This window comes from Seohaeicola saemankumensis (assembly GCF_021021435.1).
Lineage (GTDB): Bacteria > Pseudomonadota > Alphaproteobacteria > Rhodobacterales > Rhodobacteraceae > Seohaeicola.
Genome location: NZ_JAINWI010000014.1, coordinates 114,022 through 170,595 on the forward strand (window position 1 = coordinate 114,022; position 56,574 = coordinate 170,595).

General features: G+C 61.0%; 56 protein-coding genes (2 of these 56 cut by a window edge). 25 read left to right on the plus strand and 31 right to left on the minus strand.

Going from position 1 to position 56,574, the window contains the following annotated elements; all coding sequences use genetic code 11:
- Both K7H22_RS12990 and K7H22_RS12995 read left to right on the plus strand, forming a co-directional pair.
- On the plus strand, positions 1–2,079 hold the 3' portion of the coding sequence (locus K7H22_RS12990) for a penicillin acylase family protein (protein WP_230801416.1). 399 nt of this gene lie to the left of the window's left edge; the window shows 2,079 of its 2,478 coding nt (coding positions 400–2,478); its start codon lies off the left edge, out of view; the stop codon is at positions 2,077–2,079.
- A 200-nt stretch (positions 2,080–2,279) separates the two neighbouring features.
- Positions 2,280–3,383 carry a fatty acid desaturase gene (locus K7H22_RS12995; protein ID WP_230801291.1) on the plus strand — a complete coding sequence of 368 codons (1,104 nt, stop codon included), beginning with the start codon at positions 2,280–2,282 and terminating at the stop codon, positions 3,381–3,383.
- Between the two features lie 105 nt (positions 3,384–3,488).
- Here the strand turns inward: K7H22_RS12995 and hflX are convergent, their stop codons facing one another.
- From hflX to trkA, 4 genes are all read right to left on the minus strand, one after another.
- Complete coding sequence (gene hflX, locus K7H22_RS13000; protein WP_230801292.1) at positions 3,489–4,763, minus strand: GTPase HflX; 1,275 nt, start codon at positions 4,761–4,763, stop codon at positions 3,489–3,491.
- Positions 4,763–5,002: an RNA chaperone Hfq gene (hfq, locus tag K7H22_RS13005; RefSeq protein WP_090267414.1), complete on the minus strand. Its 240-nt coding sequence runs from the start codon at positions 5,000–5,002 to the stop codon at positions 4,763–4,765. The genes hflX and hfq overlap by 1 nt, the downstream gene beginning before the upstream one ends.
- A gap of 163 nt (positions 5,003–5,165) precedes the next feature.
- Positions 5,166–6,683 carry a potassium transporter TrkG gene (locus tag K7H22_RS13010; RefSeq protein ID WP_230801293.1) on the minus strand — a complete coding sequence of 506 codons (1,518 nt, stop codon included), beginning with the start codon at positions 6,681–6,683 and terminating at the stop codon, positions 5,166–5,168.
- Positions 6,684–6,695: 12 nt separating this feature from the next.
- Positions 6,696–8,072: a Trk system potassium transporter TrkA gene (gene trkA, locus K7H22_RS13015; protein ID WP_230801294.1), complete on the minus strand. Its 1,377-nt coding sequence runs from the start codon at positions 8,070–8,072 to the stop codon at positions 6,696–6,698.
- A gap of 122 nt (positions 8,073–8,194) precedes the next feature.
- On the opposite strand from trkA, the gene K7H22_RS13020 reads away from it, so the two are divergent.
- On the plus strand, positions 8,195–8,686 hold the full coding sequence (locus K7H22_RS13020) for a hypothetical protein (RefSeq protein WP_230801295.1): 492 nt from the start codon (positions 8,195–8,197) through the stop codon (positions 8,684–8,686).
- Positions 8,687–8,742: 56 nt separating this feature from the next.
- Here the strand turns inward: K7H22_RS13020 and K7H22_RS13025 are convergent, their stop codons facing one another.
- The 5 genes from K7H22_RS13025 to dusB form a co-directional block, all read right to left on the minus strand.
- Positions 8,743–10,170, minus strand: coding sequence for a sigma-54-dependent transcriptional regulator (locus K7H22_RS13025; protein WP_230801296.1), 1,428 nt, complete (start codon positions 10,168–10,170; stop codon positions 8,743–8,745).
- Positions 10,171–12,405: a sensor histidine kinase NtrY-like gene (locus K7H22_RS13030; RefSeq protein ID WP_230801417.1), complete on the minus strand. Its 2,235-nt coding sequence runs from the start codon at positions 12,403–12,405 to the stop codon at positions 10,171–10,173.
- A 196-nt stretch (positions 12,406–12,601) separates the two neighbouring features.
- Positions 12,602–13,975, minus strand: a complete 1,374-nt coding sequence (locus K7H22_RS13035) for a response regulator (RefSeq protein ID WP_230801297.1) — start codon at positions 13,973–13,975, stop codon at positions 12,602–12,604.
- 6 nt (positions 13,976–13,981) lie between these two features.
- A complete protein-coding gene (locus K7H22_RS13040; protein WP_230801298.1) occupies positions 13,982–15,088 on the minus strand; it encodes a two-component system sensor histidine kinase NtrB in 1,107 nt (368 codons plus the stop codon).
- Positions 15,085–16,101 (minus strand): tRNA dihydrouridine synthase DusB, encoded by a 1,017-nt coding sequence (dusB, locus tag K7H22_RS13045; protein ID WP_230801299.1) that lies wholly within the window; start codon positions 16,099–16,101, stop codon positions 15,085–15,087. Before dusB ends, K7H22_RS13040 begins: the two co-directional genes overlap by 4 nt.
- A 238-nt stretch (positions 16,102–16,339) precedes the next feature.
- Here dusB and K7H22_RS13050 point away from each other — a divergent pair, with 238 nt between their 5' ends.
- From K7H22_RS13050 to K7H22_RS13060, 3 genes are read left to right on the plus strand one after another with little or no spacing between them, the layout of a single operon-like run.
- Positions 16,340–17,479, plus strand: coding sequence for a bifunctional 2-C-methyl-D-erythritol 4-phosphate cytidylyltransferase/2-C-methyl-D-erythritol 2,4-cyclodiphosphate synthase (locus K7H22_RS13050; protein ID WP_230801300.1), 1,140 nt, complete (start codon positions 16,340–16,342; stop codon positions 17,477–17,479).
- Positions 17,476–17,976 carry a phosphatidylglycerophosphatase A gene (locus K7H22_RS13055; RefSeq protein ID WP_230801301.1) on the plus strand — a complete coding sequence of 167 codons (501 nt, stop codon included), beginning with the start codon at positions 17,476–17,478 and terminating at the stop codon, positions 17,974–17,976. Before K7H22_RS13050 ends, K7H22_RS13055 begins: the two co-directional genes overlap by 4 nt.
- 1 nt (position 17,977) lies before the next feature.
- A complete protein-coding gene (locus K7H22_RS13060; protein WP_230801302.1) occupies positions 17,978–18,451 on the plus strand; it encodes a CinA family protein in 474 nt (157 codons plus the stop codon).
- Positions 18,452–18,479: 28 nt separating this feature from the next.
- On the opposite strand, the gene K7H22_RS13065 is transcribed toward K7H22_RS13060, so the two are convergent.
- Positions 18,480–19,787, minus strand: coding sequence for an MmgE/PrpD family protein (locus K7H22_RS13065; protein WP_230801303.1), 1,308 nt, complete (start codon positions 19,785–19,787; stop codon positions 18,480–18,482).
- A 41-nt stretch (positions 19,788–19,828) separates the two neighbouring features.
- Entirely contained in the window at positions 19,829–20,281 is a 453-nt protein-coding gene (locus tag K7H22_RS13070) for a type II toxin-antitoxin system RatA family toxin (RefSeq protein ID WP_230801304.1), read from the minus strand.
- A 96-nt stretch (positions 20,282–20,377) separates the two neighbouring features.
- On the opposite strand from K7H22_RS13070, the gene hpt reads away from it, so the two are divergent.
- The 3 genes from hpt (at position 20,378) to K7H22_RS13085 (ending at position 22,439) form a co-directional block, all read left to right on the plus strand.
- Positions 20,378–20,920 carry a hypoxanthine phosphoribosyltransferase gene (hpt, locus tag K7H22_RS13075; protein ID WP_230801305.1) on the plus strand — a complete coding sequence of 181 codons (543 nt, stop codon included), beginning with the start codon at positions 20,378–20,380 and terminating at the stop codon, positions 20,918–20,920.
- A gap of 103 nt (positions 20,921–21,023) precedes the next feature.
- Complete coding sequence (locus tag K7H22_RS13080) at positions 21,024–21,503, plus strand: c-type cytochrome (RefSeq protein ID WP_230801306.1); 480 nt, start codon at positions 21,024–21,026, stop codon at positions 21,501–21,503.
- A 45-nt stretch (positions 21,504–21,548) separates the two neighbouring features.
- On the plus strand, positions 21,549–22,439 hold the full coding sequence (locus K7H22_RS13085) for a c-type cytochrome (RefSeq protein ID WP_230801307.1): 891 nt from the start codon (positions 21,549–21,551) through the stop codon (positions 22,437–22,439).
- An 84-nt stretch (positions 22,440–22,523) separates the two neighbouring features.
- Here the strand turns inward: K7H22_RS13085 and lipA are convergent, their stop codons facing one another.
- From lipA to K7H22_RS13105, 4 genes are all read right to left on the minus strand, one after another.
- Positions 22,524–23,474, minus strand: a complete 951-nt coding sequence (lipA, locus tag K7H22_RS13090) for a lipoyl synthase (protein ID WP_230801308.1) — start codon at positions 23,472–23,474, stop codon at positions 22,524–22,526.
- A gap of 81 nt (positions 23,475–23,555) precedes the next feature.
- Positions 23,556–24,488, minus strand: a complete 933-nt coding sequence (locus K7H22_RS13095; RefSeq protein WP_230801309.1) for a LysR substrate-binding domain-containing protein — start codon at positions 24,486–24,488, stop codon at positions 23,556–23,558.
- Between the two features lie 41 nt (positions 24,489–24,529).
- Positions 24,530–25,189, minus strand: coding sequence for a hypothetical protein (locus K7H22_RS13100; protein WP_230801310.1), 660 nt, complete (start codon positions 25,187–25,189; stop codon positions 24,530–24,532).
- 103 nt (positions 25,190–25,292) lie between these two features.
- Positions 25,293–26,501 (minus strand): DUF6456 domain-containing protein, encoded by a 1,209-nt coding sequence (locus tag K7H22_RS13105; RefSeq protein ID WP_230801311.1) that lies wholly within the window; start codon positions 26,499–26,501, stop codon positions 25,293–25,295.
- Between the two features lie 247 nt (positions 26,502–26,748).
- On the opposite strand from K7H22_RS13105, the gene K7H22_RS13110 reads away from it, so the two are divergent.
- Positions 26,749–27,096 (plus strand): DUF6477 family protein, encoded by a 348-nt coding sequence (locus tag K7H22_RS13110; protein ID WP_230801312.1) that lies wholly within the window; start codon positions 26,749–26,751, stop codon positions 27,094–27,096.
- A 64-nt stretch (positions 27,097–27,160) separates the two neighbouring features.
- Here K7H22_RS13110 and K7H22_RS13115 read toward each other — a convergent pair whose 3' ends face one another.
- Positions 27,161–28,705, minus strand: a complete 1,545-nt coding sequence (locus K7H22_RS13115; RefSeq protein WP_230801313.1) for a trimethylamine methyltransferase family protein — start codon at positions 28,703–28,705, stop codon at positions 27,161–27,163.
- A gap of 186 nt (positions 28,706–28,891) precedes the next feature.
- Here K7H22_RS13115 and guaA point away from each other — a divergent pair, with 186 nt between their 5' ends.
- The 10 genes from guaA to K7H22_RS13165 all read left to right on the plus strand — a co-directional run bounded on the left by guaA (position 28,892) and on the right by K7H22_RS13165 (position 37,938).
- Complete coding sequence (gene guaA, locus K7H22_RS13120; RefSeq protein WP_230801314.1) at positions 28,892–30,454, plus strand: glutamine-hydrolyzing GMP synthase; 1,563 nt, start codon at positions 28,892–28,894, stop codon at positions 30,452–30,454.
- On the plus strand, positions 30,451–30,732 hold the full coding sequence (locus tag K7H22_RS13125) for a putative quinol monooxygenase (protein ID WP_230801315.1): 282 nt from the start codon (positions 30,451–30,453) through the stop codon (positions 30,730–30,732). The genes guaA and K7H22_RS13125 overlap by 4 nt, the downstream gene beginning before the upstream one ends.
- 59 nt (positions 30,733–30,791) lie before the next feature.
- On the plus strand, positions 30,792–31,625 hold the full coding sequence (locus tag K7H22_RS13130; protein WP_230801418.1) for a DMT family transporter: 834 nt from the start codon (positions 30,792–30,794) through the stop codon (positions 31,623–31,625).
- A gap of 51 nt (positions 31,626–31,676) precedes the next feature.
- A complete protein-coding gene (locus tag K7H22_RS13135) occupies positions 31,677–32,606 on the plus strand; it encodes a DMT family transporter (protein ID WP_230801316.1) in 930 nt (309 codons plus the stop codon).
- Positions 32,607–32,678: 72 nt separating this feature from the next.
- Entirely contained in the window at positions 32,679–33,539 is an 861-nt protein-coding gene (locus K7H22_RS13140) for an ATPase (RefSeq protein ID WP_230801317.1), read from the plus strand.
- A 71-nt stretch (positions 33,540–33,610) separates the two neighbouring features.
- The gene (gene metA / locus K7H22_RS13145; RefSeq protein WP_230801318.1) at positions 33,611–34,534 is read left to right on the plus strand and encodes a homoserine O-acetyltransferase MetA; all 924 of its coding nucleotides are present in this window, start codon (positions 33,611–33,613) and stop codon (positions 34,532–34,534) included.
- Positions 34,518–35,507 carry an alpha/beta fold hydrolase gene (locus K7H22_RS13150; RefSeq protein ID WP_419248183.1) on the plus strand — a complete coding sequence of 330 codons (990 nt, stop codon included), beginning with the start codon at positions 34,518–34,520 and terminating at the stop codon, positions 35,505–35,507. Before metA ends, K7H22_RS13150 begins: the two co-directional genes overlap by 17 nt.
- Positions 35,508–35,553: 46 nt before the next feature.
- Complete coding sequence (gene ppk2 / locus K7H22_RS13155; RefSeq protein WP_230801319.1) at positions 35,554–36,423, plus strand: polyphosphate kinase 2; 870 nt, start codon at positions 35,554–35,556, stop codon at positions 36,421–36,423.
- Positions 36,416–37,033 (plus strand): TetR/AcrR family transcriptional regulator, encoded by a 618-nt coding sequence (locus tag K7H22_RS13160; RefSeq protein WP_230801320.1) that lies wholly within the window; start codon positions 36,416–36,418, stop codon positions 37,031–37,033. Before ppk2 ends, K7H22_RS13160 begins: the two co-directional genes overlap by 8 nt.
- A gap of 260 nt (positions 37,034–37,293) precedes the next feature.
- Positions 37,294–37,938 (plus strand): hypothetical protein, encoded by a 645-nt coding sequence (locus K7H22_RS13165; protein WP_230801321.1) that lies wholly within the window; start codon positions 37,294–37,296, stop codon positions 37,936–37,938.
- A gap of 147 nt (positions 37,939–38,085) precedes the next feature.
- On the opposite strand, the gene rpsI is transcribed toward K7H22_RS13165, so the two are convergent.
- The 3 genes from rpsI to K7H22_RS13180 all read right to left on the minus strand — a co-directional run bounded on the left by rpsI (position 38,086) and on the right by K7H22_RS13180 (position 39,624).
- Positions 38,086–38,574, minus strand: coding sequence for a 30S ribosomal protein S9 (gene rpsI / locus K7H22_RS13170; RefSeq protein ID WP_230801322.1), 489 nt, complete (start codon positions 38,572–38,574; stop codon positions 38,086–38,088).
- Between the two features lie 2 nt (positions 38,575–38,576).
- On the minus strand, positions 38,577–39,038 hold the full coding sequence (rplM, locus tag K7H22_RS13175; RefSeq protein WP_230801323.1) for a 50S ribosomal protein L13: 462 nt from the start codon (positions 39,036–39,038) through the stop codon (positions 38,577–38,579).
- Between the two features lie 163 nt (positions 39,039–39,201).
- A complete protein-coding gene (locus K7H22_RS13180; RefSeq protein ID WP_230801324.1) occupies positions 39,202–39,624 on the minus strand; it encodes a PaaI family thioesterase in 423 nt (140 codons plus the stop codon).
- Between the two features lie 90 nt (positions 39,625–39,714).
- On the opposite strand from K7H22_RS13180, the gene K7H22_RS13185 reads away from it, so the two are divergent.
- From K7H22_RS13185 to gluQRS, 3 genes are all read left to right on the plus strand, one after another.
- A complete protein-coding gene (locus K7H22_RS13185) occupies positions 39,715–40,527 on the plus strand; it encodes an enoyl-CoA hydratase (RefSeq protein ID WP_269063116.1) in 813 nt (270 codons plus the stop codon).
- 333 nt (positions 40,528–40,860) lie between these two features.
- Positions 40,861–42,219 carry a methylenetetrahydrofolate--tRNA-(uracil(54)-C(5))-methyltransferase (FADH(2)-oxidizing) TrmFO gene (gene trmFO / locus K7H22_RS13190; protein WP_230801326.1) on the plus strand — a complete coding sequence of 453 codons (1,359 nt, stop codon included), beginning with the start codon at positions 40,861–40,863 and terminating at the stop codon, positions 42,217–42,219.
- A 46-nt stretch (positions 42,220–42,265) separates the two neighbouring features.
- Positions 42,266–43,129 carry a tRNA glutamyl-Q(34) synthetase GluQRS gene (gluQRS, locus tag K7H22_RS13195; protein ID WP_230801327.1) on the plus strand — a complete coding sequence of 288 codons (864 nt, stop codon included), beginning with the start codon at positions 42,266–42,268 and terminating at the stop codon, positions 43,127–43,129.
- A 33-nt stretch (positions 43,130–43,162) separates the two neighbouring features.
- Here gluQRS and hisI read toward each other — a convergent pair whose 3' ends face one another.
- Entirely contained in the window at positions 43,163–43,543 is a 381-nt protein-coding gene (gene hisI, locus K7H22_RS13200; RefSeq protein WP_230801328.1) for a phosphoribosyl-AMP cyclohydrolase, read from the minus strand.
- 48 nt (positions 43,544–43,591) lie between these two features.
- Between hisI and K7H22_RS13205 the strand changes: the two genes are divergently transcribed.
- Positions 43,592–44,044: an iron-sulfur cluster assembly scaffold protein gene (locus tag K7H22_RS13205; RefSeq protein ID WP_230801329.1), complete on the plus strand. Its 453-nt coding sequence runs from the start codon at positions 43,592–43,594 to the stop codon at positions 44,042–44,044.
- A 209-nt stretch (positions 44,045–44,253) separates the two neighbouring features.
- Here K7H22_RS13205 and K7H22_RS20080 read toward each other — a convergent pair whose 3' ends face one another.
- From K7H22_RS20080 to K7H22_RS13225, 5 genes are all read right to left on the minus strand, one after another.
- Positions 44,254–44,376: a hypothetical protein gene (locus K7H22_RS20080; protein WP_269063117.1), complete on the minus strand. Its 123-nt coding sequence runs from the start codon at positions 44,374–44,376 to the stop codon at positions 44,254–44,256.
- A gap of 124 nt (positions 44,377–44,500) precedes the next feature.
- Positions 44,501–46,591 carry an ATP-dependent DNA helicase RecG gene (gene recG / locus K7H22_RS13210; protein ID WP_230801330.1) on the minus strand — a complete coding sequence of 697 codons (2,091 nt, stop codon included), beginning with the start codon at positions 46,589–46,591 and terminating at the stop codon, positions 44,501–44,503.
- Entirely contained in the window at positions 46,588–48,711 is a 2,124-nt protein-coding gene (gene ligA, locus K7H22_RS13215) for an NAD-dependent DNA ligase LigA (protein ID WP_230801420.1), read from the minus strand. Before ligA ends, recG begins: the two co-directional genes overlap by 4 nt.
- Positions 48,712–48,864: 153 nt before the next feature.
- The gene (ctrA, locus tag K7H22_RS13220; RefSeq protein WP_230801331.1) at positions 48,865–49,581 is read right to left on the minus strand and encodes a response regulator transcription factor CtrA; all 717 of its coding nucleotides are present in this window, start codon (positions 49,579–49,581) and stop codon (positions 48,865–48,867) included.
- 92 nt (positions 49,582–49,673) lie between these two features.
- On the minus strand, positions 49,674–49,952 hold the full coding sequence (locus K7H22_RS13225) for a DUF1153 domain-containing protein (protein ID WP_230801332.1): 279 nt from the start codon (positions 49,950–49,952) through the stop codon (positions 49,674–49,676).
- A gap of 166 nt (positions 49,953–50,118) precedes the next feature.
- Here K7H22_RS13225 and mnmA point away from each other — a divergent pair, with 166 nt between their 5' ends.
- Positions 50,119–51,261 (plus strand): tRNA 2-thiouridine(34) synthase MnmA, encoded by a 1,143-nt coding sequence (gene mnmA, locus K7H22_RS13230; protein WP_230801333.1) that lies wholly within the window; start codon positions 50,119–50,121, stop codon positions 51,259–51,261.
- A gap of 58 nt (positions 51,262–51,319) precedes the next feature.
- On the opposite strand, the gene lpxB is transcribed toward mnmA, so the two are convergent.
- The 6 genes from lpxB to bamA all read right to left on the minus strand — a co-directional run.
- Complete coding sequence (lpxB, locus tag K7H22_RS13235; protein WP_230801334.1) at positions 51,320–52,480, minus strand: lipid-A-disaccharide synthase; 1,161 nt, start codon at positions 52,478–52,480, stop codon at positions 51,320–51,322.
- Complete coding sequence (locus tag K7H22_RS13240; protein ID WP_230801335.1) at positions 52,477–53,364, minus strand: LpxI family protein; 888 nt, start codon at positions 53,362–53,364, stop codon at positions 52,477–52,479. Before K7H22_RS13240 ends, lpxB begins: the two co-directional genes overlap by 4 nt.
- A complete protein-coding gene (lpxA, locus tag K7H22_RS13245; RefSeq protein ID WP_230801336.1) occupies positions 53,364–54,149 on the minus strand; it encodes an acyl-ACP--UDP-N-acetylglucosamine O-acyltransferase in 786 nt (261 codons plus the stop codon). The genes K7H22_RS13240 and lpxA overlap by 1 nt, the downstream gene beginning before the upstream one ends.
- Positions 54,150–54,152: 3 nt before the next feature.
- Positions 54,153–54,617 carry a 3-hydroxyacyl-ACP dehydratase FabZ gene (gene fabZ, locus K7H22_RS13250; protein WP_230801337.1) on the minus strand — a complete coding sequence of 155 codons (465 nt, stop codon included), beginning with the start codon at positions 54,615–54,617 and terminating at the stop codon, positions 54,153–54,155.
- A gap of 139 nt (positions 54,618–54,756) precedes the next feature.
- Complete coding sequence (locus tag K7H22_RS13255; RefSeq protein WP_230801338.1) at positions 54,757–55,392, minus strand: OmpH family outer membrane protein; 636 nt, start codon at positions 55,390–55,392, stop codon at positions 54,757–54,759.
- On the minus strand, positions 55,392–56,574 hold the 3' portion of the coding sequence (gene bamA, locus K7H22_RS13260) for an outer membrane protein assembly factor BamA (RefSeq protein ID WP_230801339.1). 1,172 nt of this gene lie beyond the right edge of the window; 1,183 of the gene's 2,355 nt are visible here — the last part of the coding sequence; its start codon lies off the right edge, out of view — the gene reads right to left on this strand; it ends in the stop codon at positions 55,392–55,394. The genes K7H22_RS13255 and bamA overlap by 1 nt, the downstream gene beginning before the upstream one ends.

The following is a 56,574-nucleotide window of genomic DNA, read 5'->3' on the forward strand; positions in this document are numbered from 1 at the left end:
GCGCGCACCACCGCAGCGTTGGAGGCCTATGCCAACGGGGTCAACGCGCGGCTGTCCGAGATCAACGAGGGCGCCCTTGGCCGTGGCGCGCCCGAGATGTTCCTGTTCAACGCCCCCGTCGCCCCGTGGCAACCGGCGGATTCGGTGGCCATGATCAAGCTGATGGCGCTGCAACTGTCCGGCCATCTGGGGGCCGAGGTCAAACGCGCCCGCACCTCTCTGGCGCTGTCCGATCCCGACCGCATGCGCGATATCCTGCCCGATGCGCCCGGTAGCGGCATTGCCGCCCTGCCCAGTTATGCCAGCATGTTCGACGCGCCCCTGCCGCGCTTTGCTGCAAGCGTACCTATGCCCGATCATCCGCTCTCGCCCTTCCGTCCCTTCGATCTGGCGGGGGCCTCGAACGCATGGGTGGCGGCAGGCAGCCGCTCGGCCAATGGCGGGACATTGCTGGCCTCGGACCCGCATCTGGGCTTCAGCGCACCCTCGATCTGGTATCTGGCGCGGCTGGAACTGTCGGCAGGCGGCGTGATCGGCGGCACGATTCCGGGCATTCCGCTGGTGCTGTCAGGGCGGTCCGAAGATCTGGGATGGGGCATCACCTCGTCTTATCTGGATGATCAGGACGTGTTCATCGAACAGTTGAACCCTGAAAATCCAGAGGAATATCTGACGCCCGACGGGTACAAACCTTTCGAGACCCGCGCGTCTATCGTCAATATCAAAGGCGCCGCACCGATCACGCTGACGCTGCGCTGGACCGAGAACGGTCCGGTCCTGCCGGGCAGCCATTTCGATCTGGGCACGATTACCCCCGATGGTCATGTCGCAGCCCTTGCATGGACGGCGCTGACGCCTGAAGACACCACGCTGAGCGCGGGACTGGGGTTGATGTATGCGCGCACCGTGCAACAGGCGCTTGCCACCGCCGAGGGCTATATCGCGCCCTCGCAGAACATGGTGCTGGTGGATGGTGTGCAGATCGCCCTGAAAACCATCGGCGCCGCCCCGCGCCGCAATGCCAGCCATCAGAGCCAAGGCCGTATTCCCAGCCCCGGCTGGATCGCAACGAACCGCTGGCAAGGCACCATGCCCTTCGCGGCCAATCCCGAATTCGTCAACCCGAGTGGCGGGATCCTGGGCAATACCAACAACAAGATCGTGGACCGCCCGTTTCCCTTGCATGTCAGCCATGTCTGGGGCGACAGCCAGCGGGTGCAGCGTTGGCAGCGGCTGATGCAGGCGCGCGAAGTGCATACCCGCGACAGTTTCATCGAGGCGCAACTGGATACGGTCAGCGTGACCGCACAATCCTTGCTGGCGCTGGTGGCTGCCGATCTGTGGTTCACGGGATCAGCCTCGCCCGAGGGCACGCGCATGAGGCAGCGCCAGCGCGCGCTGGACCTGCTGGCCAACTGGAACGGCGAAATGAACGAGCATCTGCCGGAGCCGCTGATCTATGCCGCATGGATGCGCGCCTTGCAGGACAGGCTGATCCGCGACGAGCTTGGCCCGCTAGCCGATGAATTCACCCATGTCGAGCCGCTGTTCATCGAGCGGGTCTACCGCGATGTCGACGGGGCTGCGATCTGGTGTGATGTGATCCAGAGCGCGCCGGTCGAGACCTGCACCGATATGGCGCGGCTGGCGCTGGACGATGCCCTGATCTGGATCGAAGAGCGTTACGGCACGCAGATCGAGGCGCTGCGCTGGGGCGACGCACATCAGGCGACGCATGACCATCCCACGTTGGGCGAGGTGCCGCTGCTGCGCCATTTCGTCAATATCCGCCAATCGACCAGCGGCGGCGATCACACGCTGCTGCGCGGGCGCACCGCAGGCACCGATCCCGAACCGTTTCTGAACGTCCACGGGGCGGGCTTTCGCGGTGTTTATGATTTTGCCGATCCGGACAGCTCGGTTTTCATCACATCGACAGGGCAATCGGGACACTTCCTGTCCCATCACTATGACGATCTTGGTGAGTTGTGGCGGCGGGGCGAATATATCCCCATGTCGCTGGACGAGAATCTTGCCCGCGCGGCAGCAGTGGGCGTGACCATTCTGCTGCCGCGCTGAGACAAAGCGCAGCCTGACGGGAATTTCGGAAAAAACGGACCTCGGGAAGGCACAATCGCGATACCGGAGACACACGATTTCGAGACTGCGGCATGTTGGCATGCGATGCCTGCGTTGTTTTCTCGACAGGTCACATATTCTGCTTTACAGCCTTGGGTCACAGGCAAGACCTAACGACAATAAAGAGACTTATTCCCTAGATGAACGTGCCCGTCCAGCGTCTGTCCGACGCCGCCCGACCCGCAGCCGCGCTGCAATCGACCCCAGTTAACAGCGACACCGCTCCGCAAGCGATTCACCCGCCACGCACGGCGCAGGAATGGGTGCGTGTGCTGGCCCGCTACCGCGAGCCTGATCCGGCGCGCAGCGCGTTTGAACTGGCAATCAGTATTCTGCCATTTATCGGCATCTGGGCGCTGGCGCTTTGGGCGCTCAGCTTCAGCTATCTTCTGGCCTTTGCGCTGGGCGTGGCCAATTCCGCCTTTGTGCTCCGGATGTTCCTGATCCAGCATGATTGCGGACATGGTGCATTTTTTACCAACAAGCGCACTGGTGACTGGATCGGGCGTTGCCTCGCTGTGTTCACAATGACGCCCTATGACGTCTGGAAGCGCACACATTCGGCGCATCATGCAGCCACGGGCAATCTGGACAAGCGCGGCTTTGGCGATGTGCATACGATGACAGTAGCCGAATACCGCGCTGCCACGCCATTCCAACGCCTGATGTATCGTATTTACCGGCATCCTGTCGTTCTGTTCGGGATGGGTCCGGCTTATCTGTTCCTGCTGCAAAACCGCATCCCTTACGGCCTGACCAATGCCGGCTGGTCCTACTGGATCAGCGCGATGGGCACCAATCTGGCGACGCTGGGCTTTCTGGTGGCCCTTTACGCATATGCGGGTTGGGCGCCGATCCTGCTGGTCTTCCTGCCCAGCGTGATGGTCGCCGCCACGATCGGCATGTGGCTGTTTTATATCCAGCACCAGTTCGAGGAAACCTATTGGGAAGGCGACAGCGACTGGCAGATCCACGACGCAGCGCTGCACGGATCGTCCCATTACGATCTGCCCCCACTGGCACGCTGGTTTACCGCCAATATCGGCATCCATCACGTGCATCACCTTTATGCGCGCATCCCTTATTACAAACTACCGCAGGTGCTGCGCGATCATGGAGAGCTGGCCGAGGCGCAAAGACTGGGCTTCCGCGAAAGCCTGTCCTGCGTGAAGTTCCACCTATGGGACGAGAATGCCCGGCGCCTGATCTCGTTCAAGGCCGAACGCGCCCTTCGCGCAGGATAACAAGGCCGCCGGCTGGATTTTTTCTGCAAGAAGAAACTGAGCTTACAAGAAGAAAGGCGCGCAACCCGTTGGATGCGCGCCTTTCTTCGTTCTTGTCTGACCTGATCAAAGTTCGCGGAAGCGCTTTTCCTGTCGCGCGGTCCACAGAAGCGTCAGATCGAATCCTTCCTCGGTCTGCACTTCGTTTTCGACCACGTCCTGCGCGTGCAGCCAAGCGCGCTTGCGCCCCTCGCTGAATGGCAGGGTCAGCCTTGTCTCATGCCGTGCGGATTCAAGCTTGCGGGTCACCGCCTCAAGCAGCGCGTCCAGCCCTTCGCTCGTGATCGCCGAAATCGCATATGTGTCTTCCTGACGCGCGGCACTGGCGATGATCGCGTCGTGCTCGGACGCCTCAAGCCGGTCGACCTTGTTCCAGATCTCAAGCATCGGCGTGCTGTCCTGCACGCCAAGCGAGGTCAGGATCTCGCGCACATCGCGCGCCTGTTCCACCGTATCGGGATGGCTGATGTCGCGCACATGCAGGACCAGATGCGCGCCCAGTACTTCCTCCAGCGTGGCGCGGAAGGCGGCCACAAGTTCGGTCGGCAGATCGCTGATGAAACCTACTGTGTCGGAGAGGATAATCTCGGGTCCGCCCCCCGGCAGCTTGACCGAGCGCATCGTCGGGTCGAGCGTTGCGAATAGCATATCCTTGACCAAAACATCCGCGCCGGTCAGCCGGTTGAACAAGGTGGATTTGCCCGCATTGGTATAGCCCACCAGCGCGACAACAGGGAAAGGCACCTTGGCCCGCGCAGCGCGGTGCAGCGTGCGGGTCTTGACCACTTTGTCAAGCTGGCGGCGCAGGCGCACAAGTTGCTCGTCGATGGCGCGGCGGTCAGCCTCGATCTGGGTCTCGCCGGGTCCCCCCACGAAACCAAGCCCCCCACGCTGGCGTTCAAGGTGGGTCCATGCCCGCACCAGCCGCGTGCGCTGATAGCTGAGCGCCGCCATCTCAACCTGTAGAACACCTTCATTGGTGCGCGCGCGGTCGCTGAAAATCTCGAGGATCAGGCCGGTCCGGTCCAGAAGTTTGACCTTCCATTCCTTTTCAAGATTACGCTGCTGGACCGGCGTCACAGGCCCGTCGACCAGCACAAGCTCGACCTCGGCCTCCTGCATCTTCTGTTTCAGCTCGGCGATCTTGCCCTTGCCGAACAGCATGCCGGGATGGGGTCTTTGCAGACGCACCACATCCGCGCCCACAACCTCAAGATCGGGAAGGGCGTCGGCAAGCGAAACGGCTTCCTCAAGTTTGTGCTTGGGAAGGCGGCGGTCCTGATCGGATTTGAGTTCGGGATGCAGCACCCAGGCGCGGGTAGCAACCCGGTCATGTTCCATCAATTGTTGTCTTCACCGTCATAAAGGTTGATCGGCTGCGACGGCATGATCGTCGAGATCGCATGCTTATACACCAGTTGGGACTGGCCATCGCGCCGCAACAGCACACAGAAATTGTCAAACCATGTAATCACACCCTGCAATTTCACGCCGTTGATCAGAAAAATGGTCACGGGAATTTTCGTCTTCCGCGTGTGATTCAGAAACGCATCCTGAAGGTTCTGTTTATCGGAAGCCATGCTTAGCCCTTTTATTCTTGCTGTAACCGCGGATCGGTTCAATGTCCCTGCCCGCCCACTATGCTGCGCGGTGGCCGAAGATTCCAGCCCAAAAAACAGCCCGTTACCCCGATACGGTTTCCGGTGCCCGCAAGGGCTGCACGATATGCCGGAGGGTTGCGGATCAATTGCGCCAGTCGCTGCTGCTGATCAAGGCGATCAGGGCCAGCAATTCCAACCGGCCCAGCACCATGCCCGCGCAGAAAATCAGTTTGGCCGTGGCGCCCAGCTCGATCAGGACAACCGGCGCGGCCGAGGCCGATCCGACCAAGGGGCCCGTTGTCGTCAGCGCGGCAATGGCAAGCACCATCGCCTGCTGGAATGTGCTGCCAAGGGCCGCAAAGGTCAGCGTCAGCACCATCAGCGACATGGCGAAGAACATGAAGAATATCCATGCATGAAACGCGCCACGCCGCGCGATCCGGTTGCCGCCGCCCTGCGCGCGCCCGACCGAGGAGGGATGCACCAGACGGTCCATCTCGCGCAGACCGTGCAGGTAAAGCGCCCAGACCCGCAGCAGCTTGACCCCGCCCGCCGTGGTCGCCACACCGCCGCCCATCAGGGCAAGCGCCATCAGCACGATCCCCGACGTGCCCAACCCCGACCAATCCCGCGCCGCGTCCCAAGTGCTGCTTTCAAAGCCCGTGGTCGTCAGGAAAGACAGGATCGTGAACATGCTGCCCCACAGCGCGCGAACCGCCGCCAGCGCGCTGTCCTGGCCCACCACCTGGAACGAGGCCAGATAGTGCCGCAGGAACAGCAAAAGCGTCACCCCCAGAATCAGCAAAACGCCAAGGCGGAACTCGGGATCATGCTGGATGCCCCGCCGCGCCGTGGTGATCGTATCGGATGAAAAGGTCAGCCGCGACAGCCCGAAAAGCAGGAACAGGGCGATCACAACCTCGCCCGCCAGACCGGAAGGTGCTGCGCCCACACCGCCCCCAAGCGGTGTAATGCCACTGGTGGCCAGAACCGCCATCCCATGCATCAGTGCAACCAGCGGCGGATCGCCCAGAACCAGCAACAGCACCCAGACCGCAAGGGTCAGGCCCGCATAGATCGGCAAAAGCTGCACGGCCACGCGGAAGATCCGCAATTGCGGATCGGTCTGCCCGCCTTGGTTGAAGCGTGTTTCGCTCTGCCCCGGCTCGGCCGTGGCGGTCACCTCGAAACCGCCAAGGTTCAGCGGCGCAAGGATCGCCGAGGCCGCAACCCAGATCAGAAAGCCGCCCAGCCAGCCAACCATACCGCGCCACAGATGCAGCGTTGGCGACAGGCGGGCCGGCTCGAACAGGCTGGCCCCTGTGGTTGTCATGCTCGAGACCATTTCGACATAACTGTTCAGGAATGTCGTGGTCGCCAGCGCCTCGTAGAAGGGCACGGCAAGGATCACCGGCAACAGGGTGAAGGCCGCCATAAGCGCCGCAAGGTTCCGCATGGCCGAACGCTGGCGCAGTGTCGAGGCCATCGCGATGGCCACCATCACGGTCAGGATCAGGGTCAGACTGCCCGCATAGAAAAAGGCCCGTGCCTCGCCGAAACTGCGTAGCGCCAGCGCATGTGTCGCGGGCACATACATCACGAGTCCGGCAATCGCTGACAGCAGGATGAAAAACGGCTGGTCCAACAGGCGCTGGCGCATCGCGACCCCGCCTCAGAAAAAGTCGATAGAGACCTGCAACAGCCTCTCGACCTCGGGAACATCTTTGGCAAGACAGAATAACGCAACGACATCACCCTCGTCGATGCGCGTGTCCGAATTGAGTTTGACCACCTGCTTGCCTTTGAGCACACCGCCCACCAGCACGCCTTCGGGAAAGTCGATATCGCGCACCTTCTTGCCCGCCATCGGCGAGGTTGACAGCACTTCGGCCTCGATCATCTCGGCCTCGGCATCGCCAATGGAATAGACACCGCGCACGCGACCATGCCGGATGTGACGCAGAATCGAGGATACAGTCGTGGCGCGCGGGTTGATATAGGCATCAATCCCCAGCGGCCCCATCAGCGGCACCAGCGTCGGATCGTTGATCAGCGCAATCGCCATTGGACAGCCCTCGGACTTGGCCCGCACAGCCGCCAGCATGTTGGTTTTGTCGTCATCGGTTACGCATAGAACCGCATCGGCGCGGCTGATGCTGGCCTCGGACAGCAGCGCCACATCCAGACCGTCACCATTCAGAACGATGGTCCGCTCCAGCGCCTCGGCTGCATGCTCGGCCGATTTCTTATTCTTCTCGATAATCTTGGCGCGGATCTTATGGGCACCCTGCTCCAATGCGCGCGCCACGGCCAGACCGACATTACCCCCGCCAATGATCACAACGCGCTCCTGTTTGCGGGTCGATTTCCCGAAAATTTCAAGCGTGCGGTGGATGTCCTCATTGACGGTGAAAACATAGCAATCATCGCCGACGAAAAGCTGGTCCTCGGCCTCGGGCGCGAAGAGCACACCGTCGCGGCGCACCCCCACGACGATGGCCCGCAGGGTTGAGAAGAGATCCGTCAACTGCCGCAACGGTGTGTTCACGACCGGACAGTCCTCTTCGATCGTGATGCCCATCAACTGCGCGCGCCCGCCCAGAAACACCTCGGTGTCAAAGGCGGCAGGAGAATAAAGCCGTTGCAGCGCCGCATCGGCCACTTCGCGTTCGGGACTGATCACCACATCAATCGGCAAATGGTCGCGCCGGTAAAGATCCGAATAGATCGCATCCAGATAGGACTGGCTGCGAAGGCGCGCGATTTTACGGGGAATGGAAAAGACCGAATGGGCCACCTGACAGGTGACCATATTGACCTCGTCCGAATAGGTGGCTGCAATGATCATATCGGCATCGGCAGCACCGGCCCTGTCCAGCACATCGGGATAGCTGGCAAAGCCCGCAATCCCTTGCACATCCAGCGAGGTCGTCGCGCGGCGGACCAGATCGGCATTGTTGTCGACAATGGTGATGTCGTTCTTCTCGCCCGCAAGGTGACGGGCAATCTGCCACCCCACCTGCCCTGCGCCGCAGATGATGATCTTCATGCCTGCGTTCCCTCGATTTCCGAGGTCACTGGATCGCAGATAGGCCTCTGATGGTCAATTGAATTGTCATTTCCCGCGTAGCAGATCACACTGCACCTGTCCCGTTGCCAAAGGTTTGCATCATGTTCGCTGCTCTTATGTCCCTGCCCCGCCCGTCTGTCACGGCACTTGGTCTGTCTGCCATGTTGCTCGCGGCTTGCGGGCCGCTGGGGATCTACTACAAGGCCGGCACCAGCGTGGCCCTGATGAACGATACCCAGACCACCTGCGAGGTCGAGGCTTTGGGCAAAGTACCCGTAGACCAGCGGATTGTGCGCGAACCTGTCAGGATCGTACCGCGCCAAGTTTGTAACAGGAAGGGCGATTGCACCACCGTCTATGACCGCATCGGCGGAGAGATCCGCACCTATGACGCCAATGTCGATCTCAGGCAGCGTGTGCTGAACCAGTGCATGACGGCCAAGGGCTATACCTATGTGGAACTGCCCGCCTGTTCGCAATCCATCAAGCGTGCGGCCCCTGCGGGTGTAACCACGGTGATGCCGCGCCTTGCACCAAATTCCTGCGCCATCGATAACAACAACGGCACATGGCAAATCGTGACACCGGGTTAGGACGGGCGGGGCGGCAGCGCGGTGCAGATGCGCTGCCTGTTGTCCGACCGGTCGCTTTAATCCAGCAGACCCTCCTCGGCCTCGTCCATCTCGTCATCTATATGCGCCACACGTCCGCCTGGCTTGTTCGAGGTCACAACCCCCAATGATTTCAGCTTGCGGTGCAGCGCACTGCGCTCCATGCCCACAAAATTCGCGGTGCGGCTGATATTGCCGCCGAAACGGTTGATCTGCGTCAGCAGGTATTCCCGCTCGAACGCCTCGCGCGCCTCGCGCAGCGGAAGTGTCGCCAGCGTGCCGGACAGGACAACGCGCCCCTCCTCGGTGACATTCTCGGCCCCTGTGGGAAGGTCGCGCACCTCGATCGGTCCGGCCCCGTCGCCAAGGATCAGCACCCGCTCGATCAGGTTACGCAATTGCCGCACATTGCCGGGCCAGTCCATCGTCTGCATCAAGGCGACAGCATCGAGCGAGAGTTGCCGCAGTGGCAAACCCTGCGTGCGATGGAACAGCGCGATGAAATGCTCGGCCAGCACCGGAATATCCTCGCGCCGGTCGGCCAGTGGCGGCACGTCGATCGGCACCACGTTCAGACGGTGATATAGCTCTTGCCGGAAACGCCCCGCGCTGATCTCGGCAGCCAGATTGCGGTTGGTCGAGGAAATCACCCGCAAATCAACACGCACCCGGTCCGATCCGCCAAGACGCTGGAACTGTTGGTCCACCAGAACCCGCAGGATCTTGGATTGCGTGCCGGGCGGCATATCCGCCACCTCGTCGAAGTAGATCACCCCGCCATGCGCCTGTTCCAGAAGTCCGGGCTCAACGCCACGTTCCGGCCCCTCGCGCCCGAACAGCACCTCCTCCATCCGGTCCGCTTCGATCGAGGCGCAGCCCACGGTGATGAAAGGCGCATTCGCACGGTTGGAATGAGCATGGATATAGCGCGCGGCGACTTCCTTGCCCGCCCCCGGCGCGCCAGTCAGCATCACGCGGCCATTGGATTTGGTCACCTTGTCCAGTTGCGAGATCAGCGCCCGATAGGCGGGCGAGGCGCCGACCATTTCTGCGGCGGTCACGTCTTTGCGCCGCAACTCGCTGTTCTCGCGGCGCAGGCGGCTGGTTTCCATCGCGCGGCGGATCACAACCAGAAGCTGGTCGATATTGAAGGGCTTTTCGATGAAATCATAGGCCCCCTGTTTGATTGCGGCCACGGCAATCTCGATATTGCCATGCCCAGAAATGATCACCACGGGCACATCGGGATTGTCGCGTTTGACTGTCTTGAGGATGTCGATACCGTCCATCCGGCTATCCTTGAGCCAGATATCAAGGATCATCAGGCCCGGCGGCTCGGAATTGATAGCCGACATCGCCTCGTCGGAATTGCCAGCAAGGCGGGTTTCGAACCCCTCATCCTTCAGGATATCCGAGATCAACTCGCGGATATCGCGCTCGTCATCGACAATCAGAATATCGCCCATCTATCTGCTCCTCTTCTGTTTCTGCGTCACAGCAGCGCCAAGGGCGGCCGTGTCCTGCCCTTCGTCGTTGCCGCTCAAATCGGTTGTGTCGTCCTGCTCTGCCGCGACAGGGGGCAAAAGCAGCCGGATCACGGCCATCGCGCCGGGCCGTGTTGCACCTTCGAAACAGGGCGCATCCTCCAGTGTCAGCGTGCCGCCATGTTCCTCGATGATCTTCTTGACGATCGGCAAGCCCAGCCCCGTGCCCTCGTTCCGCGTGGTCACGTAGGGCTCGAACAGGCGGGCACGATCTTCGGGCAGGCCGATCCCGTTATCCATGATACGGATTTCTGCCTGCGCCCCGATCCGCGCGGTCGTCACACGAATCTGCCCTGCATGATCCGCAGGCGCGCCGGTCTGGCGATAGGTTTCAATCGCCTCGCCCGCGTTCTTGATCAGGTTGGTCAGGGCTTGATGGATCATCGTCGCATCAACCTCGGTCTCCAGCGCGTCATCGGCCAGCTCGGTCAGGATCTTCACATCCGGCTGTCCGGCCTGCTGCAACAGCACCGCGTCGCGCACCAATGCAGTCAGGCTTTCGGGCTTACGCTCTGGCTCGGGCATTCGGGCGAATTTAGAAAACTCGTCAACAATGCGTCGCAAATCATTGGTTTGCCTTACAATAACATCCGTCAACAGTTCCAGATCACCACCGTTCTGATCATCCAGATGGCGGCGGAACTTGCGTTTGATTCGCTCTGCCGACAACTGGATCGGGGTCAGCGGGTTCTTGATTTCATGCGCGATCCGGCGGGCCACGTCCCCCCATGCGGCCATGCGCTGCGCCGCGACCAGATCAGAGACATCGTCAAAAGCCAGCACATAGCCCTCCAGCCGACCGTCTTCGCCGCGCCGCGTGGATATCCGCAACAGCAGGTTTTCCAGCCGCCCCGCACGGCTGACCTTGACCTCGTCCTGCGCGGTTTCGGCCCTGGTCTGCTGAAGCTTCTCGAACAGCGCGCCAAACTCTGGCACGGCAACGGCCAGCGACACTGATTGGCGGTCTTCCTGCCAGTCCAGCAAACGTTCCGCCGACCTATTGACGAAAGCGACGCGCCCGTCGGCATCCACCCCCACTACGCCGGATGTGACAGAGCTGAGCACGGAATCAAACAAGCGGCGGCGGCGTTCGATCTGGTGTGTATTGTCCAGAAGCGTATCGCGCTGGCCTTTCAACTGCCGCGTCATCTGGTTGAAATACCGCCCCAGCATCGCGATCTCGTCATCGCCTGCCTCGTCGGGCACCTGCACATCCAGATCGCCTGCCCCGACGCGTTGCGCCGCCCCTGTCAAACGGCCCACAGGCCGCGACAGACGTTCGGCGAACCACATGCCCAACCAGACCGCTGCAAGAATCAGGATCACCGCGAAACCAAGATAAACCAGACCGAATTCAAATAGAACGCGCCCGCGTTCGTTCTCGAGTTGTTGATAAAACCGCGCAGTTTCCTTGGTATCATCCAGCAGGTTCAGCAGTTCGCCATCCACGTTGCGGCTGATATAGAGATAGCGGTCAACGAACTGGTTCAGCCGCACCAGCGCGCGGAATTCGTTGCTGTCCCAATCCTCGATGATCTGTACGCCGCCTTCGCGTGCGGCACTGATCACATCATCGGCGGGTTTCTCGAAATCGAACAGATAGGACCGCTCGCCACGGGCACGGATCTCGCCGGTGCCGTCAATCACATAGGCCTCGCGCAACCCGCGCTGGATCTGGGTCTGGCCCTGCGCCAGCACGCGGCGCACATCGCCATCGCCCATGAAGAACGTGTTGCGGCGGTTGTTGTCCAAATAGACAGCCAGCGCCTCGGCATCCTCGGTCAGATCGCGGCGATGTTCTTCCTCATAAGCCTCGGCCGCCGCCAGTGAACTGCCCACCACCTGCCGCACGCGATCCGAGAACCAGCCCTCAAGCCCGACATTGATCGTCAGCCCTGCAAAGATCGCAACCGACACCGTGGGCACCAGCGCAATCGCGGCAAACACACCTGTCAGCCGCAGATGCAGCTTCGATCCGGCCGAGCGTGCACGCCGCGCCGCAATCAGCCCCGCCACCTTTTGCAGGACCAGCGCCGCGACCAGCAGGACATAGACCAGATCGACCAGAAGGATCAGCCGCAGCCCGATGGCCGACGACCCCTGATCCAGCGGACCCAGCACCAGAAAAGTAGCCACAGCCAGCACAGGGCCGAGCATGACCAGCCCCAGCGTGGCGACATTCTGCACCTTCTTCAGGCGGCGCAAACGCGCCAGCCTGTTCCAGTCGATGCCGCGTTGCGACCGGGTAATCACCCGCTGCCCCCGTCCTGATTGATGCGGCGCCAGAGCGCCTGACCGCATTTATTGCGACAAATCAGCAACGACACTGATTTGCCACTTTTCTGTTGCGGTTTTACATCAATTTGCGGCGGCGTGTCACGCGAATATCCAGATCAGTGATCTTCTTACGCAAGGTATTGCGGTTGATCCCCAGAAGATCGGCACATTTGGCCTGATTTCCACCGGTCGCCTCTAGAGCGATTTCAAGCAACGGGGCTTCAACTTCACGCAGAATACGGCCATAAAGACCCGGCGGCGGCAACATATTTCCATGCAGATCGAAATAGCGCCGCAGATGCCTGTTGACGGAAGCCGAAAGCTTTTCAGTGTCGTTGCCACCGCCGAACACCGGCTCCATCTCGGGCTGGTTGCCCAGAACCGCCTCGACCTCGGCACGGGTGATCTCGTCGGCGCGACTGGTCAGCACCAGACGGCGGATCGCGTTTTCCAACTGCCTGACGTTGCCGGGCCAACTATAGGCGCGCATCAGTTCAACCGCATCGCGCGACAAACGGCGCTTGGGCGCACCGTCGCGTTCACTCCGGAACAGAAAGTGTTCGGAGAGCAGCGGAATATCGTCCACACGCTCGCGCAGCGATGGCACCTCGATCGTGGCCCCACCCAGACGGTAATACAAATCCTGCCGCATCCGCCCCTGATCCATCGCCTGCCCAAGATTGCTCTGGCTGGTGGCCATGAAGCGGGGCAACTGATCGCCGGGGCTGTCCATCATCCGCACAATACGAGCCTGACTTTCAGGGTCGATATCGCCGATCTCGTCAAACAGGACCGAGCCCCCCTTGGCCCGCGCCAGAACCCGTGCAGGACCTTCGATATCCTGCAAATCGCTGGCGGTGACAGTCACGAAGGGCAAGGTGCGCCTGTCGGAAAAGTCGTGGATCGCGCGCGCGATCAGGGATTTTCCAGTCCCGCTTTCGCCCGAAATCAGCACCGGCAAATCGGTGTTCATCACCCGCGCGACCAGACGGTAAAGCGCCTGCATGGCTGGCGTGCGCCCGACCAGCGGCAGATCGTCCGGCCGCTCGGTCGCGTCATTCACCGGCGCCGCGGGCGCGACGCGACGGCGGCTTTCCAGCGCACGCGCCGTGCGTTTCATCAGATCGGGAAGATCGAAAGGTTTGGGCAGATAGTCATAAGCCTCGGCCTCGGCAGCCTGAATTGCCGTCATGATGGTATTCTGGGCCGATATCACGATCACCGGCAGACCGGGACGGTCCTGCGCGATCTTGGGCAGCATTTCGAGCCCGTTGCCATCGGGCATCATCACGTCCGAGATCACCACATCGCCCTTGCCCTCCGCCACCCAGCGCATCAGCGTCGTCAGGCTGGATGTCGCATGCACCTTGCAGCCCGCCCGCGTCAGGGCCTGTGTCAGCACCGTGCGGATGGTGCGATCGTCATCGGCGACAAGAACGGTTCCGTCCATCGGCGTCTACTCCCTTGAAGACTTTGAATTGGTGGTATTGCGGCTGAGCGGCTTGTCGCGCGGCGCGCGCGGCAGCGACATGCGAAAGACGGTGCGTCCGGGCACGGAATCGACCGAGATCCAGCCGTGATGGTCCGACATGATCTTGCTGACCAACGCCAGACCCAGCCCCGTGCCATTCTCGCGGCCCGACACGAAAGGATCGAAAATATCCCCTGCAATATCGGGCGGCAGACCGGGGCCATCGTCGATCACCTCGATCTGCAACGGCAGGGACTGGCCCGTCCCGTCGCTGCGACGCAGGCGGAAGGAATGCTCGAAATAGGACCGAAGACGTATCGTTCCGCCTTTTTTATCAGCAGCTTCCGAGGCGTTTTTAACCAGGTTAAGAACCACCTGCAGCAACTGGTCGGGATCACCCCATGCCATCGGCAGCGACGGGTCATAATCCTCGATGATCTTCATATGCGCGCCGAACCCCAGCAATGCCGAACGCCGTGCGCGGTCCAGAACGTCATGGATATTGACTTCGCGCTGGTCGGGCGGGCTGAGGTTGCCGAATTGCTCGACCTGCTCCAGCAGTTTCACGATCCGGCGGCTTTCCTCGACGATCAGATCGGTCAGTTCCATATCCTCGGCACTCAGACCCATCGACAGCAGTTGCGCCGCCCCTGTGATGCCCGCCAACGGGTTCTTGATCTCGTGGGCCAGCATCTCGGCCATGCCGATCGCGGATTTTGCAGCCGATTTCACCGAATGAGAATGCGTCACCCGCCCCGCCAGTTCCCGCGGCGAGATCAGCAGGATCATGAAACCGGGCCGTCCCTGCAACGGGGCGATCTGGAGATTGCAATGCAGCGGCACACGCTCACCCGTGCCCACATCGACGTCATTGACGAAAAGCGGGGTGGAGGTCTCGCGCGCCCGGTCGAATGCTTCCTGCATGGGCGCGTCCACCATCACGCGGTCCCAGACGGGCTGTCCGCGCACGGATTTCAGCGATGCGTTGAGGAAAAGCTCCGCCGCCGGATTGGCGTCGTCGATCATATCGTCGGGATCAAGCAGAATCGCCGGAACCGGAAGTGAGGACCATAGGGCAGATTCGTCGATCACGCAGCGTGCCTCCGCTCGGCCTGTCCGGATGGGGTCCGAGAGGATGAGGATGCAGCCAACGCATCGGGCAGCAGTGACAGCACCTCTTGCGGCGTCCTGGCGGTCAGGATGCGGTGACGCAAGGCTGCCTCGGTGCCTGCATGATCCATATACCAGCCGAAATGCTTGCGGGCCATCCGCAGCCCCAAATCCACGCCATAGAAGATCAACATCGACTCGTAATGTCCTGAAACCATTGCCACCATATCCGATCCGCGCGGGATATGCGGCGCGGGCTGTCCGAACAGGTCATGTGCGATACCGGCCAGCAGCCAAGGTTTGCCCTGTGCTGCGCGCCCAACCATCACACCGTCAGCGCCTGACAGACGCAACGCCTCGGCAGCGGTTGTGCTATCCGTGATATCGCCATTCGCAATGACCTGAATCCGCACCGCCTGCTTGACTGCGGCAATTGCGGCCCAATCCGCCTGCCCCTTGTAGAACTGGCAGCGCGTGCGTCCGTGGATCGTGATCATTCGCACGCCCGCAGCCTCTGCCCGCCGCGCGATATCGGGCGCATTCAGGCAGTCCGTATCCCAGCCCAGACGGGTCTTGAGGGTCACTGGCACCTTCACCGCCGCGACAACCGCCTCAATCAAACGCAAGGCATGATCCGGTTCGCGCATCAAGGCCGAGCCAGACATGCCACCCACGACCTTTTTCGCGGGGCAACCCATATTGATGTCGATGATCCGCGCGCCAGAGGCTTCGATCATGCGCGCGGCCTCGGCCATCCAATGCGGATCGCGTCCTGCGATCTGCACCGATGTGCCCGCTACATCCGCGCCCAGTTCGGCCCGGTCACGCGCCTCAAGCCGGCCTGTCACCATCTCGCGGCAGGCAACCATCTCGCTGACGACAAGCCCCGCCCCGAAGGACGCGACCAGCGACCGGAACGGCAGATCGGTGATTCCCGCCAGCGGAGCCAGCAGAACCGGTGAGGGTAGAATGTGATCTCCAATCAGCAATGGCATGCCTAATCCTTGTGCGTTGGCCTCTGGCTAACGCAGGGCGGAGGGCCCGACAACGAAACCAGCGAGGAACATGGGCCTAATATAGGCAAACCCTGTAGAATTGCCTAATTATTAAGCAAAGCGACTGACAAACTGGCACATTGCCCTTTGGTCGCCTGCGTCCTATGCAGATGATAAACGCGTTCAGCAAGACTGGATCACAGGTGCGACAACCCAAAACCCAGCAAGAGCATCGCTCATGAGCACGGCCGCGATCATTGTCGCCGCAGGGCGCGGCACCCGTGCGGGCGGAGACAAGCCCAAGCAATGGCAGGCGCTGGCGGGGCGTCGTGTGATTGACTGGACACTGGAACGGTTCCTGCACGCGCCGGGGATCGACACGGTTCTGGTTGTCTTGCATCCCGATGATCTGGGGGTGTTTGACGCCCCCGAAGGCGTATGTGTCACCACCGGCGGCGCCAGCCGCGATATCTCGGTCCGCAACGGACTTGAGGCGCTGGACGGACACGGGATCACCCGCGTGCTGATCCATGATGTCGCCCGTCCCTGCACACCAGCCCGACTGATACAGGACGTGCTGGGCGCACTCGACCATGCCGACGCCGCAGCCCCCGGCCTGCCCGTCACTGACGCGCTGTGGCGTGGCAAGCAAGGCCATGTCGCAGACACACCCGCGCGTGCCGATCTTTTTCGCGCCCAAACCCCGCAGGGTTTCCACTTTGACCGATTGCTCGCGGCCCATCGCGCGCATCAGGGCGGTGCCGCCGACGATGTCGAGGTCGCCCGCGCCGCAGGGATGAGGGTTGTCATCACCCCCGGCCATGAAGACAATCTGAAAATCACCACGCCCGAGGATTTCGTCAGGGCCGACCGCATCTTGAAAGGACACCCGAGCGCCATGGATATCAGACTGGGCAATGGCTATGATGTGCACCGCTTCGGGCCGGGGGATCATGTGATGCTTTGCGGTGTAGCCGTGCCACACGGGCGCGGGCTGGTCGGCCATTCCGATGCCGATGTGGGCATGCATGCGGTGACCGATGCGATCTATGGCGCACTGGCCATGGGCGATATCGGGCGGCATTTCCCACCGTCTGATCCGCAATGGAAAGGTGCGGCCAGCCATATATTTTTGCGCCATGCAGTCGGACTCGCGCTGGAACTTGGTTTTCAGATCAGTAACATAGACTGCACACTTGTCTGCGAATTCCCCAAAATCGGCCCGCATGCGGCGGCGATGCAAACCGAAATGGCCGCAATCATGGGGCTTGACCCATCCCGCGTGTCGGTCAAGGCCACCACCAGCGAAAGACTGGGCTTTACAGGCCGCGAGGAAGGCATCGCCGCACTGGCTACGGCAGCACTGGTGAAAGCATGAGCACCGCCAGCCACCTGATCGCGACCTTCTTCTATGTGGGTCATCTGAAACCGGCCCCCGGCACATGGGGGTCACTGGCCGCCTTACCCATTGGCTGGGCACTCTTCACGCTGGGAGGTCTGCCGCTGTTTTCTGCGGGAATCGTGCTGGCCTGTGCGTTAGGATGGTGGGCCACCGCGCTGGAAACAAAAGGCAAAGCCGATCACGATCCCTCGGAAATCGTGATCGACGAGGTGGCCGGCCAGTGGATTGCCCTGTTGCCCGTGATGATCGGTGCCAGCCATTCCGGCGCGGGCGTTCTGGCCCTCTGGCCCGGTTGGGTGACGGCCTTTGTAGCGTTCCGCTTATTCGATATCACGAAGCTCGGCCCTGTCGGTTGGGCTGACCGGCAGTACGGCCCTTTGGGTGTCATGCTGGATGATGTGATCGCAGGCGTCTTCGCGGCGCTTGTGGTTGGACTGGGGGCCTATATCTCGCATGGCGTGTTGGGGGTCTGACATGGACCGTGCTGTTGATAGCCTGCTGGATGCCTACCGGCGCGCAGGCTTGCGGATTGCCACCGCAGAAAGCTGCACAGGCGGGATGGTGGCCGCAGCGCTGACTGATGTGGCCGGATCATCCGATGTGTTCGAGCGCGGTGTCGTCACCTATTCCAACGCAGCCAAGACCGATCTGCTGGGCGTATCGCCTGAAACGCTCGCCGCGTATGGGGCGGTCTCCGAAGAGGTCGCGCAGGAAATGGCCAAGGGTGCACTGGCCACGTCACAGGCCGATGTCGCGGTCTCGGTCACAGGTATCGCAGGTCCGGGCGGGTCGGAGTTCAAACCCGAAGGACGCGTCTGCTTCGGACTGGCCCGCAAAGGCCGTCCCACCAGGGTCGAAACTGTCGAATTCGGCGCGCAGGGCCGTGCCTCTGTTCGCCTTGCTGCCACAGATCATGCGTTGGACATGCTGCGGTCAGCACTGGCCTGACATTCATATCGCCGCATAAGCAGCTGTTTTACAAATGCGACCGCAGGATGGCGGTCAGCCGCGCCAGATCCGCCTGCCCCTCGATCAGCGACCACAACCGGTCAGCCTGATCAATCCCCAGCAAACTGCGCGCCTTGCTCTGGACCTTCTGCTGCCGCAACTCCAGCGTCATCGGCGCGTTCAGATCATGTGCGGCGTTCAAAACCTGCCCGTCCTGCATCACCACCCGCAAACGCGTGGCGGTTTCGGCCACCGTGTCATCAGCCGTGATATGCACCTTGTCGCGCAAGGCCTGCACATCGGGATCGGCGCACACTTCGGCGCTGTAGCTGTCCAGCACGGCAGTATCATGGCCCAAAACCTGCATGGCCAGCACCGTGCCATAGCTGAACTTGGCCCCCAGTCCTGACATCGGCGAGATCTGGTTGCATACGGTCATCCAGCGCGGATGCGTCGCCACCTCTATCCACGCGATCCGGTCCGCAGACAGCGGCGCAAGGCTCAAGCCGGCCTCAAGCGCCGCATGCAGACCGTGGCAGCAGGCGTGGAACTTGTGGCTGACAGTCTCGAACAGCCAGTCCTGCCCGATCCCTGCCATACCTTCGGCCAAGGCCTGCCCCGCATGGGTCGGACCGAATCCTTGCGCCGATTCCAGCGCATCGGGATTGGCCTCGAAGCCGCGCGCGACCAGCCGCGCCGCCTCGACACCATTCGCCGCAGCCAGCCCTGCATTGAAAGGTTTGCCCATGGTACCGAATTGCGACTTCAACCCCGAAGCGCGGGTCGCCACCAGTCCCAAGGCCATCGCGCATCCCTGCGCGTCCAGCCCCATCAACCGCGCCGCCGCCAAGGCCGCACCAAAGGCCCCTGACGTGCCGGTCTGGTGGAACCCCGTCTGGTAATGGTCGCGCCCCAGCCAGACACCCACGCGCACGGATGCCTCGACCCCGATCAAAGCGGCCTCCTGCATGGTTGCCGCATCCGCGCCGACCTCCTCGGCCACAGCCAGAGCCGCCGGAATTACCGCCACCGAAGGGTGGCCGATATGGGCAAAATGCGTATCGTCATAATCCAGCGCATGGCTGGTCGTCCCGTTCGACAGCGCGGCGGCACGGGCCGGCACGCGGGTCTGAGTGCCGATCAAGCTGGCACTTGGGGCGCCTGCTTCCTCCAGCACCATCTCACGGGTGATGCGTGCCACCGGCTCGTCGCGTCCGGCCAAGCCCACGACAGCCCAGTCCAGCAAAGAGAGCTGCAACATCCGCAACGCCGAAGGCGGAATTATGGATGAGGGTGTTTCTGCTGCAAATTCTGACAGTTGTCCGGTGATCGTCATCTTGGCTGGCTCCCTGATTCGAAAGCCAGCATAGCGCGCATTCAGACAGCGTAAAGCTGCGCCGCTCGCCGCTCGAACGCCCGCACGATCCGTTGCATCGCCTCGTTGAATACCACCCCGATGATGCCCTGCAACACGGCGTTGCGAAATTCGAAATCGACAAAGAAGGTCACATCGCATCCGCCACCTTCCGCATCGGCAAAGGACCAGGTCGATTTCATATAGCGGAAAGGCCCGTCCAGATATTCGGTGTCGATCGACTTCTGTTCAGGCCACAGGATCACGCGGCTGCCGAATCGTTCGCGGAAGACCTTGAAGCTGATCACGAGATCGGCCTCCATCACCTGCGATCCATCCGCGCGCGGTGTGACCGAGCGGATGCGCGCAGCAGCGCACCATGGCAGGAATTGCGGATACTGCGCCACATCCGCGACCAGATCATACATCTGCTGCGCGCTGTAAGGCAGGCGGCGGGTTTCGTGGTGGGTCGGCATGGTCGTCGTTGCGTCCGGATCTGGTTGCGGGTCAAGTTTCAGCGTGACAGTGGGGTGTCATTTCGTAGAGTGAGCGCCGAATTGCAAGGAAAACCCATGTCGCAGCGTCCTTATGTCATCGACCAGATGATCTCGGCCAAATCCATCGCCGCCCGTATCGAAAGCCTCTCGCACGAGATCGAGGCAGAATTCGCGCAGACCGACAAACTGGTCGTGGTGGGCCTGTTACGCGGTTCTTTCGTGTTTATCGCCGATCTGGTGCGCGAACTTGACTTGCCTGTCGAGGTCGATTTCCTCGAAGCGTCATCCTATGGCAATGCGATGGAAAGCAGCCGCGAGGTGCGTATCCTCAAGGATCTGCGCGGTGCGATCGAAGGGCGCGATGTGCTGGTGGTCGAGGATATCGTCGATACCGGCCATACCCTGTTCCATGTCCGGCAGTTGTTGATGTCGCGTGAACCTCATAAGTTGAAAACCATTGCCCTGCTGGACAAACCAAGCCGCCGCGAGGCCCCGATCAAGGCTGACTGGACAGGATTCGAAATCCCCGACGAATTCGTCGTGGGCTACGGGATCGACTTTGCACAGCGCAACCGCAACCTGCCCTTTATCGGCAAGGTGCGCTTCACCGGCGGATGACAAGGCAGACTTAGGCCTTTCACGGGAAGTTTACGTAGCGTCTCCCAATCTCTGCTAGGCTGTCGGGATCGGCGTTTGTCCTCACATATGGGAGAAGTTGGTTATGACGACAGGTTTCAAGATGCTGGGGGTCGTGTTGGGCCTCACGATTGCCACGGGCGCGGCCATCGGGCAGGATGCAGCAGACAAGGCCTTGGCCGATGCAACAAAGGCGCGGCAAGCGCAGATGCAGCTTTATGCCTTTAATCTGGGCTTGTTGGGTGGCATGGCTAAGGGTGAAATCCCCTATGACGCAACAAGCGCCAGCGCCGCTGCCGGCAACCTTCTGAACCTTGCGCAACTGGACCAGACCCATATTTGGCCCGAAGGATCGGACGAAATGGGCGTGGACGGCTCCAAGGCATTGCCGGCCATCTGGGAAAACCTGCCCGACGTAATGGCCAAGAACGACGATCTGGTCACCGCCGCCACCGCGATGGACAGCGCGGCGGGCACCGATCTTGCGTCGCTTCAGGGCGCGATGGGCGCATTGGGCGGCGCTTGCGGGGCCTGCCACAAGGCCTACCGCGTTCCCAATAGCTAAGGGCGCGGGGCAGCGCCTGACCGCGCTGCCTGCGATACCGAAACAATGCGCGGTTTCCTGAGCTTCACTATCCTTTCCTGCCTTGTGCTGGCTGGCGCGGGTTGGTGGCTGACAACACCCGAACGGGTCGAGCCTTCCGCCTATGCCGGTCTCGTCGGCGTGCCCGCACGCGGCGAAGTCGTGTTTCATGCGGGCGGATGTGCCTCCTGCCACAGCGCGCCTGACAGCAGCGGCGCGGCCAGATTGATCCTGTCCGGCGGGCGGGCCTTTGTGTCGGATTTCGGCACATTCCACGCACCCAACATCTCGCAGGACCCCGACCACGGAATCGGTGCATGGGATATCATCGATCTGGCCAATGCCATGATCCACGGCACCTCGCCGCAAGGGCAGCACTATTACCCCGCCTTTCCCTATACATCTTATAGCCGCGCCACAGCGCAGGATATCGTCGATCTGCACGCCTATATGGTCACCCTTCCTGCTGACGCCACCCCCGACCAGCCGCATGATCTGGCCTTTCCTTTCACCTTGCGGCGCGGATTGGGGCTGTGGAAGGCGCTCTATCTCGACGAAGACTGGACTCTGACAAGCGAGCTGACGGATACCGAAGAACGCGGTCGCTATCTGACCGAAGCCTTGGGCCATTGCGCGGAATGCCATACACCGCGCGGCGCCTTGGGCGCGCTAGATCGCAGCCGCTGGATGGCTGGCGCTCCCAACCCGTCCGGGCGCGGCACGATCCCCAATATCACACCGGCCAAGCTGGACTGGTCCGAATCTGACATTGTGGCCTATTTCACATCCGGCTTCACGCCCGACTATGACACGGCGGGCGGCAGCATGGCCGCTGTGGTCGAAGGCCTGTCACAATTGACCGAGGACGACCGCGCCGCACTAGCCGCCTATCTCAAGCGCCTGCCCCCGATCGACTGACGCGTCTTCTTGCACCAAATATCCCGGGGGGAGTCCGCAGGACGGGGGGCAGCGCCCCCCTTTCCACCCTGCCGTCAAAGCCCCTCAGTGCATCCCCAGCTTGGCCTGCCGCGCCGCGTTCAGCCGCGCGAAATCCTCGCCCGCGTGATAGCTCGAACGCGTCAATGGCGTGGCCGACACCATCAGGAACCCTTTGCCATAGGCCGCAGCCTCATAGGCTGCAAATTCATCGGGATGCACAAAACGGTCCACCGCATGGTGCTTGGGTGTCGGTTGCAGATATTGCCCGATGGTCAGAAAATCCACATCCGCAGCGCGCATGTCGTCCATCACCTGCAACACGCCCTGGCGGTCCTCGCCCAAACCCACCATGATGCCCGATTTGGTGAACATCGACGGGTCCAACTCCTTGACCCGCTGCAACAGGCGCAGCGAATGGAAATACCGCGCGCCGGGGCGCACTTCCAGATAGAGGCCGGGCACGGTTTCCAGATTGTGGTTGAACACATCGGGCCGCGCCGCGACCACGGCCTCAAGCGCTTCGGGGCCGCATTTCAGGAAATCGGGTGTCAGCACCTCGATCGTGGTGCCGGGGGCGCGGTGGCGGATCGCGCGGATCGTCTGGGCAAAATGCTCGGCCCCGCCATCGTCCAGATCGTCACGGTCCACCGATGTGACCACCACATGGTTCAGCCCCAGCTTGGCTACCGCATCGGCCACACGGCCCGGCTCGAACACATCCAGCGTTTGCGGCTTGCCAGTCGCGATGTTGCAGAATGTGCAGCCACGCGTGCAGATCTCGCCCATGATCATCATGGTCGCATGGCCCTGGCTCCAGCATTCGCCGGCATTGGGGCAACCTGCCTCCTCGCAGACGGTGACCAGTTTGTGCTCGCGGATGATATTGCGCGTATCCTTGTAACCCTGCGAGGTCGGGGCCTTCACCCTGATCCAGTCGGGCTTGGTCGGCTGGGCATTATCGGGCCTATGCGCCTTTTCGGGGTGTCGCTGGCCGGGGATCTTCAGATCGCGCATCGCAACGCCTTTCTGGTGATTATCTGTCTTTACCACATACGCCGATCAAGGCGCAGTTGAAAGGGCCGGAATGTCGCGCGGTCAGCGACAGTCATGACGCGCCGCGCCAACAAGCGCCTCGCCCACATCGCGCAGCATGTCCGCCAGTGCCGCGCACCAGCCGTCATCCTCGCTGGCCTCGCGCCGCACCAGACCAACGGTGCGCGCAGGTTCGGGTGACGAAAACCGCATCAGCCGCATCGCGGGTGCGGCGCGCTGTTCCTGCAAGGCGGCCAGTTCGGGCATCAGCGTCAGCCCGAACCCCGCAGCCACCAGACGCGACAATGTGCTCAGCGACGAGGCGCCCATATTGATCTGCGCATGACCGCGCCCCCGCCCGCAAACATCCAGCGCCTGATCGGTCAGACAATGGCCCTCTTCCAGCAGCAAAAGCTGGCTTGCACCCAGTTCCATCGGGCGCAGCGCCTCGGCCCCCTGATCCTGAAGGGCCAGCCGCGCGGCTGTACCCGCCAGCAGGAACCGGTCCTCGAAAAGCGGGATTTCGACCAGCCCCTCCTCGCCCGAAGGCAGGGCCACGACGGCCGCGTCCAGTTTGCCGCTGCGCAGATCGGCCAGCAGACGCCCTGTCTTGGCCTCCTGCACCTGCACATCCAGCGAGATATCGCGCGAGCGCAGCGCCTCGAGTGCGGCAGGCAGGATATAGGGGGCAATCGTCGGAATCAGACCCAGCCGCAACTGCCCCGACAGACCGCCACGCCAACGCGCAGCATCGGTCAGCGCCTGCGCAGCGTCCAGCACCCGTCCGGCATGTTCCAGAATACGCCGTCCGAAAGGTGTCAGCACCACATCGCGCGCCTGCCGTTCGACCAGCAGCGCACCAAGAGATTTTTCCATCTCACGTATCTGCACGGACAAGGCCGGTTGCGAGACATGCACAATCTCGGCCGCGCGCCCGAAATTGCGCTGTTCGGCAAGAGCTTTGAAATAGGTCAGTTGGCGCAGGGTTATATTCATAACCAACAATTATGCGAACCGCATGAACGTCGCAATAGATCTTATAGAGCACGTTTCGTCTGCGGTTCGATGAGGTTGAGGGCAATCAACATCAGGATCGAGATGATCACGATGCCCGCCATGATCTGGTAATCGCGCCTTATGGTGCGGATGCTCTGCTGCATTTGTTCCGTACTCAGGGAGGGACGCGGCCCTGCCGCACAGTGGACCAGCGCGATTATCGCCTCGGCCTCGGACCGACCTGTCACATGGGGACGCAGGGGAATGATCTGTGTTTTGTCGCCGGACAGCGCTGGATATAATTCCAGACGCGGTTGGTATCCCTTTGCCAGAACACTCTCGCCAAGCACCGCCTCGGCGTAGTGGTCAAGGTCCAGAACGCTCACACGTCCGAGAATCGAAACGTGACGCAGCCATCCCTCGCCGATATCAAGGCGCGGCAATCCCCTGATCAGGGACCAGACAAACAAGGCGGGAAAGGCCAGCAAGAATAGACCCATCCCTGTCATCAGAATGAAGGAGTCCAAGCTTTCTTCCGACAGGTCAACCATACCCCGGGTCAGTTGATACCACCCGACCCAGAGCGGAATGCAACCGAGGGCGGCCATCAAAACCATGCCAATCCAGACGATCGCGCCATAGTGCGGTCCGAAGCTGGCAGGCAAGGGTTGCTGCGGGGATTCCCCGTATGGCTCGGTCATATCATCCCTGTTATGTGCGACTGCTATAGGGCAATGGCATGGCGCGCGACATTGGCTTTTTCGGGGTGATTTCATGGAAAACCTGTAGCTTGCGCCACCGCGTTCAGCCGATCAGCCCGCCCTCCTGCCCCAAACTGTCATAGTGGCGGCGCAAGCGTTGCAAGGCGATCCGCAGTACGATCTTGCCCGACCGCGCCGACCACCCCATACGACGTTCGGCCAGTTCCAGCCCTTCCAGATAGCAGCAACAGCGCAGCGCCACATCGCCCAGTCCCGGCCCCAGATCGCGCAGGGCCGAAGTGATCCGTGCTCGCGCGGCCTCGGGTCCGCGTGGGATGCCAGCGCCCTGCACAGCACTGCCCTCGACACCGGCGGTCAGGAACCTGTCCCAGTTCTGCGCCACCCTTGTGCCCATCTGGGCAAGTTCGAAATCCTCGCGCAGCCGCTCGCCCGCTGCCACAAGTTCGGGAGACAGGAACGGCGCACCCGCCGCGTCACGCCGCCGCGCCAATGCCAGCAGGGGCGACTCGTTCGTGCAATAGCGGGTGCGCTTTCGTGGCGCGGCTGCGACACGCCCATCATCTTTCGCGTCCGACAGGTCCGGTCCCGCAAACCGTGCGCCAGCCCCTGTCGCCATGTCGGATTGCCCCGGACGGGCCAGATTCTCGGCCTCGGCCAGAAGTCCCGCCAACGCCGAGCGGCCTGAGCCCGTGATCCGGTAACGCGACACACGCCCCGGTGTATCGCAGACAATCCATTCCTTGAGAGCCATCGCCTGCGCCACGGCACGGTCCACCACCGCCGTGCGCGTGGCCGTGCCACCTGCCCCGTCACGCACCACCACCGCCTTGTCCATGTCGGCAGCGACCGCCAGAACCGCCCCTGGTTCAGCCAGCCGCCTGAGCACCCGCCGCCCCTCGCGGCGCAGCACCTCGACCGAGGGGGATGTTTCGGGGTCAAGGGCAAAAGGTACAAGTTCCGTCGGCATGCGCGTAGGCTCCTTCTGAGTGATGTGACAACGCGCAACCGGCCCCGATGCCAAGCCTGCGCGGGAAAAATGGGTATTGCCCAGATGGTGCAGCGCCTCGTCCACCAGCAGATCGTCGCGGCGGTTTTCAAGCTTGCGGATCTGGCGCAGCACAGTCGAGGCATGACAGCCCGCGCGCCGTGCCAGCGCACGGATTGGCTGACCCGCTGCGGTATGGGCCAGATAATGCAGGGCGGTCTGTGGTACCCATTCAGGCGCAGGTCGCAGGTGATTGGAACAACCCGACGCCAGAGCAGCATCGGATCTTGGATCTAAGGTTGACATGACAGCCCTCCTGTCTTGCTTATCCACAGGTTATCCCCAGTCAGATTTTCAACCTAAGAATGCACTTCTTACCAGTTCGTTAACGGTTGGCGAATTTCTTCATAATTGTTTCCAAAAGTTGAATAATCACAAACGCCCCGTGCGCTGGCCCGGCGGTACACGCAACAGGGGTTGAACCTGTGATCATCTTGGCCCGATCGGGCGCGCTGCCCGTATCGGCATTGTGCACAGGACAAGGACAAGGATCATGAACGACATTCTGGACCGGCTTGACCGGATGCGAAGACCGAACCTGTTGATCAGCGCGGCGCGGATCGGGGCCGAGGATTACCGCCGCGAAACCCATCTGCCACGCATTCTGGGGCATGGTGCCCTGCCCCGCCATCAGGCAGCATTGGCGCGGTTGATGGAGATCGAGACCGGAATGAACGACATCCGCATCGCCGAAAATGCCGCCTATTCAACCATGCACCATGTCGATGTGATGATTGCCGTCATCGGTGAGGCCCGCATCGTGCGCGCCGCGCTGCCCAACCTTGCGCGCGCGACAAAGGACGATGGACATACCGTTAACCTGGCCACGCTGCATCACTAAGGCGGACCGCAAAACAAAAGGGGCGACCGCAAGGCCGCCCCGTGATTGTGACCTGCACCACCCCTTACATATAGGCGTCGGCGGAGCTGCTTTTCTTCTGCGCGACATAATCGGCCAATGCCTCGGCGATGGCCGGATCTAGGGCGGGCTGCTGGTATGTGGCCAGCAAGTGATCCACCCGCGCTGACGCCAGCGCCATCGTGTCGCGCGCGCCTTCCTCGTGCCATGTCTCGAACGGTTTGTAATCGAACACGTCCGAGCGCCAGAAAGCAGATTTGAAATTCGCCTGTGTATGGGCGCAACCAAGATAATGCCCGCTGGGGCCGACCTCGCGGATCGCATCCATGGCCTGTGCGCCCTCGTCCATCGCAACACCTTCGGCAAATTTGTGCAACGCGCCCAACTGATCGGCATCCATCACGAATTTCTCGAAGCTGGAAACCAGCCCGCCTTCCAGCCAGCCGCAGGCATGCAGCATAAAGTTCACGCCCGACAGCAGCCCCATGTTCAGGCTGTTCGCGGTCTCGTAGGCGGCCTGTGCATCGGGCAGTTTCGATCCGCAGAACGATCCGGCAGACCGGTAGGGCAAGCCCATTCGCCGCGCCAACTGGCCCGCACCATAGGTAATGTGGCTGGCCTCAGGCGTGCCGAAAGTGGGCGCACCCGAGTTCATGTCGATCGAGGCGACGAAAGCCCCGAAAATCACTGGCGCACCGGGGCGCACCAGCTGACTATAGGCGATTCCGGCCAGCACCTCGGCCAGCACCTGCGTCAGTGTGCCTGCCACCGAGACAGGGGCCATGGCACCGCCCACAATAAAGGGCGAGATAATACAGGCCTGATTGGCACGGGCATAGACCTCCAGCGACCCCATCATCACATCGTCGAAGGTCATCGGCGAGTTGATGTTGATCAGGCTGGTCATCACCGTGTTGTCGCGCACAAAGTCGCGCCCGAACAGAATTTCGCACATCTCGACCGAATCCTGCGCGCGGCTTGGCTCTGTCACCGATCCCATGAAAGGCTTGTCCGACAGGGTCATATGGGCGTGCAGCATGTCCAGATGGCGCTTGTTGACAGGAATATCCGTCGGCTCGCAGACCGTGCCGCCCGAATGGTGCAGCCATTTCGACATATAGCCCAGCTTCACGAATTTGCGGAAGTCCTCCATCGTGGCATAGCGGCGACCGCCTTTGGCGTCATGCACGAAGGGCGGGCCGTAAACAGGCGCCAGCACCAGATTCTTGCCACCCACAACCACATTGCGCGCCGGATTGCGGGCGTGTTGCGTGTATTCGCGCGGCGCTGTCGCACAAAGCTGGCGTGCCAGACCACGCGGGATTCGCACCCGCTCGCCCTCGATCTCGGCACCGGCCTTGCGCCACAGTTCGAGTGCGGCAGGGTTGTTGACGAAATTCACCCCGATCTCGGCCAGAATCGTCTCGGCATTGGTCTCGATGATCTCCAGCGCTTCCTCGGTCAGAACCTCGAAATTGGGGATGTTGCGTTCGATATAGCGGGCAGTCTCGAAGGACACGGCCCCGCGTTCGGCACGCCGGGCTGCTCCGCCACCGCCACGTGCCGGTCTGCGTGTCTGAACCTCTACCATGCTTTGTTCCTTCATGCCGAATACGCCACCCTTTTGGCAGCTTTGCCATCTGATACCTGTTTCATCCATGCCCTTGGGTGAGAATTCCGGCTATTGAGGGGGAAAAGCGACATATCCCGCACCGCCCGCGCAGCAGCACCATCCGAGAGGCTTGCGAAATTGCAGACCTTGGCCTAGGACGCATTCATGAGCCAGACATCACATGACCGCCTTCTTATCATCGACTTTGGCAGCCAGGTTACGCAGCTTATCGCGCGTCGCCTGCGCGAGTTGAACGTCTATTGTGAAATCCATCCCTACCAGAAGGTCACTGATGCCTTTCTAGCGGAATTCGCGCCCAAAGCCGTGATCCTGTCAGGTGGTCCCGACAGCGTGACCCGCGCAGGATCGCCGCGCCCGCCCGAAAGCGTTTTCACGCTGGGCGTGCCGCTTCTGGGTATCTGCTACGGCCAGCAGGTGATGATGGAAATGCTGGGCGGCAAGGTCGAATCCGGTCACGGCACCGCCGAATTCGGGCGTGCCTATGTAACCCCTTCGACAGACCGGATCGACCTTCTGAACGGCTGGTTCCTTGAGCAGCGAGAGCAGGTATGGATGAGCCATGGCGACCATGTCAGCCGCCTTGCCCCCGGTTTTGCGGTCTATGGCACATCGCCCAATGCGCCCTTTGCGATCACTGCGGATCTGGAACGTCGCTTTTACGCGGTGCAGTTCCACCCCGAGGTGCATCACACCCCCAACGGCAAAACGCTCTACCAGAATTTCATCCGTGACGCGGGCTTTACCGGCGACTGGACGATGGGCGCCTACCGCGAAGAGGCGATCCGCAAGATCCGCGAGCAGGTCGGCGACAAGCGCGTGATTTGCGGGCTGTCGGGCGGGGTTGATTCCTCGGTCGCTGCTGTGCTGATCCACGAGGCGATCGGCGATCAGTTGACTTGCGTTTTCGTCGATCACGGCCTGCTGCGCCAGAACGAGGCGGAAGAGGTCGTGGCCATGTTCCGCGACAATTACAACATCCCGCTGATCCACGCCGATGAGGCCGAACTGTTTCTGGGCGAGTTGGACGGCGTGTCCGACCCCGAAACCAAGCGCAAGATCATCGGGCGGCTGTTCATCGACGTGTTCCAGAAATACGCCAGCGGGATCGAGGGCGCGGAATTCCTTGCGCAAGGCACGCTTTACCCCGATGTAATCGAATCTGTCTCGTTCAGCGGCGGCCCCTCGGTCACGATCAAGTCGCACCACAATGTCGGCGGTCTGCCGGAAAAGATGGGCCTGAAACTGGTCGAACCCCTGCGAGAGTTGTTCAAGGACGAGGTGCGCGCGCTGGGCCGCGAACTGGGCCTGCCCGACAGCTTCATCGGACGTCATCCTTTCCCCGGTCCCGGCCTCGCCATCCGCTGCCCCGGCGAGATCACCCGCGAAAAGCTGGAGATTCTGCGCAAGGCCGACGCGGTCTATATCGACCAGATCCGCAAGCATGGCCTTTACGATGATATCTGGCAGGCTTTCGTCGCGATCCTGCCTGTCCGCACCGTCGGTGTGATGGGCGACGGGCGCACCTATGATTTCGCCTGCGCGCTGCGCGCCGTTACATCGGTGGACGGCATGACAGCGGATTACTATCCGTTCAGCCACGAGTTTCTGGGCGAAACCGCGACCCGCATCATCAACGAGGTCAAGGGCATCAACCGCGTCACCTATGACGTGACCAGCAAACCTCCCGGAACGATTGAATGGGAATGATCCGGCTATCAGGCAGGCTGATCTGCCGGACCCATGCCGAGGCAAGGGCGGTTGCAATCGCCCTGCCAAACCATATCCGGCTGACCCGCGCCGAAGCAGGCTGTCTGAATTTCGCTGTGACGCCGACGACAGACCCGTTTATCTGGGAAGTCTCGGAAACATTCGTCGACCGCGCTGCCTTTGACGCCCACCAGACCCGCACAGCCGCCAGCGACTGGGCGGCGCAAACCGCAGGTATCACGCGCGACTATACCGTCACCGACGGGGATGCTGCGTGACAAACCCGATCCCAGCCATCCTGCCTGCGCCGCCACCTGTCTTGCGGGCGGCTTTGTGGATGAGTGGGGCCATCGCCTCCTTTTCCGCTATGGCCGTGGCGGGGCGTGAAGCAGCACTCGATCTGGATACCTTCGAGATCATGCTCTATCGCAGCATCGTGGGCATGTGCATCGTCTTTGGCGTTCTGACCATCACCAAGCGCTGGGGCGAGGTCACGCGGCGGAACCCGCAATTGCAGATCATCCGGAATCTGGCGCATTTTTCCGGGCAGAACCTGTGGTTCTATGCCATTACAGTGATCCCGCTGGCGCAGGTTTTCGCGCTGGAATTCACCTCGCCCCTCTGGGTGCTGGTGCTGTCGCCGCTGGTGCTGGGGGAACGGTTGACGCCGATGCGCGCGCTGGCAGCGATTATGGGGTTCATCGGTATTCTGATCGTGGCACGCCCCAGCCCCGACAGCCTGAACCCCGGTGTGATAGCGGCCGCATTGGCCGCGATCTGCTTTGCCTTCACCATCATGTTCACCAAGAAACTGACCCGCACCGAAAGTATCGCCTGCATCCTGTTCTATCTAACCGTCACGCAGGTCGTATTCGGGCTGGTCGCGGCAGGCTATGATGGCGATATCGCCCTGCCCTCGGCCACCAGCCTGCCTTGGGTCGTGCTGATCGGCTTTGCCGGTTTGCTCGCGCATTTCTGCCTGACCAATGCCCTTAGCATCGCGCCCGCAACGGTAGTCATCCCGATCGACTTTACCCGCCTTCCGGTGATCGCGATCGTTGGCATGCTCCTTTACAACGAGCCACTGGACCTGTTCGTTTTCGCCGGTGCGCTCGTGATCTTTGCAGGCAATTACCTCAACATCTGGAACGAGACACGCCGCCCGAAATGATCCGCAAGAAACGGGTTGCGGGGGGCATGGCGCAGGCATAGCACTGCGCGCATGACACAAAAATCAATCTCGCTCAGGGCCTGGATGGAATTGCTGCTTCTGGGCGGCATCTGGGGCGCATCCTTTCTGTCCAACGCGGTGATCCTGCGCGAGATGGGTTTTTTGTCCGTGGTCGCCTTTCGCGTGACCGGAGCCGCGCTGATCCTGTGGGTCTATGTCTGGCTGCGCGGGCTGGCTGTGCCGCGCGATCCGCGTATCTGGGCCGCTTTCGCGCTATCGGGTGTGATGAACACGGCGCTGCCTTTCGCGCTGATCACTTGGGGACAGACGCATATCGCCTCGGGTCTGGCTTCGATCCTGAACTGCTCTACCGCCATTTTCGGCGTGCTGGTCGCGGCTCTTGTCTTTGCCGATGAACGCCTGACGCGACGCAAGCTGGCAGGGATCGGGTTGGGTTTTGCGGGGGCTGTCACCGTGATCGGGCCGGATGCCGTGCGCGGGCTGGACCTGACCGCATGGGCGCAACTGGCGTTGATCGGGGCGGCGCTGTGCTATGCGCTGGCAGGGGCCTTCAATCGCGCGCGCCTGTCCGGTCTGACACCGCAGGTGGCGGCGGCAGGCATGCTGACCGCGTCATCCCTGATCATCGTGCCTGTGGCGCTGATGGTCGAGGGCGTGCCTACATTTGCCTATGGCGGTCTGACATGGGTGGCTATCGCCTATCTGTCTATTGCAGCGACGGCGCTGGCCTATCTGCTTTATTACCGCGTGCTGGCCATGGCCGGATCGGGCAATGTCTTGCTGGTCACGCTGCTGGTGGCCCCTGTTGCGATCCTGTTGGGCGCAATGTTTCTGAACGAAACGCTGTCCCTGCGCGCCTATGCAGGCTTTACCCTGCTGGCGGCAGGGCTTGTGGTGATCGACGGGCGCATCCTGAAAAGGCGTCGCGCCGCAGGGGCGATGCCGCCCCCCGCACACTAAAAGCCCTGCAATAGGGTTTGACCGTCCAACCTGCCAAGGCTACCACATCGCGCAGGCATAAAGGACCGGATCATGATCTATACATCAGTCGCAGAATGGCAGGCGGCGCCGCAAAAACGAGTGCTTTTCTTCGGAATGTCCGGTCTGGGCAAAACGCATCTGGCCACGCTTTTGCGCGATAGCGGCGACTGGTTCCACTACTCGATAGATTACCGCATCGGCACCCGTTACATGGGCGAATATATCGCCGACAACGCCAAGGTCGAGGCGATGAAAGTGCCTTTCCTGCGTGATCTGCTGCTGTCGGATTCAATATATATCGGCTCGAATATCACATTCCACAACCTCAAGCCTGTATCCTCCTATCTGGGAAAACCGGGTGATCCGGCGAAGGGCGGGCTGCCTTATGCGGAATATACGCGCCGTCAGGACCAGTTCCGGCAGGCCGAGATCCACGCGCTATTGGATACGGGCTATTTCATCGAACGCGCCCAGGCGCTATATGGCTATCCGCATTTTGTCTGCGACACAGGCGGTTCGATCTGCGAGTGGGTCGATCCCGAAAACCCCGATGATCCGGTCCTCAAGGCGCTGTCCGCAACCACCCTGATGGTCTGGATCAAGGGCGACGAGGCGCATACAGCCGAACTGATCCGCCGCTTTGACAAGGCACCCAAACCGATGTCCTATCAGGCGGCGTTTCTTGATCGCGTCTGGAATGAATATCTGAACCAGAACAAGCTGTCAGAAGAGGCAGTTGATCCGGACGCTTTCATCCGCTGGACATATGCACAGGCACTGGCTCACCGCCAGCCGCGCTATGCCGCGATGGCGCAAAACTGGGGCGTGACCGTCACCGCCGACGAGGTCGCTGCCGTCCGCAGCGCCGTTGATGTCGACACACTGATCGCCCGCGCCCTTGAGCGGGCATAGCTTTTGCCCTATCTGCCTGTCTCCCGCATGGCCTTCGAAATACCCCCCGAACTGACCAAGGACTGACCGCAATGCCCATCAAGATCCCTTCCACCCTGCCCGCCTTCGACGTGCTCACGCGCGAAGGTGTCATGGTCATGGACGAGGATCAGGCCGCCCGTCAGGATATTCGCCCTCTGAAAATCGGCCTTCTGAACCTGATGCCGAAGAAAATCCAGACGGAGAACCAGTTTGCCCGCCTGATCGGTGCGACGCCCTTGCAGATTGAGCTGTCGTTGATCCGCATGTCGGAACACCAGACCAAGAACACCGCCGCCGAACATATGGAAAGCTTCTATCGTCCCTTCAGCGATGTCGCGGCCAGCGGCGAGAAGTTCGACGGGTTGATCATCACTGGCGCACCGATCGAGCATCTGCCCTTCGAAGAAGTCACCTATTGGGAGGAATTGCGACAGGTCTTCGACTGGACGCAATCCCATGTGCAGTCGACCTTCGGCGTCTGCTGGGGCGGGATGGCGATGATCTACCATCTGCACGGGGTCAAGAAACATATACTGGACGCCAAGGCGTTCGGCTGTTTCCGCCACCGCAACATGTTGCCCGCCTCGCCCTATTTACGCGGCTTTTCGGATGATTGCGTGATCCCCGTCAGCCGCTGGACTGAAATGAAACAGGCCGAGATCGACGCCGCTCCTGCTCTGGTGACGCTGCTGGCCAGTGACGAGGTCGGTCCCGCGCTGGTCGAGGACCCCACCCATCGCGCGCTCTATATCTTCAATCATTTCGAATATGACAGCGATACGCTGAAACAGGAATATGACCGCGACGTTGCCTCGGGCACGCCCATCAACGTGCCGCTGAACTACTATCCGAATGACGATCCCGCGAGGACACCGCTGAACCGCTGGAGAAGTCACGCGCATCTTCTATATGGCAATTGGATAAACCAGATTTATCAGTCAACGCCATTTGATATGGATGCCATTGGGACGTAAATTGATCACCCTGTTCACCGCCTTGGCCTTTGTCGGAGGATGCGGCGTTATTGTGGACCGTCGCGCCGACACCCGTGAAACACTGGCCGAGGAAAATTTTCCGCCCACTGGACAGTTGGTCGAGGTGAATGGCCGCACCGTGCATGCCCATATCGAAGGAAGCGGCCCTGATCTGGTGCTGATCCACGGTGCCTCGGGCAATACACGCGATTTCACCTTCTCTTTCGTCGAGCGGATGAAAGACGACTATCGCGTGATCGTCTTCGACCGTCCGGGACTTGGCTGGACGGATCGTGTCTCGGACGCGTTCGGCGGTCCGTTCAACACCGCCGCCGAAAGCCCCGCACAGCAGGCCGCCCTGTTGCAAGCCGCCGCCGACCAGTTGGGGGTCAGGCGTCCGGTGGTGCTGGGCCATTCCTATGGTGGGGCCGTTGCACTGGCATGGGGGCTGAACCGGCCCGACGACACCGCAGCGCTTGTGGTCCTGGCGGGTGCATCGAACCCCTGGCCGGGCGGGCTGGGCGCGCTTTACGGGATCGCGGCTTCCTCGATCGGCGGTGCGGCCGTCGTGCCACTGATCGCCGCCTTTGCGCCAACAGGCCGCGTCGATCAAGCGCTGGACGGGATATTCGCCCCGCAATCCCCGCCCGCAGGCTACGCCGAATATGTCGGGGCCGACCTGACCCTGCGACGCGAGACATTGCGCGCCAATGCGCGGCAGGTCAATTCCCTGCGCCCCCATGTCGTCGAGATGGCGCCGCGCTACAACACGCTGACCATGCCAGTTGAAATCGTGCACGGCACGGCGGATGATGTGGTGCCGATCCATATCCATTCAGAACCGCTGGCGCGCCAGATCCCAGGCGCAGTGCTGACCCGTCTGGACGGGATCGGCCACATGCCGCACCACGCCGCCCCCGAAGCTGTCGAGGCCGCGATCCACCGCGCCGCCACCCGCGCCGGATTGCGTTGATCTCGGCTTGACGTCATAGTTCCCGAAAACAAGGGGAACACGGGCGATGAACCTGCCATTCAACGGTGCCATCAGTGATTTTTTCGAAAATCACGCACCGGAACAGATTCGCAGCACGATCAAACGCGCCGACAAGGACGAGATCGTCAGCACCTCCTATCCCTATACCGAGGAAATGCGCGGCAAGACCTATGAAAAGGAAATGGAGCGCCTCCAGATCGAACTGGTCAAGCTGCAATACTGGGCGCGCGAAACTGGCACGCGTATCGCGATGGTTTTCGAGGGGCGCGACGCTGCCGGCAAGGGCGGCACAATCTCGCGGTTCCGCGAAAGCCTCAACCCGCGGGGCGCGCGCGTGGTGGCCCTGCCCAAACCCTCGGATGTCGAGGCAACGCAATGGTATTTCCAACGTTATGTCGACCATCTGCCCGCAGGTGGCGAGATCGTTTTCTATGACCGTAGCTGGTATAACCGTGGTGTCGTCGAACATGTCTTCGGCTTTTGCAACGAGACTGAGCGCGAACATTTCTTCCGGCAGGTTCCCGAATTCGAACACATGCTGGTCGATGAGGGGATATATCTGTTCAAATTCTGGCTGAATGTCGGCCGCGCCGAACAGTTGCGCCGCTTTCTGGCGCGCGAACGCGATCCGCTCAAGCAATGGAAACTCAGCAAGATCGACGTGGACGGGTTGCACAAGTGGGATGCCTATACAGACGCCATCCGCGAGACTCTGCACCGCAGCCACAGCAAACACGCGCCATGGACTATCGTGAAATCCGATGACAAGAAACGCGCCCGTTTGGCTGCGATCCGCCATGTGCTGACCGCGCTGGACTATACCGGTCGGGATTTGCAAGCCATCGGGCATTGCGATGCCGCAATCTGTGGCGGGCCGGACCTGTGGGATGCGTAAGCAAGGCTACCATCACGGCAATCTGCGTCAGGCGCTGGTCGAGGCGGCACTGGATCTGATCACCCGTCAGGGGCCGACCGGATTTACCCTGTCCGAAGCCGCCAAGAATGCAGGGGTTACCCCTGCTGCCGTTTACCGGCATTTCGAGGGCCGCGAAGATCTGATCGCCGAGGCCGCGCGTCAGGGTTACGAGATTTTCGCCGATGTGATGCAATATGCCTATGACAAGGGACAACCCTCGGCGCTGGCAGCATTCGAGGCGACAGGGCGCGCCTATCTGGCTTTCGCGCGCAAATACCCCGGTCACTACATCGCGATGTTCGAAAGCAGCATTTCGGTCAACCGCACCGCCGAACTGGCCGCGGCGGCCACCCGTGCCCGCGCAGTGCTGGAAAACGCCGCACGCGACCTTAGCCAGCATATCCCGCCGGAAAAGCGGCCGCCCGCCAGCATGTTCTCGGCCCATATCTGGGCCATGTCGCATGGTGTGGTAGAACTTTTCGCGCGCAACTCTCCCGGTGCGGCCTCGCCCTTCCCACCCGAGGACCTGCTTGAGTCGGGAATCGGCATCTATCTGCGCGGACTGGGACTGATTGCGCCCGACAAATAAACAGGCTTCCCCCAGACCGCCTAGAAATTGAGCAAAGTCAGGATACCTGACCCAATTCTTTTGATCTCGTTAGACGCCTCTCAAAGGCGACTGTAACAAATCGGTAACGCTGATGCCGCAGCGCGGCATGGTGGTGACGGACAAGGTTGAAGAAAGACAGGATATCTGCAATAGATTGTTACATTATCACTCACAAGGTGAAGAACGGTCCGCGGATCCACATATCGTATACAAAACCAAGAAGAACGAAGGGACTTCCTATGAAGAAAACCAATATCATCGGCGCCTCGCTGGCTATGCTGGCCCTGCCGGTTGTCGCACAGGCACAAGAGTTCAGCATTGATGCAGGCATTGCAGCCAATTACGTTGTGGAAGCTGACAGCTTTGACGAAGACTCCGTCTTTGGCGAAGGCTACATCCAAGGCTCCTACGCCGGTTTCTTCGGCGGTCTGTGGCTGTCAAGCCTTGATGGTGGCGCTGATGACTATGAGATGGAGCTTTATGTCGGCTACGGCAACGAGCTGTCCAATGGACTTTCCTATAGTGTGGCTGCCACAGCCTACTACCTCGAAGACGAATATGATGACTATTACCTGACACTGGGTCTTGGCTACGGTCTGACCGACAGCCTGTCTCTGGGTGCCGGAGTCGAGTACTATCCTGACACCGAAATCACAGACATCAGCGCCAGCGTAGAATATGCGTTCTCGGATGCGATTAGCGCCTACGTACTGCTGGGCACCGTTGATGACAGCACGGGTGGCGATTACAACTACGCCGAAGTCGGTGCCAGCTACGGCTTCTCCGAAGGCGCAGCTTTCTCGCTGCTCTATGAAGATGACGAGTTCAGTGATCCGCTCCTGTCCTTCATCCTCTCCTATGATTTCAACGTGTTCGGCGGCTGATCCCTCGGTTCGGACGAGCAAACGGGGCGGGTTCCTTCGGGAGCCCGCCTTTTTTGTGTCTGCTGCCTCGACAGAGATGACTTGCCGCCCAGCCAAACAAAAAGGGCCACCCGAAGGCAGCCCTTTCCGAAACCATATTGGTAAAGCTTAGCGCTTGGAGAACTGGAAGCTCTTGCGCGCTTTGGCCTTGCCGTACTTCTTACGCTCGACCACGCGGCTGTCGCGGGTCAGGAAGCCTGCTGCCTTCAGTGCCGCGCGCAGGCTGGGATCGTAAAGCTGCAATGCTTTCGAGATACCATGCTTGACCGCGCCGGCCTGACCGGAAAGGCCGCCACCGGCCACAGTGGCCATCACGTCGAACTGGTCGACAACACCTGCAATGCTGAACGGCTGGCGCAGGATCATCTGCAGCACCGGACGCGCGAAATAGGCGTTCATTTCCGTACCGTTCACGACGACCTTGCCGGAACCCGGCTTGATCCAGACGCGGGCAACCGCGTCTTTCCGCTTGCCGGTTGCATAGGAACGACCCAGCGCATCACGGACGGGTTCACGGGGCGCGGCGATTTCGACCGGAGCAGCAACAGCGCCTGTTGCGGCGCCCAGCTCTTCAAGGGAATTGATTTGATCAGCCATCATTACACCCGCGTATTCTTGGAGTTCATGGATTTGACGTCCAGCACGGCAGGCGCTTGCGCCTCATGCGGGTGCTCGGCGCCGGCATAGACGCGCAGGTTGGTCATCACCTGACGCGACAGCTTGTTGCCCGGAAGCATCCGCTTGATCGCGGCGGTCACGACACGCTCGGGATGTGCTCCTTCAAGGATCTGCGCCGCAGTGCGGTGCTTGATCCCGCCGGGATGACCGGTGTGCCAGTAGTATTTCTTGTCGGCGCGCTTGTTGCCCGTCATCTGCACCTTGTCGGCGTTGATGATGATCACGTTGTCGCCCATATCCATATGGGGCGTGAAGGACGGCTTGTGCTTGCCGCGCAGACGCATGGCGACGATCGAGGCAAGACGGCCCAGAACAACGCCCTCAGCGTCGATCAGGATCCATTTCTTGTCGATATCCGCCGGAGTAGCAGAAAAGGTTTTCATTGCGGGGTTACCCTTGTTCAGTTCGGGACAGGCCAATGCGCGGCACTGTCCAATGCGATTGCGGGGTTATATCCGTCCGCAACGCACAGTCAAGCGCGTTGATCCTGTTTAAAACAAGCGTTTTCAATGCCTTACAAAATAGGTATCATAATACCCCACAAATTCAATCCTTTGGCGGGATGGAATAGGTCATTGTAGCCCTTGCGACCGGCTCTGCCATGCCTTCGGAATAGAGCAGTACATCGCCCACGGCCAGCACACGCCCCAACTTCAGCAAGCGGCATTTCGAGATCAGATCGACACCCGAAGCGGGTTTACGCATGAAATCAAGGCTCGAATTCGTCGTCACCGCCAACGCCTTTGGGCCGATCATCGCCATGATCGCAAGATAGACCGACACATCCGCAAGCCCGAACATCGAAGGACCCGACACCGTCCCGCCGGGGCGCAAATGCCGGTCGGCCACATGCAGGCGCACGGTGATCTCCATTGGCGCCACGTCCTCGACCGTGAAATCCTCGGCCACTTGTGGGAAGACCCGTTTGATAAACTCGTCCAGTTCCCCGCTTGTCATTTTCAACGCCATGTGTGTTCTCCCTTCGCTCCTACACCTACGGTATGCCCGCATGTCTTCTGCACAAAACCGGTTCCCATTTTTTGCGCGACATGCGTAGAGTTGTCCCGAACATCGGCGGAGGACAAGATGACATTGCTGGAACGTAACGACACAAACGCTGTGGCCCATTTGCAATTGAATGCGCCGGACAGCCTGAATGCGCTATCCGATGCCATGCTCGCCGCCCTGCAATCCGAGTTCGACGCGCTGGCCGAAGACCGCAGCATTCGCGCGATTGTGCTGTCCGGCGCAGGCAAGGCCTTCTGTGCGGGGCATGATCTGAAAGAAATGACAGCGGGACGGCAGGCCGAGGATGGCGGTGCCGCCTATTTCAAGGATCTCTTCGACCGCTGCGCCAAGATGATGATGACCGTACAGCGCCTGCCCCAACCGGTCATCGCGCAGGTCCACGGGATTGCCACCGCTGCCGGCTGCCAGCTTGTGGCTAGTTGCGACATGGCCGTCGCCGCCGAGGGCACGCGCTTTGGTGTGAACGGTGTCAATATCGGCCTGTTCTGCTCGACCCCTATGGTCGCACTCACCCGAAACGTGCCGCGCAAGCAGGCGTTTGAGATGCTGACCACCGGACAGTTCATTCCTGCCAGTCGCGCCGAATCCATCGGACTGGTCAACCGCGTCGTTCCGCCCGAAGATCTGGCGCGCGAGACTGCTGATCTAGCCGGTATCGTTGCCAACAAACTGGGGGCAGCGGTCAAGATCGGGAAGCAGGCGTTCTACCAGCAACTCGAAATGCCGCTGGAGAAGGCCTATGAATATACCGGCGATCTGATGGTGCAGAACATGCTTTACCGCGACACGGCCGAGGGAATCAGCGCCTTTCTGGAAAAGCGCCACCCCGACTGGACCCAGTAATCCACGCTTTGAACCGCACTGCGGGTTTGTGCGGCGGCAAAAGACCGCTCAGGTTGCGCGGTCTATCGCAGAATACCGCCGATTTGCGGCATTTTGCAGATAATGTTTCCCTCTTGATGCCGCATAATTTCCGCAATTGCCACTAGGCCGCCGCAATTACGACTGATAGTAAGGCAGCAGCGGCATGCATAGCCGTTTCGAAGCGGGTGTGGGTCACCTCCGGCAACTTCCCTCCAAGCCAGCCTCTCTCTGGCCGCCAAGTCTGTACGGGTGACCCACTCGACCTGCCCTTCCCCCCTTTCCAAGACGCCTTACTTGGCCTAGATCACCGTCATGGACAAAACCCTTCATATCATCGGCGGCGGAATGGCCGGATCAGAGGCCGCTTGGCAGGCCGCGCATATGGGTGTGCGTGTCGTCATCCACGAAATGCGCCCTAAGGTCGGCACATTCGCCCATCGCACCGGCCATCTGGCTGAAATGGTCTGCTCCAACTCGTTCCGCTCGGATGATGACGAGCAGAACGCCGTAGGCCTGCTGCACTGGGAAATGCGCGCGGCAAACGGGCTGATCATGCAAATGGCGCAGAAACACCGCCTGCCTGCAGGTGGCGCATTGGCCGTGGACCGCGACCCATTCGCGGAATCGGTCACCGCTGCGCTGACCGCACATCCCAATATCACGATCGAATACGGTGAAATCACCGCCCTGCCCGCGGCTGGACACTGGATTATCGCCACAGGCCCCTTGACCAGCGAAGGCCTGGGCCAAGCCATCGCCGCCGAGACCGGCAGCGACGCACTGGCTTTTTTCGATGCGATCGCGCCAATCGTCTATGCCGAAAGTATTGATATGTCCGTCGCATGGGAGCAGTCCCGCTATGACAAGGGCGAAACCGAGGCCGAGCAAAAGGCCTATATCAACTGCCCCATGACCAAGGACGAATACGAGGGTTTCATCGACGCGCTGCTGGCCGCCGACAAGACAGAGTTCCACGAGGGCGAAACTGCCGGTTATTTCGACGGGTGCCTGCCGATCGAGGTCATGGCTGAACGCGGGCGTGAGACCCTGCGCTTCGGGCCGATGAAGCCGGTGGGCCTGACCAATCCTCACCAGCCAGACCGGAAGCCCTATGCCGTGGTCCAACTGCGCCGCGACAACGCCCTTGGGACGCTCTATAATATCGTAGGCTTCCAGACGAAAATGAAATACGGCGCGCAAACTGCTGTTTTCAAAATGATTCCCGGCTTGCATGACGCCAGCTTTGCCCGTCTTGGGGGCATCCACCGCAACACATTCATCAACTCTCCGACGTTGCTGGATGACCAGATGCGCCTGCGCTCGCGCCCGCATATCCGCTTTGCCGGACAGATCACCGGGGTGGAAGGCTATGTTGAAAGCGCCGCGATGGGCCTGCTGGCAGGTCGTATGGCCGCCGCCGAGATCCTTGGCCAGCCATCTGTTACCCCGCCGCAGGACAGCGCCATGGGCGCGCTGATCCACCACATCACCGGCGGCGCGGAAGCCAAGACATTCCAGCCGATGAACGTCAATTTCGGCCTGTTCCGGCCGATTGACGGGCTCAAGGGTGGACGGCGAGGCCGCAAGGATCGCTACAAAGCCTATACAGACCGCGCCAAGGCGGCATGGTTGGACTGGCTGGGGCAATCCAGCAGCATCGCCGCGCAATAAAGCTGATGCATCACATCAGCCATACTCGGCAATGTGTTGTAATAGTATGACTATCTCTACAAGATTTGCTCCATCTCCGACGGGACCGCTGCATCTCGGCCATGCCTATGCGGCGATCCTCGCCCATGACATGGCCCGCGCCGCGCAGGGCCGTTTTCTGCTCAGGATTGAAGATATCGACCAGACCCGCGCCCGCCCCGCATGGGAGGCGCAGATCGGCGATGATCTGCACTGGCTAGGCTTGACATGGGATGGCCCGGTGATGCGCCAGTCGGACCGCCTGCCCGCTTATGGCACGGCTTTACAAAACCTCTGGCAACGCGGCCTGATCTATGAATGCACCTGCACGCGCCGCGACATACTCGAGGCCAGTTCAGCTCCGCAAGAAGGCGCCACCCCGCCAACCGGACCCGATGGTCCGGTCTATCCCGGCACATGCCGCCGCGATCACGATGGCAGCAAACCTCTGCCTGATGCCGCACTGCGCCTCAATATGGCGCGCGCGGTAGACACCCTTACAAACCCGCTGCAATTCACCGAGACAGGCTGCGGCCCCGAACAACAACGCGGGTTGCAAAGCATTGATCCTGCGTATCTTGTCAGTCAGGTCGGCGATGTGGTCTTGGCCCGCCGCGACATGGGCACCTCCTATCATCTGGCGGTGGTGCTGGATGATGCGACACAGAAAATTACCCATGTGACACGGGGATATGATCTGTTCGACGCGACCCAAATCCATGTCATGCTGCAACAGATCCTTGGCCTGCCGACACCGCTATACCATCATCACCGCCTGATCCGGGACGAGATGGGTAAACGCCTTGCCAAACGCGACGACGCGCGCGCCATCAGCACCTACCGCGCAGACGGGATCACGCCCGCGAAAATCAGGCAAATGATCGGGCTCTAGGCTCACCCTTCATCTTACTGACAACATTCACTTCTATTTCTTCATCGGCGCCATTAGTTCGACCTCGTCACGGTCCCGTATCGCGGTGTAGAAACAACTGCGCCGGTGTGTGTGGCAGGCAGGCCCCGTCTGCCGGACACGCACCAGCAGGCAATCGCGGTCGCAATCCACGCGCATGTCAACCAGTTCCTGGACATGGCCACTGCTTTCGCCCTTGATCCAGAACGCCTGCCGCGAACGGCTCCAATAGGTTACGCGCCCCGTTCTCAGCGTGCGTGAAACCGCCTCGGCACTCATCCAGGCCATCATCAGCACCTCCCCCGAGCCATCATCCTGTGCGATCACCGGAATCAGGCCGGCCTCGTTGTAAACCAGCGTGTCAGGATCGAATTTCATGGTAAAAACCTTTTGCAACAGGGATGGGCCACCCTATTTAGAGGGATGGTTTGAAAAGGGAAACCCATGAGCGGCGAGACAGATCTGATCAAATTGTATTCCACGCGTATTCTGGCACTGGCAGCAGACATGCCGCATACCGCCCGACTGGTGAATCCTGATGCCACCGTCAAGCGGCGATCGCCGCTGTGCGGATCGACCGTGACCGTTGATCTGATCCTCAAGGATGGCAAGGTCGCGGATTACGCGCAGGATGTGAAAGCCTGCGCGCTGGGTCAGGCGGCGGCGGCTGTGGTTGGTCATGCCGTGATGGGCTGCACGCGCCCACAGATCGAAGAGGCGCTTGAGGCGCTGAAAACGATGCTCAAATCCGATGGACCCACCCCGCCCGCGCCTTTTGACGGGCTCGAGGTCTTGCGCCCCGCGCGCGATTACAAGAACCGCCACGCCTCGATCCTGCTGGCGCTTGAGGCCACAGTGCAGGCTATGGTTGAGGCTGAACAGGCGCATTGCGCCTGACCCCACAGTTCTGAACAAAAAAACCGCCGCGCTTCCATCTGGAAGGCGGCGGAAAGTGGCGTGTCTTGGCGGCACCGGGGCAAAGCATCAGGGTCGGGGATGACCCTGAGATGTGTCGGAACAGGCAGTATCCGTCAGGCTTGCATCAGTTTGGGACAGAGATGCAGCGCGCCACCGGACCAAGACCGCAGGCAGAAACCGGACTCCTTTCAGGAGAAACTGGGAAGATGCAGACCAACCACAAGGATCACCATCAGGGCGGTTGCACCCAAAGCATCCGACAGAAGTGTGTCGCGCGAGCGTGTGACGACAGTCTTGATCTGGTCGAGCATTGGATTGTCCTTTCGCGTGGTTGAATCTGTTTGTTGCCCCTTTGTTCTCATATCTTTTACGGCCTGTAAAGAACTTTATGAGAACATTTGAGAACAAAGATGCGTCACAAAGGTCGAAACGATGCTAACCCACGGAAATCAAACGGATTGCGCGATCCTGTTCCATCAGCCACAGCAACACCCGTGCGGCCTTGCCGCGCGGACCTGTCAGGCCGGGGTCATCCGACATCAGTTTGCGGGCATCACTTTGTGCGATGGCCATCAGACGGGCCTGCCGCTCCAGATCCGCCACACGGAACCGTGGAAGGCCGGATTGCGCTGTTCCGATCAGATCACCGGCACCCCGCATTTCCAGATCGGTTTCGGCGATGCGGAATCCGTCCTCGGTATCGCGCAAGGTTGTCAGGCGGCGCTCCGCAGCTTCGGACAGCGGCCCGCGATAAAGCAGCAAACAGGTCGATGCCCCCGTGCCACGGCCCACGCGCCCCCGCAACTGGTGCAACTGCGCCAGCCCGAAAATCTCGGCCTGTTCAATCACCATGATCGTGGCATTGGGCACGTTCACTCCCACCTCGATCACCGTCGTGGCCACCAGAACCGCCGTGCGTCCGGCCTGAAACGCCGCCATCGCCTCATCCTTGTCGGCGGCAGGCATCTGGCCATGCACAAGCCCGACATTCCCCTCACCCAGAACCGCGCGCAGATGTTTGAACCGTTCCTCGGCCGCCGTCAGATCGACAACCTCGCTTTCATCCACCAAAGGGCAGACCCAATAGGCCTGTCGCCCGTCCAGAATGGCACGGCGCAGATGGTTGACCACCTCTTCCATCCGCGTGGTCGATACCATCGCGGTCTTGATCGGCAAGCGTCCGGGCGGCTTTTCATCCAGCACCGACACGTCCATGTCACCATATTGCGCCAGCGCAAGACTGCGCGGGATCGGGGTGGCTGTCATCACCAGCACATCCGCACTGGCCCCTTTCTGCCCCAGTTCAAGCCGCTGGCGCACACCGAATCTGTGCTGTTCATCCACCACAGCCAGCCGCAGATCGGCAAACTCCACGTCCTTCTGGAACACCGCATGCGTGCCCAGCAAAACCTGGATGTCTCCGCGCGCCAAAGCCTCCAGCTTGGCACGGCGCTCGGCCCCCTTGTCGCGACCGGTCAGCAGTTCCAGAACGACACCGGCCTCCTCGGCCATCGGACGCAGGCTTTCCAGATGTTGGCGCGCCAGTATCTCGGTCGGGGCCATCATCACCCCCTGCCCACCGGATTCCACGGCGACCAGCAGTGCCAGAAAGGCAACAAGCGTCTTGCCCGCCCCCACATCGCCCTGCAACAACCGGTTCATCCGCTGCGGTTGCGCCATGTCGCGGGCAATCTCCTCGATCGCGCGCATCTGCGCGCCCGTCGGCGTATAGGGCAGCGAGGCCATCACTCGCGCTTGCAACCGGCCGGTGCCATGGCTTTCGCGCCCCTTGGCGCGCCGCAACGTCGCGCGCGCCAAGGCCAGCGTGATCTGGTGGGCCATCATCTCGTCATAGGCCAGCCGTTCCCGCGCGGGAGAGGTAACCGCAAGATCCTCGGACCGCTGCGGCGCATGCGCGGCCCGCACCGCATCCGCCCAGTCAGGCCAGTTCGCCCTGCGCTTTTGTTCGGGATCAATCCACTCGGCCAGATCGGGCAGCCGTTTCATCGCCCCCTGAACCGCCTTGAACATCTGCTTCTGGCTGACACCGGCGGTCAGCGGATAGACAGGTTCAAACAGCGGTATTTCCTCTGCATCGTCGACGGGCAGGATGTGATCGGGATGGACCATCTGCGCGATCCCGTCGAACAGTTCCACCCGGCCCGACACGATACGCCGCTGCCCTGTTGGCAGTTGCTTTTGCAAATAATCGCCGCGCGCATGAAAGAAGACGAGTTGAAAGGACGTGCCCGCGTCTTCCACCGTGATCCGGTAGGCCCCACCTTTGGTGCGTGAAGGCGTGTGCTTGCCGATCTCGACCTCGACAGTGATCACCTGTGGCAGCACCGCGTCCCGCACCGATACACGTCGCGCACGGTCGATACCGGAATGCGGCAAGGTGAAAACCAGATCGCGCGGCCGCGTTATCTGGATCTGCTCCAGCAGTTGCGCGGTTTTCGGCCCGACCCCTTCCAGGGTCTCGATCCCCGCGAAAAGCGGAAACAGACTCTCGGGGCGCCCGGTCATGTCGCGCCGATCAGGGTCAACCAGCCATCCTCGTCCAGCGTTTCGATCCCCAGTTCCGCAGCCTTCTTGGCTTTGGACCCGGCCCCCGGCCCTGCAACAAGAATGTCGGTCTTGGCGCTGACCGACCCTGCCACCTTGGCGCCCATAGCCTCGGCCCGCGATTTGGCCTCCGCCCGCGTCATCTTTTCCAGTGTTCCGGTAAAGACAACGGTCTTTCCCGCAACGGGGCTGTCGTCTGCCTGAACGCGCCGGGCCTCCTGCACATCAAGATGCGCGACAAGCCTGTCGATGCTGGCACGCTCGGCCTGTTGCGCGAAAGCCGTGACCAATGCGCGCGCCATGACCTTGCCCACGCCATCAATCGACAGCAAATCGTCCCAATCCGGCCCTTCACAGGCGGCCGCCCCGTCCATCGCGGCGACAAAATTGTCCCATGTGCCGTAATGTGTTGCGATCAGGCTCGAAGCCGCCTCGCCGACATGGCGCAGTCCCAGCGCGAAGAGCAACCGCTCGAAGGGAATTTTCCGTTTCTCGTCAATCGCCTGAAACAGGTTACCGGCACTTCGATCGCCCCAACCATCGCGGTTTTTCAGGCGCGCCAGTTGCGCGGCATCGCGGTCGCGCAAGGTGAAGATATCTGCTGGTTCGCGGACGGGCAGCAGATCGTCATGATAGAACATTTCGACCTGTTTGGCACCCAGCCCCTCGATGTCGAAAGCGCCGCGACTGACAAAATGCTTCAATTTTTCAACAGCTTGCGCCGGACATATCAGACCACCTGTGCAGCGGCGCACCGAATCGCCTTCCTCGCGGATCGCAGCAGAGCCGCATTCGGGGCAAGTATCGGGGAAGGTATAGGCGGCAGCCTCTGGCGGACGTTTGCCCAGATCCACATCCGCGATCTTGGGGATCACATCACCGGCGCGGTAGACCTGCACCCAATCGCCGATGCGAATATCCTTTCCGTCCCTGATCTCTTGCCCACGCGAGTCGCGCCCCGCGATGTAATCCTCGTTATGCAGGGTGGCATTTGACACGACGACACCGCCGACAGTCACCGGCAAAAGCCGCGCCACAGGCGATAACGCACCGGTGCGCCCCACCTGAATGTCGATCCCCTCAAGCCGCGTCCAGGCCAGTTCGGCAGGAAACTTGTGCGCCAGGGCCCAACGTGGTGTTGTCGAGCGGAAACCAAGGCGCGCCTGCAACGCCAGATCGTTTACCTTGTAGACGACGCCGTCGATGTCATAGCCCAAGGTCGCGCGACGCGCTTCGATGGCGCGGTAATGCTCCAGCATCTCGTCGGGCCCCTGGCAGAGCCTTGTCAGCTCATTGGTCACGAATCCCAATGATGCCAGACGGGTTATCGAACCCATCTGTGTCTCCGATAGCGGCGCGGATAGCGCACCCCAGCCATAGGCATAAAACCGCAGCGGTCTGGCGCGGGTGATCGCCGCATCAAGCTGGCGCAGCGAGCCCGCGGCGGCATTGCGAGGATTGGCGAACAACTTTGCCCCCGTCTCTGCCTGCCTGTCGTTCAGGGCGGCAAAGTCGGCATGGCTCATATAGACCTCGCCGCGCACTTCCAGAATATCGGGCGCGCCTGTCAGCGTGACAGGAATATCGGCAATGGTGCGGGCATTCTCGGTCACGTTCTCGCCCACCGTCCCGTCACCGCGCGTGGCGGCGTGCACCAGAATACCCTGTTCATATCGCAAGGACAGGCTAAGCCCGTCAATCTTGGGTTCAGCAGTATAGGCCAGACCGCCGGCGCCAAGGCTCAGATATTTGCGGATATAGTCATCGAATTCCGTGATTTCGTCATCGTCAAAGGCATTGCCAAGCGACAGCATCCGCACGGCATGGGTGATTTTACCAAAGCCTTCGGCCAGACGCGCGCCGACCTGATCGCTGGGACTGTCCGGGCGCTTGAGATCGGGGAACAGCGCCTCGATCCGCGCATTGCGCTGCTTGAGCCGGTCATAATCCGCATCCGAAATCTCGGGCATGTCGCGCTGGTGATAGGCCAGATTCGCGGCATCCAGAGCAGCCGCCAGCCGTGCAAGTTCCTGCGCGGCCTCGGCAGGGGTCAAGTCTTCGGGGGCGCAACCCGCGATCATTCGCGCATCCGCATCGTTTTGCGTTTTCTGCGTCACAAAAGCCCCCTGTCCGCCGGCGCATGGATCATGCACCAGAGATAGAAGGGCTTGCCCGCAAGGTCCAGTCCGTGAGTGGTGTCCGCGTCTGCGTTGCTGACCGAATTCCCGCGCCCCTCAAGCCCCCACGGCCAGACGGTGATCCCCCATCATGGCAGGGTCTGGATCACGCAGCACATAACCGCGCCCCCAGACCGTTTCGATGTAATTGTCGCCTTCCGTCGCCACGGCCAGTTTCTTGCGAAGTTTGCAGATAAACACATCGATGATCTTCAACTCCGGCTCGTCCATACCGCCATAAAGATGGTTGAGAAACATCTCCTTGGTCAGTGTCGTGCCCTTTCGCAGGCTCAAAAGTTCCAGCATCTGGTACTCCTTGCCGGTCAGATGCACGCCCTTGCCAGCCACATCCACGGTTTTCGCATCCAGATTGACATTGATCTTTCCGGTACGGATCACCGATTGCGAATGCCCCTTGGAGCGGCGGATAATCGCGTGGATGCGCGCCACCAGTTCCTCGCGGTGGAAGGGTTTGGTCAGGTAGTCATCCGCCCCGAAGCCAAAGCCCTTGATCTTGTTCTCGGTATCATCTGCCCCTGACAGGATCAGGATGGGTGTATCCACGCGGGCCACGCGCAACTGGCGCAGCACCTCATGCCCGTGCATGTCTGGCAGGCCCAGATCCAGCAGGATCAGGTCGTAATCATAGAGTTTGGCAAGGTCGATCCCTTCCTCGCCCAGATCGGTAGTATACACGTTAAGGTTGGCATGGGTCAGCATCATTTCGATGCTTCTGGAAATCGTCGGGTCGTCTTCGACAAGCAGCACTCGCATAAAACACTCCATCAAGGGTCACAGTCGACGGTCACCTTCACAAAAATTAGTTAACCTACGGTTACTTACCCCTAGATTCATATCAGTGCACCCTATGGTTGTCGATACTTTTGCACGGCCGTCGCCCTCAGGGCGGATACACCGTGTGCGTGTATGGCCTTGAGCCAGCCTTCGAATTCATCCTCGCTCAGGGCATAGCGTTCCAACGCCTCGGCCCGCGTGATCAAACCGCTGAGCACGGCACGCACCACGGCGGCCTTGCGGCTGGCCACCCATCGGCAGGTGTCGGCAGGTGGCAGATCCGCACGCGTCATCACAGAGCCGTCGGGCAACGTCACCGCCCGAGGACCTTCAAGCTTCTTCAGATACATGCCTGTTTTCCTTTCCTTTTGCCGCAATCTGCGCAAACCCGCTTAACAGCAGGTGAAACAGGGGGTTGAGAGTGTCTCGGATTTTCCTATATTCTCGCAGACTTTCCGGCAGTCCAGACAGCAGCCCGCCATCTGCCACAGATCCCCACGATGCAAGGAGGCCACAATGGCCCTTGATACCGACCACCCGCTGAACTCGCTTGGCTTTGCCAAGCCACCCGCGCAAACGCGCGTTGTGGTGGCCATGTCAGGCGGCGTCGACAGTTCGGTCGTGGCCGCGCAACTGGCCGAGGAAGGCTATGATGTGGTAGGTGTCACGCTGCAACTTTACGATCATGGTGCGGCGCTGGCCAAGAAGGGCGCCTGCTGCGCCGGTCTGGATATCCATGATGCGCGGCGCGTGGCCGAAACCATGGGTTTTCCACATTACGTTCTGGATTACGAAAATGTCTTCAAGGATGCCGTGATCGACGAGTTCGCCGACAGCTATCTGGCGGGCGCAACCCCTGTGCCCTGCATCCGCTGCAACGAGCGTGTGAAATTCAAGGATCTGCTGGGGACCGCCCGCGATCTTGAAGCTGATTGCATGGCGACGGGGCACTATATCCAGCGCAAGATGGGTGCTATGGGCGCAGAACTGCACGCCGCCGCAGATGCGGTGCGCGACCAGAGCTATTTCCTGTTCTCGACGACTGCAGAACAGCTTGATTTTCTGCGTTTTCCGCTGGGTCATCTGACCTCGAAGGCGGAAACCAGGGCACTGGCGGCGCGCTATGGCCTGCCTGTGGCCGACAAGCCTGACAGTCAGGACATCTGCTTTGTGCCCAATGGCAACTATGCCGCCGTGATCGAGAAGCTGCGCCCCGGTGCGGCTGAGCCCGGCGAGATCGTGGATGTGCAGGGCCAGGTTCTGGGCACTCATAAAGGTGTCATCCATTACACGATCGGTCAGCGGCGCGGCCTTGGCATCGGCGGGCTGGAAGATCCACTTTATGTGGTAAAGCTGGATGTCGATACCAAGCGCGTGGTCGTCGGCCCGAAAGAGATGCTGTCGACCCGTATCGTGCCGCTGCGCGAGATCAACTGGCTGGGTGACACCCCGTTTGGCAGCGCTGATGAATGGCACGTGACGGTCAAGGTCCGCTCGACCCGCCCCCCGCGCGAGGCGGTGATCCGGCCATTGTCGACCACGACCGCCACGGTCGAATTGCTGACCCCCGAGGAAGGCATATCACCCGGACAGGCCTGCGTTTTCTATGATCCCTCAAGCACCCGCGTACTGGGTGGTGGCTGGATCTGGAAGGGCTGATCACGCGCTTTTTCCGACATTTGACTTCTGAGTTTTTTTAGCAGATTGGTACTCTTATTCAGTTACTTAATGGCAATCTCTTAAGTATCGCATGAGCTGCACGCAAACCCGGCGGCTGACCACCTTTGCCAAGTCGTTCCATCGTCAGGCGCATCGCCGTTTCTTGTGCCTGCGGCGCGGCCATCACGTTCTTGAGGGCCAAGGCGATCTTGTCAGGCGTGCAGTCGCGGCCCAGACATTCCGGCACGGCGCGGGTTTCCGAGACCAGGTTGACCAAGGTGACGGTGTCGATTTGCAGCATCCACCCGATCAAAAACCGACTCATCGGGTTCATGTCATAGGCAATCACCATCGGCGTATCCGCCGCAGCCAGTTCCAGCGAGACCGTACCGGACGCTGCCAATGCCACATCGGCGGCGCGAAACGCGGCGCGCTTTTCAGCCTGATAGGCGGAAGTGGACATGGAATGCGGATCAAGGACCAGTGGCGTCCCAGGCCAGTGGGCCGCAAATTCTTGGACCATCCCTGTAACATTGGCCGTTGTCGGGACCACGATACGCAAGTCGGGAAGGCTTTGCATTACCTGCGCCAAAGCAGCCCCGAAACGCGGCGCAAGGCGCGCCACCTCGCCGCGCCGCGATCCCGGCAGGGCCAGTAACAATGGTGCAGTGCCGATTCCGTGCCGGTCGCGGAAGGCTTGTACCTTTTCCATGCTGGCTTGCGGTTCGGCCACGACCGGATGCCCCACGAAATCACAGTCCATCCCTGCGGCCTGCATATAGGGCGGTTCGAACGGAAGCAGGGCCAGCACATGATCGACCACCCGCGCCATCTTGACCGCCCGTCCCGGACGCCAAGCCCAGACCGAAGGGGCCACATAATGCACGATGCGGATATTGCTTTGCGCCTTGACCAGTTTGGCCACGCGCAGGCAGAAATCGGGGCTGTCGATCGTGATCAGAACATCGGGGCGGGTTTGCAGCACAGCCAGCGCTGTCTGCGCGATGCGGCGTTTCAGATGGCGGTATTTCGGCAGCACCTCGGCCAGACCCATGATGCTGAGTTCGTCCATCGCAAACAGACTGTCCAGACCTTCGGCCTGCATCATTGGCCCGCCGATACCGGAAAACGAGGGGGCCGCGATTTGTTTGAGGCCCGCCATCAAGGCCGCACCCAGCCTGTCACCCGAGGCTTCGCCCGCGATGACAAAGACCTTCATGGCGCACGCACCCACAGGAACATTCCCTTGTCGTCAAGGATTTGCAGCATTTGCAGCGGGTCGATCACGAAAACGCCGCCCGCCTCGATCACGATACCGTCTAGCCCTGCAAGCGCCGCGTTTTCTGCCGTAGCGGGGCCAATGGTGGGCAGATCAACGCGCCGGTCCTGCGCCGGTTTGGGGCCTTTGAACAGGATTGCGCCCGACCGGTCGGGAACCGCCTGCCCGCCCAACCAATCCAGCGCGCCGGTGACGGCATTGCCAAGCACTTCCATACCAAGTCCGAACGGATCTTCTGCGGAACGATCCGTCTGGCCCATCGCAAGGCGAAGCAGCATTGCATCCGTCCCATCCGCATCCTCGCGCGCCAGCACTTCCCCTTGCCGGACCACGCAGGCTTGTCCCTGATCGGCCCGTCCCATCTGGGCCAATGTGGTCATGCCCAGACGTGCCGCGCCGTCATGCTGCGGACCGGGCTGTGCCTTGGTGGGAATGCCTGCGGGGAACAATAGATCGGGGCAGATATCCTGCGCCGCATGAATGGTGAATCCCGCCTCTTCAAACAGCGCGATGACCACGCGCAGCGCGCCATCGTCACCCTGCCCCAGCGCCTGCATCATGCGCGGCACGAATGGCATTGTCGCGGAATCAATCATCGCCGGATCAAGCGCGGGTCGTCCGATGGCACCTGCCATGCAGATACCGGTCACGCCGCGCGCGGAAAGCTCGGCAATAAAGCTGCCCAGACGTTCGACACGGAAGGTGATATCCGGTGTCAGACGCTCAGGGGCAAAGCCTTCCAGCGCGGCAACCAGAACAGGGCCGGATTGCGCCGCCACGATATGATCAGGCAAAAGCCCCCGCCCTGCGATCAGCGCCAGCATCAGCCCGGCGTCAGGAACGAGCGGTCGGAACCGCCGGTGACAAAGTCGACGATCTGTCGGACATAGTCGCTCTGGGTTTCCTCGCCCAAGCGGCGGGCGCGGTCCTGAAACGCCCCCTCGCCCTGTGCCAGCATCTGGAAGGCGGCGCGCAAAGCAGTGATATCGGTACGCGGTACGCCGCGCCGCTTGAGACCGACAAGGTTCAGCCCGTCCAGCACCCCGCGCGGGGCCTGCACCAACCCGTAGGGGATCACATCGTTTGTCACCATCGTGACAGCCCCGATGATCGCACCCTGCCCGATCCGCACAAATTGATGCACGCCTGACAGCCCGCCGATGATCACGTCATCGGCAATGATGCAATGTCCGGCCAAGGCCGCATTATTGACCACGATCACGCGGTTGCCGATCTGCACATCATGGGCCACGTGACAGCCTGCCATGAACAACCCGTCATCGCCCACGCGGGTCACACCGCCACCGCCGTCGGTGCCGGTATTCATCGTCACATGCTCGCGGATGCGGTTGCGCGCGCCGATGACCAGACGGGTTTCCTCGCCCTTGAACTTCAGATCCTGCGGGATGCCACCGATCACCGCAAAGGGATGGATTTCGGTCCCCGCGCCCACCTCGGTGCGGCCAGTCAGCACAACATGGCTGTGCAGGCGCACTCCATCATCAAGGCTGACATGCGGACCGACAATGCAAAAGGGCCCGATCTCGACATCCGCGCCGATCTGCGCGCCGTCCTCGATAATGGCAGAGGGATGTATCCGGCTGGACATGGTTTACTCCTTGGGAAGATCCATCATCGCGGTGAATTCGCATTCCGCAGCCATTTCACCATCCACCTCGGCGACGCCCTTGAACCGCCAGACCTTACCGCCGGGCTTGCCGCGCAGGGTTGTGATCGTCATACGCAATACGTCACCGGGCACGACCTTGCGACGGAATTTGGCACCGTCGATCGCCATGAAATAGACCAGCAACTCCTTGTCGGCCATATCCATTGCCACGCCGACCATCACCGCCGAAGTCTGGGCCATCGCCTCGATGATTGTGACGCCGGGCATGATCGGATTGCCGGGGAAATGGCCCTGAAAATGCGGTTCGTTCATCGTGACATTCTTGAGGCCCACCGCCGAGGATGTGCCGTCGATATCGACCACCCTGTCCACCAGAAGGAATGGATAGCGATGCGGCAATATCCGCTGGATCATCTGGATATCGGCGCTTTTCAAAGGCTCTGCCATCTTGCCCCCCGTTCAGGTTCTGCGTGTCATGATCTATTTGGACCGGATGCTGCAGGGCCTGATCCGGCCCTTAGCCTTGTCGGCCGGTTTCGTTCCTGTCAGTAGCAAGACAGTTCTGCTGGAGCAAGCATGTCGACCATCAGTCGCTACCGGCAGGCGGTACATCGTCAGGCGGTTCCGGCGCGGGTGCCGGCGCTTCGGGCGGCGCGACAGGCATGTTCTGTTTCCGTCCGTCACCGATAATCGCGTCGATACGGCGCCGCGCCTCCTCGGTCACGTCGATGACGCTCAGGCTCATGACCACGCTGCGCGGGTCGATAATGGCCACAGCCCCCGTATCCAGCATCAATTGTTCCAGAACCGGACGCGCTGTGTCCAGAAACTGGAGCTGCGCTTCCTCGTTGCGTTGCGCCAGATCGCGGGCCTTGGCAACCTGTTCGGTCCTGATGCGCTGCACTTTGGTGTCGAAAGCATCTGCAAGGGCGCGAAACGCCTCGGGGCTCATGGCAGGGCGGCGGACAGTCAGGTCTTTCTCTTCTGCCTCGAGTGCGGCTTCGATCCGGCGGTTTTCAGACTCAAGCACAAGACTGTCGGCCTGCAATTCCGCCGCGATACGCTGTCCGAATGCGGATCGCGCAAATAGCCGCTCCTGATCCAGCGACAGGATCGGACTGCGCAAGGTCCGATTGTCTTGCGCGGCAAGCGGTGCCGCGCAAAGAAAGACCAGCCCAAGACAGGCAAGCCAGCCCTGAAGGGACAGGCGCCGAACCAGCATCAGAACCTTGTCGATACCGACAGGTTGAAGGTCTGCTCGTCGTCGAAATCTTCTTTCTGCAAAGCTTTCGAGAAGTTGAAACGCAGCGGACCGACCACCGAATCCCATAGGATCGAGACCCCGACCACGTGGCGCAGCGAGAAGTCTTCATATAGGGTATTGCCGCTTGTGATATCGAGATCCCAGACCGAGCCGACATCATAGAACAAACCGCCGCGAATGCCGTATTCCTCGGGCAGGCCAAGCGGGAATTCCGCCTCCAGCTTGGCAACGGCATACATGTTGCCGCCCAAAGCGTCATTCACAGAGCCGTCGGGCGTGCGCTCGCGCGGTCCGATCCCGTCCGGCGCGAAACCGCGCATGATCGAGCCACCGATCAGATAGCGGTCGGTTACGCGGCTGGTGCCATCCGTAAAGTTCAGCAATCCACCTTCCAGAGAGGCGCGCAATGTCACCTCGTCATTCAGGATCGTGGTCTGCGCCTGTGCCCGTGCCGTGGTCTTGATATAGGTGGAATCGCCGCCTGCGCCTGCGAATTCCTGCCCGAATTGCAAAAGATATCCGGTATCGGGTGTCAGACCGGTGCGACGGTTATCATAGCTGTAGGTATAGCCGACCGAGCTGCTCCAGAGCTGGCCTTGCGCTTCCTCGGCGGCCAGCAATGTGCCGGTGTTTTCATAATTGCTGATCTCGACGCTTTCGACCTTGTAATAGGCACGTAAACGGCCGGACTCGCTGACAGGAAAGGTCAGGCCGGGGCTGAAACGGGCAATGGCTGTATCATAATCCGCAAAGGAGTTGTTGGTTTCGCGGTATCCAAGCTCGAAATCGAAGGCCAGATCGCGCCCCAGCAGCGCCGGCTCTGTAAACCGAAGCTCGTAGGCTTGGTTTTCCTCGGCCCCTGAGAAGGTCAGACCAAGACGCTGGCCACGGCCCAAGAAGTTGGTTTCGCTGAAGCTGGCCACAAGGGAAAAGCCGCCATTTGTTCCGTAGGCGCCACCAAATGACAGACTGCCGGTAGGTTGCTCTTCGACATCCACATCAACAATCACCTGATTTGGCGACGACCCTTCACGGGCGTTGACCTCGGCATTGCTGAAAAAGCCAAGGGCGCGGATGCGTTCGGCGCTTTCGCGGATCTCGCGCGGATTGAAGGGATCACCCTCGGCCACGCGGAACTGG

Coding starts and splice junctions, on each gene's coding strand:
- K7H22_RS12995 (WP_230801291.1), top strand. CDS start 2,280: ATGAACGTGCCCGTCCAGCGTCTGTCCGACGCCGCCCGACCCGCAGCC.
- hflX (WP_230801292.1), bottom strand. CDS start 4,763: ATGGAACATGACCGGGTTGCTACCCGCGCCTGGGTGCTGCATCCCGAA.
- hfq (WP_090267414.1), bottom strand. CDS start 5,002: ATGGCTTCCGATAAACAGAACCTTCAGGATGCGTTTCTGAATCACACG.
- K7H22_RS13010 (WP_230801293.1), bottom strand. CDS start 6,683: ATGCGCCAGCGCCTGTTGGACCAGCCGTTTTTCATCCTGCTGTCAGCG.
- trkA (WP_230801294.1), bottom strand. CDS start 8,072: ATGAAGATCATCATCTGCGGCGCAGGGCAGGTGGGGTGGCAGATTGCC.
- K7H22_RS13020 (WP_230801295.1), top strand. CDS start 8,195: ATGTTCGCTGCTCTTATGTCCCTGCCCCGCCCGTCTGTCACGGCACTT.
- K7H22_RS13025 (WP_230801296.1), bottom strand. CDS start 10,170: ATGGGCGATATTCTGATTGTCGATGACGAGCGCGATATCCGCGAGTTG.
- K7H22_RS13030 (WP_230801417.1), bottom strand. CDS start 12,405: ATGCTCGGCCCTGTGCTGGCTGTGGCTACTTTTCTGGTGCTGGGTCCG.
- K7H22_RS13035 (WP_230801297.1), bottom strand. CDS start 13,975: ATGGACGGAACCGTTCTTGTCGCCGATGACGATCGCACCATCCGCACG.
- dusB (WP_230801299.1), bottom strand. CDS start 16,101: ATGCCATTGCTGATTGGAGATCACATTCTACCCTCACCGGTTCTGCTG.
- K7H22_RS13050 (WP_230801300.1), top strand. CDS start 16,340: ATGAGCACGGCCGCGATCATTGTCGCCGCAGGGCGCGGCACCCGTGCG.
- K7H22_RS13055 (WP_230801301.1), top strand. CDS start 17,476: ATGAGCACCGCCAGCCACCTGATCGCGACCTTCTTCTATGTGGGTCAT.
- K7H22_RS13060 (WP_230801302.1), top strand. CDS start 17,978: ATGGACCGTGCTGTTGATAGCCTGCTGGATGCCTACCGGCGCGCAGGC.
- K7H22_RS13065 (WP_230801303.1), bottom strand. CDS start 19,787: ATGACGATCACCGGACAACTGTCAGAATTTGCAGCAGAAACACCCTCA.
- K7H22_RS13070 (WP_230801304.1), bottom strand. CDS start 20,281: ATGCCGACCCACCACGAAACCCGCCGCCTGCCTTACAGCGCGCAGCAG.
- hpt (WP_230801305.1), top strand. CDS start 20,378: ATGTCGCAGCGTCCTTATGTCATCGACCAGATGATCTCGGCCAAATCC.
- K7H22_RS13080 (WP_230801306.1), top strand. CDS start 21,024: ATGACGACAGGTTTCAAGATGCTGGGGGTCGTGTTGGGCCTCACGATT.
- K7H22_RS13085 (WP_230801307.1), top strand. CDS start 21,549: ATGCGCGGTTTCCTGAGCTTCACTATCCTTTCCTGCCTTGTGCTGGCT.
- lipA (WP_230801308.1), bottom strand. CDS start 23,474: ATGCGCGATCTGAAGATCCCCGGCCAGCGACACCCCGAAAAGGCGCAT.
- K7H22_RS13095 (WP_230801309.1), bottom strand. CDS start 24,488: ATGAATATAACCCTGCGCCAACTGACCTATTTCAAAGCTCTTGCCGAA.
- K7H22_RS13100 (WP_230801310.1), bottom strand. CDS start 25,189: ATGACCGAGCCATACGGGGAATCCCCGCAGCAACCCTTGCCTGCCAGC.
- K7H22_RS13105 (WP_230801311.1), bottom strand. CDS start 26,501: ATGTCAACCTTAGATCCAAGATCCGATGCTGCTCTGGCGTCGGGTTGT.
- K7H22_RS13110 (WP_230801312.1), top strand. CDS start 26,749: ATGAACGACATTCTGGACCGGCTTGACCGGATGCGAAGACCGAACCTG.
- K7H22_RS13115 (WP_230801313.1), bottom strand. CDS start 28,705: ATGGTAGAGGTTCAGACACGCAGACCGGCACGTGGCGGTGGCGGAGCA.
- guaA (WP_230801314.1), top strand. CDS start 28,892: ATGAGCCAGACATCACATGACCGCCTTCTTATCATCGACTTTGGCAGC.
- K7H22_RS13125 (WP_230801315.1), top strand. CDS start 30,451: ATGATCCGGCTATCAGGCAGGCTGATCTGCCGGACCCATGCCGAGGCA.
- K7H22_RS13130 (WP_230801418.1), top strand. CDS start 30,792: ATGAGTGGGGCCATCGCCTCCTTTTCCGCTATGGCCGTGGCGGGGCGT.
- K7H22_RS13135 (WP_230801316.1), top strand. CDS start 31,677: ATGACACAAAAATCAATCTCGCTCAGGGCCTGGATGGAATTGCTGCTT.
- K7H22_RS13140 (WP_230801317.1), top strand. CDS start 32,679: ATGATCTATACATCAGTCGCAGAATGGCAGGCGGCGCCGCAAAAACGA.
- metA (WP_230801318.1), top strand. CDS start 33,611: ATGCCCATCAAGATCCCTTCCACCCTGCCCGCCTTCGACGTGCTCACG.
- K7H22_RS13150 (WP_419248183.1), top strand. CDS start 34,518: ATGCCATTGGGACGTAAATTGATCACCCTGTTCACCGCCTTGGCCTTT.
- ppk2 (WP_230801319.1), top strand. CDS start 35,554: ATGAACCTGCCATTCAACGGTGCCATCAGTGATTTTTTCGAAAATCAC.
- K7H22_RS13160 (WP_230801320.1), top strand. CDS start 36,416: ATGCGTAAGCAAGGCTACCATCACGGCAATCTGCGTCAGGCGCTGGTC.
- K7H22_RS13165 (WP_230801321.1), top strand. CDS start 37,294: ATGAAGAAAACCAATATCATCGGCGCCTCGCTGGCTATGCTGGCCCTG.
- rpsI (WP_230801322.1), bottom strand. CDS start 38,574: ATGGCTGATCAAATCAATTCCCTTGAAGAGCTGGGCGCCGCAACAGGC.
- rplM (WP_230801323.1), bottom strand. CDS start 39,038: ATGAAAACCTTTTCTGCTACTCCGGCGGATATCGACAAGAAATGGATC.
- K7H22_RS13180 (WP_230801324.1), bottom strand. CDS start 39,624: ATGGCGTTGAAAATGACAAGCGGGGAACTGGACGAGTTTATCAAACGG.
- trmFO (WP_230801326.1), top strand. CDS start 40,861: ATGGACAAAACCCTTCATATCATCGGCGGCGGAATGGCCGGATCAGAG.
- gluQRS (WP_230801327.1), top strand. CDS start 42,266: ATGACTATCTCTACAAGATTTGCTCCATCTCCGACGGGACCGCTGCAT.
- K7H22_RS13205 (WP_230801329.1), top strand. CDS start 43,592: ATGAGCGGCGAGACAGATCTGATCAAATTGTATTCCACGCGTATTCTG.
- K7H22_RS20080 (WP_269063117.1), bottom strand. CDS start 44,376: ATGCTCGACCAGATCAAGACTGTCGTCACACGCTCGCGCGACACACTT.
- recG (WP_230801330.1), bottom strand. CDS start 46,591: ATGACCGGGCGCCCCGAGAGTCTGTTTCCGCTTTTCGCGGGGATCGAG.
- ligA (WP_230801420.1), bottom strand. CDS start 48,711: ATGATCGCGGGTTGCGCCCCCGAAGACTTGACCCCTGCCGAGGCCGCG.
- ctrA (WP_230801331.1), bottom strand. CDS start 49,581: ATGCGAGTGCTGCTTGTCGAAGACGACCCGACGATTTCCAGAAGCATC.
- K7H22_RS13225 (WP_230801332.1), bottom strand. CDS start 49,952: ATGTATCTGAAGAAGCTTGAAGGTCCTCGGGCGGTGACGTTGCCCGAC.
- mnmA (WP_230801333.1), top strand. CDS start 50,119: ATGGCCCTTGATACCGACCACCCGCTGAACTCGCTTGGCTTTGCCAAG.
- lpxB (WP_230801334.1), bottom strand. CDS start 52,480: ATGAAGGTCTTTGTCATCGCGGGCGAAGCCTCGGGTGACAGGCTGGGT.
- K7H22_RS13240 (WP_230801335.1), bottom strand. CDS start 53,364: ATGCTGGCGCTGATCGCAGGGCGGGGGCTTTTGCCTGATCATATCGTG.
- lpxA (WP_230801336.1), bottom strand. CDS start 54,149: ATGTCCAGCCGGATACATCCCTCTGCCATTATCGAGGACGGCGCGCAG.
- fabZ (WP_230801337.1), bottom strand. CDS start 54,617: ATGGCAGAGCCTTTGAAAAGCGCCGATATCCAGATGATCCAGCGGATA.
- K7H22_RS13255 (WP_230801338.1), bottom strand. CDS start 55,392: ATGCTGGTTCGGCGCCTGTCCCTTCAGGGCTGGCTTGCCTGTCTTGGG.